Origin of the sequence: Pseudomonas sp. Sample_24, from assembly GCF_004307605.1 — a bacterium.
Classification (GTDB): Bacteria; Pseudomonadota; Gammaproteobacteria; order Pseudomonadales; family Pseudomonadaceae; genus Aquipseudomonas.
The window spans coordinates 57672-110142 of record NZ_RCNW01000344.1 but is presented as its reverse complement, the minus strand read 5'-3'; the positions used below and the strand labels follow the sequence as shown (position 1 = coordinate 110142).

At 57.1% G+C, this 52471-nt stretch carries 74 protein-coding genes (1 of these 74 running past the window's edge); 51 read left to right on the top strand and 23 right to left on the bottom strand.

The annotated features are described in order from the left end of the window. Window positions 1–139, bottom strand: the beginning of a protein-coding gene (locus D8V06_RS19720; protein ID WP_130931637.1) for a hypothetical protein. It extends 287 nt beyond the left edge of the window; 139 of the gene's 426 nt are visible here — the first part of the coding sequence; its start codon is at window positions 137–139; its stop codon lies beyond the left edge, outside the window. Next, a complete protein-coding gene (locus tag D8V06_RS19715; protein ID WP_130931636.1) occupies window positions 136–636 on the bottom strand; it encodes a DUF4406 domain-containing protein in 501 nt (166 codons plus the stop codon). The genes D8V06_RS19720 and D8V06_RS19715 overlap by 4 nt, the downstream gene beginning before the upstream one ends. A gap of 106 nt (window positions 637–742) precedes the next feature. Here D8V06_RS19715 and D8V06_RS19710 point away from each other — a divergent pair, with 106 nt between their 5' ends. After that, entirely contained in the window at window positions 743–1405 is a 663-nt protein-coding gene (locus D8V06_RS19710; protein ID WP_130931635.1) for a DUF2971 domain-containing protein, read from the top strand. 13 nt (window positions 1406–1418) lie between these two features. Here D8V06_RS19710 and D8V06_RS19705 read toward each other — a convergent pair whose 3' ends face one another. Continuing rightward, window positions 1419–2342, bottom strand: a complete 924-nt coding sequence (locus D8V06_RS19705; protein ID WP_130931634.1) for a DNA cytosine methyltransferase — start codon at window positions 2340–2342, stop codon at window positions 1419–1421. A gap of 82 nt (window positions 2343–2424) precedes the next feature. Here D8V06_RS19705 and D8V06_RS19700 point away from each other — a divergent pair, with 82 nt between their 5' ends. Continuing rightward, on the top strand, window positions 2425–3123 hold the full coding sequence (locus tag D8V06_RS19700; RefSeq protein ID WP_177434457.1) for a hypothetical protein: 699 nt from the start codon (window positions 2425–2427) through the stop codon (window positions 3121–3123). Window position 3124: 1 nt separating this feature from the next. On the opposite strand, the gene D8V06_RS19695 is transcribed toward D8V06_RS19700, so the two are convergent. From D8V06_RS19695 to D8V06_RS19655, 9 genes are all read right to left on the bottom strand, one after another. Further along, window positions 3125–3436, bottom strand: coding sequence for a hypothetical protein (locus tag D8V06_RS19695; RefSeq protein WP_130931633.1), 312 nt, complete (start codon window positions 3434–3436; stop codon window positions 3125–3127). Between the two features lie 81 nt (window positions 3437–3517). Further along, window positions 3518–3982, bottom strand: coding sequence for a hypothetical protein (locus D8V06_RS19690; RefSeq protein WP_130931632.1), 465 nt, complete (start codon window positions 3980–3982; stop codon window positions 3518–3520). Then, window positions 3979–4221 (bottom strand): hypothetical protein, encoded by a 243-nt coding sequence (locus tag D8V06_RS19685; RefSeq protein WP_130931631.1) that lies wholly within the window; start codon window positions 4219–4221, stop codon window positions 3979–3981. The genes D8V06_RS19690 and D8V06_RS19685 overlap by 4 nt, the downstream gene beginning before the upstream one ends. After that, window positions 4218–5855, bottom strand: coding sequence for a YqaJ viral recombinase family protein (locus D8V06_RS19680; protein WP_130931630.1), 1638 nt, complete (start codon window positions 5853–5855; stop codon window positions 4218–4220). The genes D8V06_RS19685 and D8V06_RS19680 overlap by 4 nt, the downstream gene beginning before the upstream one ends. Then, window positions 5852–6655 (bottom strand): phage recombination protein Bet, encoded by an 804-nt coding sequence (bet, locus tag D8V06_RS19675; protein WP_130931645.1) that lies wholly within the window; start codon window positions 6653–6655, stop codon window positions 5852–5854. Before bet ends, D8V06_RS19680 begins: the two co-directional genes overlap by 4 nt. Window positions 6656–6945: 290 nt before the next feature. Further along, complete coding sequence (locus D8V06_RS19670; RefSeq protein WP_130931629.1) at window positions 6946–7140, bottom strand: hypothetical protein; 195 nt, start codon at window positions 7138–7140, stop codon at window positions 6946–6948. Beyond that, window positions 7137–7328, bottom strand: coding sequence for a hypothetical protein (locus D8V06_RS19665; protein WP_130931628.1), 192 nt, complete (start codon window positions 7326–7328; stop codon window positions 7137–7139). The genes D8V06_RS19670 and D8V06_RS19665 overlap by 4 nt, the downstream gene beginning before the upstream one ends. Then, the gene (locus D8V06_RS19660) at window positions 7325–7747 is read right to left on the bottom strand and encodes a hypothetical protein (RefSeq protein WP_130931627.1); all 423 of its coding nucleotides are present in this window, start codon (window positions 7745–7747) and stop codon (window positions 7325–7327) included. Before D8V06_RS19660 ends, D8V06_RS19665 begins: the two co-directional genes overlap by 4 nt. A 320-nt stretch (window positions 7748–8067) precedes the next feature. Further along, complete coding sequence (locus D8V06_RS19655; RefSeq protein WP_130931626.1) at window positions 8068–8505, bottom strand: hypothetical protein; 438 nt, start codon at window positions 8503–8505, stop codon at window positions 8068–8070. 345 nt (window positions 8506–8850) lie between these two features. On the opposite strand from D8V06_RS19655, the gene D8V06_RS19650 reads away from it, so the two are divergent. Further along, a complete protein-coding gene (locus tag D8V06_RS19650; RefSeq protein WP_130931625.1) occupies window positions 8851–9162 on the top strand; it encodes a DUF1654 domain-containing protein in 312 nt (103 codons plus the stop codon). A 49-nt stretch (window positions 9163–9211) separates the two neighbouring features. On the opposite strand, the gene D8V06_RS19645 is transcribed toward D8V06_RS19650, so the two are convergent. From D8V06_RS19645 to D8V06_RS19635, 3 genes are all read right to left on the bottom strand, one after another. Further along, window positions 9212–10042 carry a DUF3037 domain-containing protein gene (locus D8V06_RS19645; RefSeq protein ID WP_130931624.1) on the bottom strand — a complete coding sequence of 277 codons (831 nt, stop codon included), beginning with the start codon at window positions 10040–10042 and terminating at the stop codon, window positions 9212–9214. A 10-nt stretch (window positions 10043–10052) separates the two neighbouring features. Then, window positions 10053–10880: a HipA family kinase gene (locus D8V06_RS19640; protein ID WP_130931623.1), complete on the bottom strand. Its 828-nt coding sequence runs from the start codon at window positions 10878–10880 to the stop codon at window positions 10053–10055. A 117-nt stretch (window positions 10881–10997) separates the two neighbouring features. Further along, window positions 10998–11882: a S24 family peptidase gene (locus tag D8V06_RS19635; RefSeq protein ID WP_130931622.1), complete on the bottom strand. Its 885-nt coding sequence runs from the start codon at window positions 11880–11882 to the stop codon at window positions 10998–11000. Between the two features lie 95 nt (window positions 11883–11977). Between D8V06_RS19635 and D8V06_RS19630 the strand changes: the two genes are divergently transcribed. From D8V06_RS19630 to D8V06_RS19470, 34 genes are all read left to right on the top strand, one after another. Next, entirely contained in the window at window positions 11978–12226 is a 249-nt protein-coding gene (locus tag D8V06_RS19630; protein WP_130931621.1) for a Cro/CI family transcriptional regulator, read from the top strand. 295 nt (window positions 12227–12521) lie between these two features. Then, entirely contained in the window at window positions 12522–12944 is a 423-nt protein-coding gene (locus tag D8V06_RS19625) for a phage regulatory CII family protein (protein ID WP_130931620.1), read from the top strand. 149 nt (window positions 12945–13093) lie between these two features. After that, window positions 13094–13816 carry a Rha family transcriptional regulator gene (locus D8V06_RS19615; RefSeq protein WP_130931644.1) on the top strand — a complete coding sequence of 241 codons (723 nt, stop codon included), beginning with the start codon at window positions 13094–13096 and terminating at the stop codon, window positions 13814–13816. A gap of 1 nt (window position 13817) precedes the next feature. Further along, window positions 13818–14789 (top strand): phage replication protein, encoded by a 972-nt coding sequence (locus tag D8V06_RS19610; protein ID WP_130931619.1) that lies wholly within the window; start codon window positions 13818–13820, stop codon window positions 14787–14789. Continuing rightward, a complete protein-coding gene (locus D8V06_RS19605; protein ID WP_130931618.1) occupies window positions 14776–15573 on the top strand; it encodes a hypothetical protein in 798 nt (265 codons plus the stop codon). Before D8V06_RS19610 ends, D8V06_RS19605 begins: the two co-directional genes overlap by 14 nt. Beyond that, window positions 15570–15827: a hypothetical protein gene (locus D8V06_RS19600; RefSeq protein WP_130931617.1), complete on the top strand. Its 258-nt coding sequence runs from the start codon at window positions 15570–15572 to the stop codon at window positions 15825–15827. The genes D8V06_RS19605 and D8V06_RS19600 overlap by 4 nt, the downstream gene beginning before the upstream one ends. Beyond that, window positions 15824–16222, top strand: a complete 399-nt coding sequence (locus D8V06_RS19595) for a recombination protein NinB (RefSeq protein WP_130931616.1) — start codon at window positions 15824–15826, stop codon at window positions 16220–16222. Before D8V06_RS19600 ends, D8V06_RS19595 begins: the two co-directional genes overlap by 4 nt. Further along, a complete protein-coding gene (locus tag D8V06_RS19590) occupies window positions 16222–16815 on the top strand; it encodes a recombination protein NinG (RefSeq protein WP_130931615.1) in 594 nt (197 codons plus the stop codon). The genes D8V06_RS19595 and D8V06_RS19590 overlap by 1 nt, the downstream gene beginning before the upstream one ends. Then, window positions 16812–17489, top strand: a complete 678-nt coding sequence (locus D8V06_RS19585; protein ID WP_130931614.1) for a hypothetical protein — start codon at window positions 16812–16814, stop codon at window positions 17487–17489. Before D8V06_RS19590 ends, D8V06_RS19585 begins: the two co-directional genes overlap by 4 nt. A 134-nt stretch (window positions 17490–17623) precedes the next feature. Continuing rightward, entirely contained in the window at window positions 17624–17788 is a 165-nt protein-coding gene (locus D8V06_RS30435) for a hypothetical protein (RefSeq protein ID WP_177434456.1), read from the top strand. A 187-nt stretch (window positions 17789–17975) separates the two neighbouring features. Beyond that, window positions 17976–18185 (top strand): hypothetical protein, encoded by a 210-nt coding sequence (locus tag D8V06_RS19580; RefSeq protein WP_130931613.1) that lies wholly within the window; start codon window positions 17976–17978, stop codon window positions 18183–18185. Between the two features lie 165 nt (window positions 18186–18350). Next, a complete protein-coding gene (locus D8V06_RS19575) occupies window positions 18351–18689 on the top strand; it encodes an MFS transporter (protein WP_130931612.1) in 339 nt (112 codons plus the stop codon). Beyond that, on the top strand, window positions 18686–19030 hold the full coding sequence (locus D8V06_RS19570; RefSeq protein WP_130931611.1) for a hypothetical protein: 345 nt from the start codon (window positions 18686–18688) through the stop codon (window positions 19028–19030). The genes D8V06_RS19575 and D8V06_RS19570 overlap by 4 nt, the downstream gene beginning before the upstream one ends. 89 nt (window positions 19031–19119) lie before the next feature. Beyond that, entirely contained in the window at window positions 19120–19593 is a 474-nt protein-coding gene (locus D8V06_RS19565) for a phospholipase D-like domain-containing protein (protein WP_130931610.1), read from the top strand. Window positions 19594–19597: 4 nt separating this feature from the next. Next, a complete protein-coding gene (locus tag D8V06_RS19560) occupies window positions 19598–20197 on the top strand; it encodes a hypothetical protein (protein ID WP_130931609.1) in 600 nt (199 codons plus the stop codon). 1 nt (window position 20198) lies between these two features. Beyond that, complete coding sequence (locus tag D8V06_RS19555; protein WP_130931608.1) at window positions 20199–21686, top strand: terminase; 1488 nt, start codon at window positions 20199–20201, stop codon at window positions 21684–21686. Continuing rightward, window positions 21686–23146: a DUF4055 domain-containing protein gene (locus D8V06_RS19550; RefSeq protein ID WP_130931607.1), complete on the top strand. Its 1461-nt coding sequence runs from the start codon at window positions 21686–21688 to the stop codon at window positions 23144–23146. The genes D8V06_RS19555 and D8V06_RS19550 overlap by 1 nt, the downstream gene beginning before the upstream one ends. Then, the gene (locus D8V06_RS19545; protein ID WP_130931606.1) at window positions 23121–24209 is read left to right on the top strand and encodes a minor capsid protein; all 1089 of its coding nucleotides are present in this window, start codon (window positions 23121–23123) and stop codon (window positions 24207–24209) included. Before D8V06_RS19550 ends, D8V06_RS19545 begins: the two co-directional genes overlap by 26 nt. A gap of 107 nt (window positions 24210–24316) precedes the next feature. Then, window positions 24317–24904 carry a hypothetical protein gene (locus D8V06_RS19540; protein ID WP_130931605.1) on the top strand — a complete coding sequence of 196 codons (588 nt, stop codon included), beginning with the start codon at window positions 24317–24319 and terminating at the stop codon, window positions 24902–24904. 127 nt (window positions 24905–25031) lie between these two features. Further along, the gene (locus D8V06_RS19535) at window positions 25032–25742 is read left to right on the top strand and encodes a hypothetical protein (protein WP_130931604.1); all 711 of its coding nucleotides are present in this window, start codon (window positions 25032–25034) and stop codon (window positions 25740–25742) included. 10 nt (window positions 25743–25752) lie between these two features. After that, a complete protein-coding gene (locus tag D8V06_RS19530; RefSeq protein ID WP_130931603.1) occupies window positions 25753–26721 on the top strand; it encodes a major capsid protein in 969 nt (322 codons plus the stop codon). A gap of 49 nt (window positions 26722–26770) precedes the next feature. Continuing rightward, window positions 26771–27355 carry a hypothetical protein gene (locus D8V06_RS19525; RefSeq protein WP_130931602.1) on the top strand — a complete coding sequence of 195 codons (585 nt, stop codon included), beginning with the start codon at window positions 26771–26773 and terminating at the stop codon, window positions 27353–27355. A 57-nt stretch (window positions 27356–27412) separates the two neighbouring features. Continuing rightward, window positions 27413–27916 carry a DnaT-like ssDNA-binding protein gene (locus D8V06_RS19520; RefSeq protein WP_130931601.1) on the top strand — a complete coding sequence of 168 codons (504 nt, stop codon included), beginning with the start codon at window positions 27413–27415 and terminating at the stop codon, window positions 27914–27916. A 36-nt stretch (window positions 27917–27952) separates the two neighbouring features. Further along, on the top strand, window positions 27953–28129 hold the full coding sequence (locus D8V06_RS30430) for a hypothetical protein (RefSeq protein ID WP_177434455.1): 177 nt from the start codon (window positions 27953–27955) through the stop codon (window positions 28127–28129). Between the two features lie 28 nt (window positions 28130–28157). Further along, window positions 28158–28526: a hypothetical protein gene (locus D8V06_RS19515; protein WP_130931600.1), complete on the top strand. Its 369-nt coding sequence runs from the start codon at window positions 28158–28160 to the stop codon at window positions 28524–28526. Next, window positions 28523–29119, top strand: a complete 597-nt coding sequence (locus D8V06_RS19510) for a hypothetical protein (RefSeq protein WP_130931599.1) — start codon at window positions 28523–28525, stop codon at window positions 29117–29119. The genes D8V06_RS19515 and D8V06_RS19510 overlap by 4 nt, the downstream gene beginning before the upstream one ends. Continuing rightward, window positions 29116–29532, top strand: coding sequence for a phage tail terminator-like protein (locus D8V06_RS19505; RefSeq protein WP_130931598.1), 417 nt, complete (start codon window positions 29116–29118; stop codon window positions 29530–29532). The genes D8V06_RS19510 and D8V06_RS19505 overlap by 4 nt, the downstream gene beginning before the upstream one ends. Before the next feature lie 69 nt (window positions 29533–29601). Continuing rightward, window positions 29602–30249: a phage tail protein gene (locus D8V06_RS19500; RefSeq protein ID WP_130931597.1), complete on the top strand. Its 648-nt coding sequence runs from the start codon at window positions 29602–29604 to the stop codon at window positions 30247–30249. 9 nt (window positions 30250–30258) lie between these two features. After that, window positions 30259–30642: a phage tail assembly chaperone gene (locus D8V06_RS19495; protein ID WP_130931596.1), complete on the top strand. Its 384-nt coding sequence runs from the start codon at window positions 30259–30261 to the stop codon at window positions 30640–30642. 47 nt (window positions 30643–30689) lie between these two features. Next, window positions 30690–30962, top strand: a complete 273-nt coding sequence (locus D8V06_RS19490; RefSeq protein WP_130931595.1) for a DUF1799 domain-containing protein — start codon at window positions 30690–30692, stop codon at window positions 30960–30962. Window positions 30963–30989: 27 nt separating this feature from the next. Continuing rightward, window positions 30990–34031: a phage tail tape measure protein gene (locus D8V06_RS19485; protein ID WP_130931594.1), complete on the top strand. Its 3042-nt coding sequence runs from the start codon at window positions 30990–30992 to the stop codon at window positions 34029–34031. Continuing rightward, window positions 34031–34369, top strand: a complete 339-nt coding sequence (locus tag D8V06_RS19480; protein WP_130931593.1) for a phage tail protein — start codon at window positions 34031–34033, stop codon at window positions 34367–34369. The genes D8V06_RS19485 and D8V06_RS19480 overlap by 1 nt, the downstream gene beginning before the upstream one ends. A 9-nt stretch (window positions 34370–34378) precedes the next feature. Next, the gene (locus D8V06_RS19475) at window positions 34379–35128 is read left to right on the top strand and encodes a phage minor tail protein L (RefSeq protein ID WP_130931592.1); all 750 of its coding nucleotides are present in this window, start codon (window positions 34379–34381) and stop codon (window positions 35126–35128) included. Between the two features lies 1 nt (window position 35129). Then, window positions 35130–35894 carry a C40 family peptidase gene (locus D8V06_RS19470; RefSeq protein WP_130931591.1) on the top strand — a complete coding sequence of 255 codons (765 nt, stop codon included), beginning with the start codon at window positions 35130–35132 and terminating at the stop codon, window positions 35892–35894. 221 nt (window positions 35895–36115) lie between these two features. On the opposite strand, the gene D8V06_RS19465 is transcribed toward D8V06_RS19470, so the two are convergent. Both D8V06_RS19465 and D8V06_RS19460 read right to left on the bottom strand, forming a co-directional pair. Continuing rightward, window positions 36116–36370 carry a hypothetical protein gene (locus tag D8V06_RS19465; protein ID WP_130931590.1) on the bottom strand — a complete coding sequence of 85 codons (255 nt, stop codon included), beginning with the start codon at window positions 36368–36370 and terminating at the stop codon, window positions 36116–36118. A gap of 517 nt (window positions 36371–36887) precedes the next feature. Continuing rightward, entirely contained in the window at window positions 36888–37379 is a 492-nt protein-coding gene (locus tag D8V06_RS19460) for a hypothetical protein (RefSeq protein WP_130931589.1), read from the bottom strand. 103 nt (window positions 37380–37482) lie between these two features. Between D8V06_RS19460 and D8V06_RS19455 the strand changes: the two genes are divergently transcribed. From D8V06_RS19455 to D8V06_RS19410, 10 genes are all read left to right on the top strand, one after another. Then, window positions 37483–37905: a hypothetical protein gene (locus D8V06_RS19455; protein WP_130931588.1), complete on the top strand. Its 423-nt coding sequence runs from the start codon at window positions 37483–37485 to the stop codon at window positions 37903–37905. A 42-nt stretch (window positions 37906–37947) separates the two neighbouring features. Next, the gene (locus D8V06_RS19450; protein WP_130931587.1) at window positions 37948–38556 is read left to right on the top strand and encodes a tail assembly protein; all 609 of its coding nucleotides are present in this window, start codon (window positions 37948–37950) and stop codon (window positions 38554–38556) included. Between the two features lie 58 nt (window positions 38557–38614). Next, window positions 38615–42178: a phage tail protein gene (locus D8V06_RS19445; protein WP_130931586.1), complete on the top strand. Its 3564-nt coding sequence runs from the start codon at window positions 38615–38617 to the stop codon at window positions 42176–42178. Between the two features lie 3 nt (window positions 42179–42181). After that, window positions 42182–42538, top strand: a complete 357-nt coding sequence (locus D8V06_RS19440) for a hypothetical protein (RefSeq protein WP_130931585.1) — start codon at window positions 42182–42184, stop codon at window positions 42536–42538. Next, the gene (locus D8V06_RS19435; RefSeq protein ID WP_130931584.1) at window positions 42535–43194 is read left to right on the top strand and encodes a hypothetical protein; all 660 of its coding nucleotides are present in this window, start codon (window positions 42535–42537) and stop codon (window positions 43192–43194) included. The genes D8V06_RS19440 and D8V06_RS19435 overlap by 4 nt, the downstream gene beginning before the upstream one ends. Before the next feature lie 23 nt (window positions 43195–43217). Continuing rightward, window positions 43218–44438, top strand: a complete 1221-nt coding sequence (locus tag D8V06_RS30900) for a hypothetical protein (RefSeq protein WP_241667849.1) — start codon at window positions 43218–43220, stop codon at window positions 44436–44438. Next, a complete protein-coding gene (locus D8V06_RS19425; protein WP_130931583.1) occupies window positions 44438–44773 on the top strand; it encodes a hypothetical protein in 336 nt (111 codons plus the stop codon). Before D8V06_RS30900 ends, D8V06_RS19425 begins: the two co-directional genes overlap by 1 nt. Continuing rightward, window positions 44770–45138, top strand: a complete 369-nt coding sequence (locus tag D8V06_RS19420; RefSeq protein ID WP_130931582.1) for a phage tail protein — start codon at window positions 44770–44772, stop codon at window positions 45136–45138. The genes D8V06_RS19425 and D8V06_RS19420 overlap by 4 nt, the downstream gene beginning before the upstream one ends. Window positions 45139–45200: 62 nt before the next feature. Further along, window positions 45201–45626, top strand: a complete 426-nt coding sequence (locus tag D8V06_RS19415; protein WP_130931581.1) for a cell wall hydrolase — start codon at window positions 45201–45203, stop codon at window positions 45624–45626. Beyond that, a complete protein-coding gene (locus tag D8V06_RS19410; protein WP_130931580.1) occupies window positions 45623–46135 on the top strand; it encodes a lysis system i-spanin subunit Rz in 513 nt (170 codons plus the stop codon). Before D8V06_RS19415 ends, D8V06_RS19410 begins: the two co-directional genes overlap by 4 nt. A 33-nt stretch (window positions 46136–46168) precedes the next feature. Here the strand turns inward: D8V06_RS19410 and D8V06_RS19405 are convergent, their stop codons facing one another. After that, on the bottom strand, window positions 46169–46432 hold the full coding sequence (locus D8V06_RS19405; protein ID WP_130905280.1) for a hypothetical protein: 264 nt from the start codon (window positions 46430–46432) through the stop codon (window positions 46169–46171). A gap of 309 nt (window positions 46433–46741) precedes the next feature. Here D8V06_RS19405 and D8V06_RS19400 point away from each other — a divergent pair, with 309 nt between their 5' ends. Beyond that, window positions 46742–46972, top strand: a complete 231-nt coding sequence (locus tag D8V06_RS19400; protein WP_130905279.1) for a hypothetical protein — start codon at window positions 46742–46744, stop codon at window positions 46970–46972. Here D8V06_RS19400 and D8V06_RS19395 read toward each other — a convergent pair. Then, window positions 46969–47676 carry an SOS response-associated peptidase family protein gene (locus tag D8V06_RS19395; protein WP_130931579.1) on the bottom strand — a complete coding sequence of 236 codons (708 nt, stop codon included), beginning with the start codon at window positions 47674–47676 and terminating at the stop codon, window positions 46969–46971. The two genes, D8V06_RS19400 and D8V06_RS19395, sit on opposite strands and share 4 nt — an antisense overlap. Before the next feature lie 23 nt (window positions 47677–47699). Beyond that, the gene (locus D8V06_RS19390; protein ID WP_130931578.1) at window positions 47700–48068 is read right to left on the bottom strand and encodes a hypothetical protein; all 369 of its coding nucleotides are present in this window, start codon (window positions 48066–48068) and stop codon (window positions 47700–47702) included. Window positions 48069–48824: 756 nt separating this feature from the next. Here D8V06_RS19390 and D8V06_RS19385 point away from each other — a divergent pair. Next, window positions 48825–49271 (top strand): EF-hand domain-containing protein, encoded by a 447-nt coding sequence (locus tag D8V06_RS19385; protein WP_130908268.1) that lies wholly within the window; start codon window positions 48825–48827, stop codon window positions 49269–49271. Between the two features lie 134 nt (window positions 49272–49405). On the opposite strand, the gene D8V06_RS19380 is transcribed toward D8V06_RS19385, so the two are convergent. Then, window positions 49406–49615 carry a hypothetical protein gene (locus D8V06_RS19380; protein ID WP_130908267.1) on the bottom strand — a complete coding sequence of 70 codons (210 nt, stop codon included), beginning with the start codon at window positions 49613–49615 and terminating at the stop codon, window positions 49406–49408. Between the two features lie 622 nt (window positions 49616–50237). Here D8V06_RS19380 and D8V06_RS30425 point away from each other — a divergent pair. Then, complete coding sequence (locus D8V06_RS30425; RefSeq protein ID WP_177434454.1) at window positions 50238–50396, top strand: hypothetical protein; 159 nt, start codon at window positions 50238–50240, stop codon at window positions 50394–50396. Window positions 50397–50621: 225 nt separating this feature from the next. Here D8V06_RS30425 and D8V06_RS30420 read toward each other — a convergent pair whose 3' ends face one another. Then, the gene (locus D8V06_RS30420; protein ID WP_177434453.1) at window positions 50622–50900 is read right to left on the bottom strand and encodes a hypothetical protein; all 279 of its coding nucleotides are present in this window, start codon (window positions 50898–50900) and stop codon (window positions 50622–50624) included. An 84-nt stretch (window positions 50901–50984) separates the two neighbouring features. On the opposite strand from D8V06_RS30420, the gene D8V06_RS19370 reads away from it, so the two are divergent. Beyond that, window positions 50985–51293: a hypothetical protein gene (locus D8V06_RS19370; protein WP_130904945.1), complete on the top strand. Its 309-nt coding sequence runs from the start codon at window positions 50985–50987 to the stop codon at window positions 51291–51293. A gap of 68 nt (window positions 51294–51361) precedes the next feature. Here D8V06_RS19370 and D8V06_RS19365 read toward each other — a convergent pair whose 3' ends face one another. Beyond that, a complete protein-coding gene (locus tag D8V06_RS19365; RefSeq protein ID WP_130904944.1) occupies window positions 51362–52408 on the bottom strand; it encodes an acyltransferase in 1047 nt (348 codons plus the stop codon). Between the last annotated feature and the right edge of the window lie 63 nt (window positions 52409–52471).

Here is a 52471-nt window from a genome sequence, read left to right as displayed (position 1 = left end):
CGATTCGGTCAGTAGCCGCAGGGCTGGTCGCGAACACGGCCAATTGCACGCCATCGGTTGCCGCAACTTCCAGCTGTTCCGGCGTATCGCCATACCCCTCACCGACAACCGCAAACGCTTTCAACGTCTTGGTGTTCATCCTGCAATCTCCATAGATACCAGATCATGGGCATTCACAACCGTCATGCCGAGGCGGTGTGCAATTTGGACTTCGAGTTTCGCTCCCTCCGATCTTTCCCATCCCGGTAGCAGGGCGATCACACCGCACAGTCCAAGGCGTGTCAGGTCATAGGCCATGTAGTCGGCCCATTGCGCACCCTCGACGATGCCATGGTCCGCCGGGTTCTCTACTTGATAGCCCTGGGCGCGGAGCGCGTCGGCCGCGGCGTTGAAGGCCGGATAGTTGAAGTCCTTCAAGCCAGTCATGGGTTCGGCCAAGTACATGCGTTTGGCGCGGGCAACCTTCAAGGTGACGCCAGGCGCAACCACTGCGCTAATGCGGTCAACAGCTCGATCAATTGGGCCTTGAATGAAAGGCGGCATCGGCTCGTTCGCCGGCGGCGTCGTGGCTGTTATGGCTGCGATCATCCCGATCAGGGACTCGGTGACGACCGTGCGGATGTTTTCTGTGGGCATGGGGCGTCCTATGCCGGGTCATGCCCGGGCGGTGGGGGGTAGTTATGATGTGCCAGCGTAAGTGCTATCTTCCGAGGTGGAATTCCATTAGGCGTGGGGGGGTGGCATGACTGAATTAAATACGCGTCGCGTATATCACTTCATCGACAATGAATTTGGTTTGCTGAACTTACAAAATCGAAGATTGAAGATATCAACTCTTATTGGGCTGAATGATCCTTTCGAGCTTCTAAGTAATAACATCCAGAATAAAAAGGTCAGATCTTTGTTTAATATTGCTAAAAGCATTTTTGACAAACGATTTGGAATTCTTTGCTTCAGCAATTCAAGTCAGAGCCCTGTTCAATGGGCGCACTACGCCGACAGAAACAAAGGGATTTGCTTAGGGTTTGACGTACGATCTGATTTATTGATGGATATTCAATACATCGCAGAGAGAATTAGCGAAGCTAGCTTTCCTACACATCCAGACTTTGCAGAGGAGTGGATGCAAAAGGTTCTTTCTACCAAATACTCACATTGGGCATATGAGGATGAGGCGAGGGTGTTCGTAAGACTTGAGTCAAAGATCGGTGAATGCTACTTCAGGGAGTTTGATACCGATATGACCTTGGTAGAAGTTCAAGTCGGGTTTAATTCTAAAATAACTAGGGCTCAGCTCGCCGATGCGCTGGGCGATATATCTGAAGGCGTCACTTGCTTTAAAGTGCGTCCCGCTTTTGGATCATTTCGCATGGTCCGAAACGAAAATGAGTCTTTGTGGAAGTAGTCGAAACTCCAGATTAGGCTGCTGCCTTAAGCGCTTCGAGGATCCGTTGTCCAGCGAGAGGCGGCACCGCGTTGCCGGTCATGTGCATAGTCAGTCGGTGGTTGTCGGGTCTCAGAGTGTTTTTTGGAAAGGATTGGGCCGCCATGGCCTCATCAGCGGTGATCATCCGCATCTTGTCGCCATCCACCACGGCCCATCGGTCCAGGGTAGTGATGGTGCCAATCGGCCGATCAAGGCTACGCCCGGTGAGGCCTGAACCCGATCCGTAATAGGGCATCACGAATCGGTCGCCGAAGCGCTTGCGCCCATTCTCTACCCGGATCAGCGTCGAGGTCGCGCGGCCAGGCTTCTCGATGGGCGACCAGTTGCCGGCGTCGAAATCGATGATCTGTCTGGCGGACACGTGCTGATAGCGCGGAAGCTGCAAGTGCAATGGCGCCCTGCTGCGAGAGCAAACCATGAACAGGCGCACACGGTGCTGCGGCACGCCAAGGTCGGCGCAGTCGACGATGTGGGGTGCCAAGGCATATCCCAGGCGCTGCATTGCATCCGCCCAGGCTGGGTACAGAATCCAGTCCATGAACTCGGGTACGTTCTCGATAACGGCGAAATCAGGTCGATTGATTTCGGCGTTGCCAACCGGCGCCCAAGCTGTCGATCGAGAGTTGTCTCGCTTTGGGTCAGCCTGCGCCAAGCCGCGGGCTTTCGTGTGACCCTGGCAGCATGGGGACGCGAGCATCAAGTCATGCTTCGGCACTTCCGACCAGTCAGCCTGGTGCAGGTCCTGGCACGTGTGGATGGTGTCCGGATTGTTGCGGGTATGCCACTCGACGGCCTCAGGCCAATGGTTCGCAGCCCAGAGAACATTGAGGCCGGCATTGCGGCCGCCCTTTGTCCATCCGCCGAAGCCGGAGAACAAGTCGATTGCTGATTGCATAGGGGATCCTCGCCGACTGGCGTGATTCGTTGAAGTGGGGTATTTGTGTTCGGCCCGGCATGGGGCCGGATAGGGAGCAGCAATGAAGCAAGTCGATTTGGAAGGCCTTGATCCGGATCTTGAGCCTGACAGCGAAAAAGTAAACCGATTGGCACGCATCGGGATAAGTGCATTACCTGTCGTCGGGGGGCCTTTGGTGGAGATTTTTAATTCCGTTCTGGAGTCCCCGCTGAACAAGCGTCGAACCGAAACAATGATCCGGATCGGTGAGGTCATGAATGAGCTCATCGAAAAAGGAGTGGTCACTGAGGAGGGGTTACGGGAGAACGAAGCCTTCATCAGCACGGTAGCTGAAGTTTGCTCAATATCTCTTCGAAATCATGAGGCAGAAAAGCTTGAAGCTTTACGCAATGCTGTAAAAAACTCTGCACTACCGAGCTGTCCATCAGACGATTATCGCCAGTTGTTCCTGGGCTTCGTGGACGCTTGCACGGTGACTCACATCAAGTTGCTGCATTTGTTTCGTGATCCAAGGGCATGGATCGCCAAACAGGGGAGGGAAGTTCCAGCAAATTGGTATATGGGGGGACTTACCCAAGTCATTGAGTACTCGATTCCAGAGCTGATTAATCAGAGCTCGCTTTACACCCCAATATGGAAAGACCTCTATCAGCGCGGCCTGGTTACCACTGATAGCCTTGGAACAACGATGGGGGTTGATTCAATGCTGGCTGGAAGAGCAACACCATTGGGCACCAAATTGATTGAGTTTTTAAGCTGAGTCATTCCTCATTGCGAATGCGCAACTCCTCGCGTTTGTACGCGATAAGCAATCTTGCCGACACGTTTTCGGGTGTCACGTATTCGTGTCGCGGAGGAGTGAGCAGGGGGAGGGCGCCGCCCGGGCCGAGGCCGTGCAGATGATGAATCATCAGTGTAATGGCCTCGCCCTGTTCCTCGAGGCCGCTCCAGGCCATCAGCTCAGCGAGGGCTTGGCGCGTACCGGGCAGGCAGTGCAGCCTGATTTCCTCTTCGCCGCGGCTCTTCTTCTTCGCCGCGGCTTTCGCTGACCTTTCCGCGTTACTCTTGGCCATGGCCTGCCTCTTCAATTCCGTGGGCCGGTATATCCAGCCATGTCTGTCGTCGGCGCTGGCGCACCTGGTTATTGATTTTTCTCACGCTGCGACCTTCACTTGATGCCAGGCGCCTGCGGCATAGAACAGCTTCGCGGCCTGAGCCTCATCCATCGAAATCTCGTCCGGTATGGCGATCCAGCCTGACGCGATTATGTGGTTTGGGTTACAGCTGTTGCGCAGCTCCAAGTAGTAATGTTCGATGGCATCGGTCAGGCGCTCGACCTTGTAGATGCCCTCCGGTGAGATCTCCACCGACTTCACATACTCGGTGCCGCGTTCGTCGCGACACATGGCGCTGAGGTAAATTGTCCATCTGTAGGAGAAGTCGAAGAGGGCGTTGGCGATGGCCAGACTTCGGATCTGCCGGCAACTCTTCCAGTTCGCCATGATCTGCGCGCCGCTGGGATCGATATTCACCACGGCGACGTGATTGGTCCGTAGCAACGCCCGGCAGCTACGTTCTGCCCGGGCGAAGCTGTTGTTGGGTTTGCGTTTCGACTTCATAGCGAGTCCGCCATTTTGCGAAGTGCCTTGCGCTCAGCGGCCGATATCGGCTTCGGCCGTCGCTTGAGGACCGTTTCAGGGTCTATCCAGTCGCGTCGCGCAGGCTTAGGCTTCATCCGCGCGGTTGGTAGGTCCTGATAGTTGCCGCCGGGGCGAGTCAAGAAGTCCGCTACCGCAGCCTCGATTCGGTCTGACTCCGTTTGTTTTGCTCGAACTGCGTTGAGGTTGAGGCTGATCATGCGGCCGCCTTAACCAGCCTCACGCCGGCCATGCTGAGGTTTTGGCCCTGGTCAGCCACCATCGCATCAAGCGCTTCCCAATTGACGGTCAGCACGGAGATAGGCGCCTGCCCATAGGCCACAGCTTTGACCAGATCTAATAGGTCGAATACTTCGGCCTGAAGAGTCAGCGCCTGATGCGTTGATGCGGTTACCGACTGGGGTGTCGTTTGTGCTGCCGATGCGGATTTGATTGGAGCTGGAGTCACAACCGGGGCGGGCTCAGCGACAGACTCGATGACTTGCTTCGCCTTGGCCTCATCCTCGATTCGTTGCAGTTCTTCTTTCCGAATGCGCTCGCGCTGTGCTTCGGCTTTCGCTTCCTCGTCCTTCTTGTGCTCTGCGATTCGAACCTTGATCAGCGCGACCAGGTCGTCATTGGCTTTTATGACCAGTTGCTGAGCGTCTACGAAGAGGAACGCGTGATCAGCTGCCAGTGTGCGCAGGCTTTCGAGGTTCAGGCGGATGCCGTCGGCGGTTTGGCTGGCGTCGATTTTTGCCCGGGCCAGCTCGGTATCGACCGCATCCTGCAGGCTGGCAATGGTGCGCTTGTTCTTCATGGCGCCCGCGAAGTCTGCGGCCACCGTTGGCAGGGTAACGTTGCCCAGGGTCTTGTTAATCGCTGTGATGTGATCAGTCAGCGCCTGTTCGGCTTTCTGCTTGATATTGGTCTTTACCAGAAGCTCCTGAGCCTTCACCAACTTGTCGACCTTCAGGCGTGTTTCCCGGGCGTGCTTGCTGATGCGGTCCAGCGAGCAGAACAGCTCGTCGATGGTCTGGGTTTGCGAGAGCGCCTGTTTCTTTGCCGCCGTGACAGCATCCTCAACGTCTCCGCACCACTTCACGGCTTTTTTCGCGTCCGCGAAGTCTTGATCGGTTGTCAGCGTGGTTTTCACGGAGTCGATGACGGCCAGAGCCGACTGCTCGAACACTTTCAGGTTGCTGGCGGTGACCATGCCGGTCAGCTCGATGCGCAGCGCTGGCAACTCGTCCGGAGCCTTGCCGACAACGATTGAAGGGGCGTCCGCCACTTCGTGGCGGGAAAGATCGGCCTCGAACTGTTTCCAGCCTTCGACCAACTGACCAGCACGACCGGCGACCGGGCGATATTCCATGCTGACGAAGTTTTCGGCGGTGCCGTCAGAGCACACGAAGATCACGCGCTCGGCGCCGCTCACCAGCAGCTGCTGCTCAAGCTGCCAATAGTAGTGAGGGGACAAGTCTTCGGCGCGCACCTGGGCGACCAACGATTCGTTCCAGAGCTTATGCTCGAACAACGTCTCGCCGAGCATCGTCGCGCCGTCCATCGAGGCGAGCATGTTGCCCGATGTCCCAACGACCGGGTACAGCTCTTCGCCAATCATCGCCTCGACCAATGGCCGGGCCAGCGCTTCGGTTGCGTGGCCTTTGTCGAAGATGTGCTGCTGCGATGGAGTAACCTCCGGTGCAAGGCCGGTCTTCTTCAACGTCAGCAGATCGGTGCGGGTTTGATACTTCGAGGCGCCCATCATTGCTGGCGCTTCGGATGCGGTGAAGTGCTGGCTGCGCAGGGCATGCCACTCGGCGGAGCCTTGAGCTACGTTATGAATTTTCATGCTTGATCTCCGTCGAGGGCTTTCAGGTTGGCGATTTTTTCTTTTTGCGCGTCGCTCAGCGTGTACTTGCTGCTGATGGTCGCGATCAGGTGTTCGGGACTGGTACGGCCCGCATCAATCAACGGCTGCCATTTAATGAGGTTCTCGTCGAGCAGGTCGTCCTGGTAGGTGGGCAATGCTTCCGGCTCGGGCTGAGCTTGCTGCAGGGGGCTAATGTCGCGCGCCGCTTCCTCGAAGGACTTGCCTTCCATTTCGTCGGCGGTTGGGGCTGATCCGACTTCGGGGAATGCTTTGCGCAGAGCCTGAGCTTCGGCGCATTTGGCGAGCTGGGCAAAAGCCCGGCGCTTCCACATGGCATTCGGCGCGACGGTGTCTTTTCCGGCCGTTGCATAGTTCTCCATCCAGCGCTCGCTTGCGGTGAACTCGGCAACAAGCCCGTTCGACATCTGCCGCTTCACCGTGACCCGGCACCATTCCGGATACGTGACTTCGACACCTGCCAGCTTCGTGGTAACCGATGGCCCGAACTCAGGGTCGCTGATGCCGGCGTATTGCCCGGTTCTTGCTGCCTGAATGCGGTAAAGGCCGATCCCCGGCATTACCACGTCGACCATGCCGCGGCCCTTTTGGTAGACCGGAACGATGTGAACCGGCTTCAGCATCGGGTCCAAGTGCGCGGCCTGGCAGTAGGCCAAGACCATTACGACCGAGTTACGAGCAGCTCCCGGGTACAGGCTGCCACTCAAAACCTCGACAAGTGCTGACTCGGACATGGCCGGCTCTTGGTCGACCTGTTTCATTACTGCGGACATGGGGAATCCTTGCCGCGATGTACGCAGCGTTTGAAGGTGTGGGTTATTGAGTGACGCGATCAGCCAGAGCGCTGAGCAACATCAGAAAGGAGAGGGTGGTGATTGCCGAGAACGATCCGCGCCAGATCAAAACGCGGCGCGTCCATTGGCGGCTGGTCATCGAAACACCCGGTAGGTGGTCGAGTGCGGTACCTGGCACACGCCAGACGAATTACGCGCTTCGGTGTAAATGGCAATCGCGGAAACAAGCAGGGTTGCAAGAGCCCAGTAGGTAAGCTTCATGGTCGAACCCTCACGGCGATTCGTCCGCCTTTCATGGTCGGCGCCAAGCGTTGGGGTAGATTGGCGACCAGGTCTTCACGCTGACGCCCGATCACCTCGTTGAAGGGAAGACCGAAACCGAGCAGAGCGATTTTTCGCTCGATGTCGTCCAACTGCTCGTCGATGAGCGATTTCACGAGTGGTGTACTCATGCAGCCTCCATGCGCTTTCGACTGATCTTCAGCAGGCGAGCGCTGTAGTGGTGGAACTCTTCGGCGGTGATATCACCAGCAGTGAAGTGTCGGACGATCAGTCCCTCGGTGAGGCTGTCGTCGATTTCCCAGTTGCCATGATGCTCAAGGGTTTCCAGCGACTGATCTATGGCGATATGCGGGCTCATAGTTCAGCGTCCTCGGACTGGGCGATCAGCGCATCATCTGCGAGCGGCTCCAGAAGGGTTTCGGCGATCTCGCCAAGCTTGCCCAGCGGGTGGTCGCTGTTGCCGAGCAGTTCCGCTACAGCGGTCTTGTCCGAGCTCCCATTCGCTGCTGTGATCAGCAGCCAACCGAGCGCCGGTGTATGAACCTCACTGTCAGCAAGTCGGTTGTTCACGTATTCATCCACTGCCAAGGCGAACTCCTCAGCAGTCACGCCCTGTGGAGCATGCATTCGGCGCTGAAAGGACACATTGTTGCCGCGCAGCAACTCTTCAGCCGCGTTGTAAATCCACTCCGCCCGAGCGTCATCTTGCGGGCTTTCGCTCACTGGAGGCGGCAGGCGACGTTCAAGTCTCAATTGAGCAAGCTGTAATGGGTTCATGACCGCCTCCAGAGGGCGAGGTGGAGTAGGCGAGGGCCGCCCATCCGTTTTAAACATATGGACCGTGGGCCATTAGGCGCGCTCCACTTTTCAGATAAGCGATGCAGGGGGCCGCATTGCGCGGTGCAGAATCATCCGCATCGGGGTGCGATCTGGCAGGAGCCAATCCCTGCATCGATCCGAGTTCATTCCTCCGGATCTCGCTGGATGGAAGCTGTGCTGCTTGGCGGCAGGATTCAGATCACACTCCGATGCGGCCTGGTGCTGGGGAGTACCAGGGCTTCGGGCAGTTACAGTCAGACTGACGTGGCGCTGGTTGGTTATGCTGCTGATGCAGTCTCATCTGCCTTGCATTTCACGCCGCAGAAAGGGCAGAAAGTCGAGGCGATGTAGGTATCGATCTTTACCTTTCGGAATCCACCAGCCTTTTTCGGCGCTTGGTATTCACCCTTGATGTCAAAGACCGGCATGGTTACCAAGCCTTTGTCGGTGAGGCCCATACGGATAGACGGAAAATCGAAGTCCAAGCCGTGAGAGCCTTCAGGCATTTGCTCTCTAATCCGTGTCTCGATCAGCCCCTTCACGCGTCCGTAGCATTCACATTGCATGTCAGTGTCCTCGGTTGATTTCCCGTCTGGCCCTGTCGCCAAGGCCAGCCAGTGAAATCTGTTTTCCATTCCATGCGCGGCGCCGCGGTTTCCCCACCTAGCCGGCGTCACACATTTCGTGTTCGGTGTTCTTCGCCGGCTGGCTTGCATGGTTTAGCGTCCTCCCATATGGGGAATTCGGCAGGTTCCAGAGCCTGCATGGAGATCGAAATTTGTGTTTCGCGCTGTGCCCGTTGCCGGGGATCGATCCGCGAAGATTCCTGACTGTTAAAGAGCGGCGGGCCTGTTGAGGCCCTTCGCTGCCGGTCCCTGTAGAGTGCTCGGTGACGATGGAGTGAAGATAAGCCAATGCCTAATATCCTGTAAATAGGTAATGCCTAATTATTTTCAAGTTTTTTGCCCGTCAAGAAAGGTTCATTTCCAGATATGCAATTTGGCATCGCTGGGATAAGCTTTGCTAATGCTGTATGTATATCCAGTATTTAGGGGGCGAGAATGGCAAAAACGAATAAACAAGAAAAGCCGGCAGAGCGGCTGGAGGTGAGCGGGATTGAGCGGCTAGGGCTGCGCGTTTCGGAAATGATCAATCACCCCGTTGCGCAGATTCAGCGCTGGGTGACGATTCACCGCCTGGACACTGATGGCGATCGGGAATGGGAGGAGGTGATGGGCTTGCTGTCTGAAACAGACGGCATTGACATGACGTTCAACGACGATGAGTCGGTGACGCTGAGGTGGGAAGCGAGCGCGGTAGAAGATCGGCCTGTGGAGGTTGCGGAGGAAGTCGAAGAACCAGCGCCTTTCTGACAGGCAGTAAAAAGCCCGCTCAGTGGCGGGCTTTTATTTAGTAGATGAGTCAGTGTAGTTGGAGAGAGCCAGCGCCTACCAATTCAGACATTAAGGTAAAGTAACTGGTTTTCTCTTCTTTGGATTCGATATTAAAAAGCTTGTCGCTATATTCTTCCGCAAGGTTTAGGTGTGCAACTACTTCTTTTTCTTTGCTAGGGGAGGCGGAGTACACAAAATACCTTGCCGAATCTTCGCCTAAGGCTTTTCTACCTTCCATGAATGTCATTACTTTCATGGTTGTTTCTTTGAATTTTGAATTGGTATCGTTTACATTGAAGTCAATAGCTTCAGTAATGTGGAATCGGCCATTTTTCAAAAGAAAATCAGCTGAAAATCCTGTTTTATCACTTAGCTGATAATTGTGGATTATTTTATGCTTGCTCAAATCGTCAGAGTCTTTACCTAAAATTTCCATTCGTTCGAATGTGTTTTTAAGGTAAGTGCTAAGGCGTGAATTTCTGTGTACCCTTTCTTTAGATGAAAAAGGTTTAACTAATTCGTTAAAGAGGTTGGAAACTCTGCGCTCATACTGGTGTATGTCATCGATTATGAAAACATCTATGCTTGAAAGATATGTTCGGGACTGGCCAAATGCACTCAGGTATTGAGAAGCTTGCTCGGGTGATTTTGCCCAGCTAGCAATAGACTCCAACCCGGATCTTAGCGAATCAAGATCCGAGGGTTCAGAAGTACCATCCAGTATTCTCGCTTTTGCCGAGGCGCTTAACGTTCTAACGTCAACCTTTGAGTCAGTAAAAACTACCAGCCCTATATTGACTATCTCCCCGCGCTTCGGGTCAGGCATGTACTTTATTACGGCGTACTTAAAGGTAATCATTCTATTACCCTCACAAGAATTTCATTAGTGCGTCAATTCGATCATTTCGAGCGGTAGACTCCCACCACTCAATATACTTTTGCCTATCAGCTTTCGACATCCAGTGTGTTGGGAAGTTCGAAAGTATAGCAGAGATATCTTCTGCGGTAATTTTTCTTATTTGCTCAAGGCAATCTACGGCTTCGCTACGTATATAGTTTTTTGTAACATTGAGCATCGAAAATACTATTTGAGTGTTTGTTGTGGGCTCAGTCGCCTCAAACCCTTTGTGATCAATTTCGAAGCAGGCTCTACTGAAGTCGAATGCTAAAGCAATTATGGAGTCGCCAAAACTTGTTCTCCATAGGTAATTGCCCCAGTGTCTGTCAACATTATTTACGAATAAGTCGAATGCGTACAGTCGGCTAAAAAAACGTTTCAGATTTGCTACCGGAGTGGCTCCTACGAGTACGCTTTGAATAAACGTTTGGTAGTTTATGGCTTTGTTACCATTTACTACTCCACCTTCCCATACTGAGCCAAATGCCAGCTCACCTGATGGCATGGTTATGAATGAGTAGGGCGGAGTAGGGATGACTACTTTATATGCAAGCTCATAACAAAATAGCTCGGAGGCGGGAACCCGACCGTTTCCGTCTGCGACTGTCTTGACTGCATAGTGTTTGCCGTCGCGCCCTTCAACGATGATTTTGAGGTCTGCCGATCCCAAGTTGGAGGTGTGAGTAGTAATCACCTCAACCGGAAGCAGAGTTTTCTGAAAGGAAGCCTCAACGGGAAGTCGAGCTTCAGCAGGTACGCCTTCAGCAGTATCGTCGAAATTGGGAGCTGACTTATCCATGTGTCCTTCCGTCATGTTCGCAGATAAATCTGCGGTGCTTTGATATTGATAACAAAATTATTCAACGTCCGGATTGCGTGAGCCCAAACCACGAAGCTGCCTTCCGCATTAATGAAGCTACAAAAGATGAGCATTCCACACCAGCAGTACCCGTGCCTGAATGTAGGTGTCTTCCGCCCTAATGGTTTGCGGCGGATGCCGAGGGTTGTCCGAGAGCATGTTGATTTGCTCATCCCCCAGCCACTGAAGCCGCTTGATGTACAAATGCCCCTCCCAGGAGAACATGTAGATCCCGTCGCCTACGAATTCCCGGATGCTAACGTCGACCAGTAGCGGGTCGCGGTGCTTGATCGTGGGCGCCATCGACTGGCCCCAACCCGTCACCATCTTTAAGTGGAAGTGTTCTTTGAACTCAACGCCCATCTCGCGCAAATGCTGTGGACTGACACGCACGTCCTGGAACATCTCGGGGTAGTCGTGTGGGATCTGCCCGCCGCCCATTGCCGCGCGAACGTCGTAATGTGCGATCCACACCTCATCGCCCACGGCACCGGGGCGATAGTAGTCGAGCTCAAGCACGCCACCGCCATCCTCGGCTTCAGCCACTTCAAGCAATCGCCTGCGGGCGTCTTCAGAAAGCCTTTTTCCTTGCTTGGAGATCATGCTGCGCACGATCTCTGATGCTGACTTGATACGGGCAGGAGTCTTTTCGAACTCGCCACCATTGTCTTCAGCAGGAGTTGCGGTGGGCGTCGATTCGAGAGATGAGGCAGGCCTTCCGAAAGAGAAATGGTAATCCAAGCCCCAATGTTCAGGCCCAACAACGTCCTCAAAATAGGCGATAACGTCCATTAGTTTCGACTTGTCGATACGGCCATTTTTCACCCAGCCCTGTATCGACGGAGGCTTCACCTGGAAGTCGTCTGCAAGTTTCTTTTTCGATACGCCCTTGGCGATCCGCGCTGCCTCAATGGCTGCGCCTAGTTCTGGTCCGGTAAGCATTGCCTAATTAAGCCTATCGGCAGATTGGTTAGGCAATGGCTTGTCGAGGATAAGGTAATGCCTTATATTCACTTCCAGTCTCCAGGAGAAAAATCATGAAATCAGCAGAAGCAGCCAAAGAAGCGTCCCGTTTGCTGGGCAGCCAGGCGGAGTTGGCGCGCCTGCTGCGGGTAACAGCCCCCACTGTCAACCAATGGTGTTCCGGAGAACGCGCGGTACCAGCAAAGCGCGCTTTGCAAATCGAGGCACTGACCGGTGGCCAAATCAAAAGATCAGACCTGTGTCCCTCTTTTCCCTGGGCGCAGATCAGCCCTGTGATCTGCCAAACGCTTTCCGCCGCCTAACAGACCACTTTTCGCTTCGAGGCGAGCGAAACAGTTGCGCGCTCAAAACCCCGCAGCTCATCACCGTCAAGTCGATCACGCAAAGGGCCGGCAACCCTCTCAAACGTAGGCCAAAGCCGAAGTTGGGACGACAAGGGAAGGGTGGAAGCCAAGGCAACCACCAAGCAGCAGAGAGCGGCTATCTCGCCTTGTAATTCGGAATGAGTGGTCATGGATGCGTCCCTGATCAGTTGATAACCAGATCATCGCTTTGTCGGCGTAACGCCACCACGGAAACAAATTTGAGGTTTTACGAATGGAAGATTTTCTGCGGGCCTGTCAAAGCGCTGTTCTGGATAACGAGGCCAAAGCACTGGCGGCAAAAATGGGTGTTCCGCACGTTGGCCTGCTCCAGCGTGCCAACCCCGACAACGATGCTCACCACCTGACCGTGGAGCACTTGTTCGGGATCTTGCTGCACACCGGCGACATGCGACCTCTAGCGGCGCTCGCAAATGAATTCGGTTTCGACCTGGTCGCTAAGTCTGCTCCCCAGCCTCAGGCGCTCACCAAATCGCTGATCAATGTCGGCAAGGAAGTGGCTGATTTGACTATCGCCGTACACGAAGCGCTCGGCGACGACCATGTCAGCACCTTCGAAAAATCCTTGATTCGCCAAGAGATCAACCATGTCCGGCAAAGCCTGGACGTGATGGATGCGTCGGTGAAGGCGGCCTGAATCCCAGGCACAAAAAAGCCGAGATTGCGCCCCGGCTAATTCGATACCACTCAATGAGGCGGATTATGCAGAGCCAACCCAATTCAAGCAATACCCCGAACCATGTCGCGACACGTTTTATGAATTCTGAAAACGTGTCGCGTACCACGATGTCTTCCCGCGAGATCGCCAACGTCACCGGTAAGCGGCACGCCAACGTGAAGCGCGACATCACCGCGATGCTGAAAGAACTGAAATTAGATGTACTCAGTTTTGAGCACATCTATTTGGATGGCCAGAACCGCGAGCAGGTCGAATACATGCTCGATCGCGAGCACACCGACTGCCTGCTCACCGGCTACAGCGCGCCGATGCGCCTGAAGGTGATTCGCCGTTGGCGGGAACTGGAACAACAGCAGGGCGCACGCGAACAGGTGCTGCTCAACGGCACCAAGGTTGTCGGCGAGATCGCCATCATGGAGTGTTTCACTCGCCTGCTGAAGCCCGCGGCGTCTTGCCAGATGGCAATGCTCACGAAGATCGCCCAGAACAACGGCCTGGACCCGAAGTTTCTCCCGGGCTACGCCGTCGACGCCGCGCCAGATGCTGCCGGTGGCTCCTCGATACCCACCAAGTCGGCCACAGCCCTCTTGAAAGATCATGGGATTCGCTACGCGCCGGCGGCGTTCAATCGCGCCCTCGCAGCCAAGGGATTTCTCAAGCAGCTGCAGCGCAAAAACTCCAAGCAGGAGACAGTCGACTTCTGGTCGGTGACTGAGCAGGGCCTTCGTTTTGGCAAGAATTTGACCAATCCTCAATCCCCCCGCGAGACGCAGCCTCACTGGTACGTCGATCGCTTCCTCGAACTGGCCAAAATGGTCGGGAAGGCCTGATATGCAATTCACCGTCACGATCAACCAGGTTAAGGCGCTGGAGTGGGGGCTGAACTCCCAGCAGGCCCTGCTGTTCGCCTTCGTCTATGGCTGCCCGAGTTGGACCAAGCCAATCAAGACGGACGATGGGATCTTCTTCGCGCTGAGCAAGGCCAAGATCATCGAGGAGCTGCCGCTGCTCACCGATAAGCCGGACACCGCTTACCGCATGCTGAAGGCCCTGGAAGAGGCCGGTTTGATTGAGCTTTCCAGCACCTCGAACATTACGCTGTTCCGCCTGACCGAGAGGGCGATCGAGTGGAATCAGAAGCTTGATGGATCGGAAAAATATCCGACCCCTCCAGAGAACAAAGGTCGGAAAAAAATCCGATCTACCTCGGAAAAAAATCCGAGCAAGGTCGGAGAAAAATCCGAGCAAGGGTCGGAAAAATCTCCGACAAATCAGGATACCAATCATCAGGGTACCAATCAGGATACCAGTCAGGACTTGCAAGACGGCCCGGACAAGCCGGCCCGCAACCTGGTGCTGGTGGTTGATCGCACCGACGGTCCCCGCGTCGAGATTCCCGCCGACATGCCGGGCCCCAAAGACCAGTCCTGCAAAACCTTCAAGGCTTGGGCGAACTACGCCATGGCTTACCGCAAGCGCTACAGCACCTGGCCGGTGTGGAACGCCAAGGTCGGTGGTCAGCTCGGCCAACTCGTTGACCGCCTCGGCGCTGATGTCGCCCATCATGTCGCGGCCCACTTCCTGAAAACCAGCGATGCCGCCGTCCTTCGCAAGTGCCACAGCCTCAACGAGCTGCTGGCCAACGCCGAGAGCTATCACACCCAGTGGGTGACCGGTCAGCGCATCAACGGTGCCACCGCGCGGCAATTGGAGCGCACCGAGGCAAATGCATCGGCAGCCGAGCAGGCAGCTCAGATGGTTCTGGCCAAGCGCCAGGCGGGGGCACGCAATGAATACCTTTGAGATGAATGACCAGCAGGTGGCCGGCCTGGCGGCAGCGATCTGTGCCACCGCTGAGGCAATGGGCCAGGAGATGAACCCAGGTACTGCGGCGATGATGGCTGAAGACCTGTGCGCTTACTCCGTGCCTGTCGTGAAGGCTGCGCTGAAAGCCTGCCGCTTTGAGGTGAAAGGCAAGCTGGCCATGGCCGACATCCTGCAGCGCGTTCAGGCCGCCGACGGCCGCCCGGGCAAGGACGAAGCCTGGGCAATCGCCATGACTTCGAACGACGAATTCGAAACCGTGGTGCTGACCGATGAAATTCAACTGGCGCTGGCGGCCGCGAAACCTGTCCTCGATGCCGGCGATAAGGTCGGCGCGCGCATGGCTTTCAACAGCGCCTACGAGCGTCTGGTCGGCCAGGCCCGGGAGGACAACAAGCAGGTCAACTGGCACGTGTCTGTCGGCTTCGACGCCAATCGCCGTGTGCAGGCAATCAGCAAGGCCGCGCAGATGCAGCGGATCCCCCAGGAGCGCGCCCAGCAATATCTGGCAGACCTGAGTGTCGAGCCAGTCACCGAGGATGGCCGGGCGCTGGCGGGTTTGATCACCGGCACCGTAACCCGGCCGGCGCCGAAGCTGCGCGCCAAGCTTGCGGCCGTGAAGGATTCGATGCTCGCCATGCGGAGAGTGTCGGCCGAGAAAAAAACAGAACTACGCATCCTGGCAGCAAATGAGCTGGCTGATCGCCGTGCGCTGCTGGTTCAGCAGGCCGAACAATTGGAAGTAAGGAGGGCGGCGCAGTGACCATCGACAAACAGAAACTCCAGAAACTGCTGTGGAGTGAAGTCGCTTCCTGGAAGGCTGACTGTGGGAACTGGAAGCAGAACGCAGAGGCGCTAGGTGAATTTCTCGGTGAGAAGACCGTGGAGGAAGTGGCGTTGGAACTGTTGGCAGAGAACAAGCGGCTGCGCGACTTCCTTTCCGATATCAGCAAAACATCTGGCGACAAGGGTGCCGTCAGGGGCGCGCGCCAATTGTTCAAGGAGTTCGGGCAATGACCGAGTTCGCAATCCGCAGCCAGCGCGACATCAGCCGCCTCATGGGCGTCCTTCACGCCACCGACTTCACCAAGCCCAAGATCGTGGTCATCAAGGACGAGAAACGCCCGGACGTCTGCAATCGCAAGATGTGGGCAATGCTCAAGGACGTATCCGAGCAGGTGATCTGGCACGGCAAGAAGCTGAGCAGTGAAGACTGGAAGTGTCTTTTCAGTGCCTCGCTGGAGAAGCAGCGCGCGGAGCCTGGCCTCGACGGTGGTTTCGTCGTGATGGCGGTATCGACCCGCAAGCAATCTCAGAAGTGGTTCAGCGCCCTGTTCGAGCTGATGCATGCCTTCGGCGCCGAGCATGACGTGCGCTGGACTGAGCAGGACAAGTGGGGAGGGCGGTACTGATGCGCGTAGCCATCAAGGAATCGAAGGCGCCCAAGCCGAAGAAGTGCAAGAACCCAGCGTGCGGGGACTCATTCGTTCCGCAGCGACTCGGGCAGGCGGTATGTGGCTACAAGTGCGGTCTAGCGATAAAGGAGGTCAATCAGGCGAAGGCTGGCAAGGCGTTGGCCCAGGTTGGGCGCCGCGAGATCCAGGTGCGCAAGGAAAAGCTGAAGACCAGGGCTGACCACCTGCGCGAGGCTCAGCAAGCGTTCAACGAGTACATCCGCCTGCGTGATGCCCATCGCCCCTGCGTGAGCTGTGGTCGCCACCACGAAGGCCAATATCACGCAGGGCATTACCGATCCGTAGGAGCGAACCCTGAACTGCGGTTTGAGCCGCTCAATGTGTGGAAGCAGTGTGCGCCGTGCAATACGCACCTGTCGGGCAACTTGGTGAACTACAGAATCTCACTCCTACAGGAAATCGGCGCCGAAAAAGTTGAATGGCTTGAAGGCCCTCATGAGCCCCGCAAATACACCGTCGAAGAAATCAAAACCATCAAGGCCGAATACCGGGCCAAGACCCGGGAACTGAAAAAGGGGCAGGTAGCATGAAGTTGATCAACGCACGTCAAGCGTGGACAGACGCACAGCATGAGTCGAACGCCTCAATCAGTGCTGCAGCGGCTGACCGGGCAAAATCCGCAACCGTCGTCCGGAAGGAGAAGGCCGCGCTGCGCGAAATCATCTTCGCAGCCCAAGGTGAAGACAAAGAAGAGCGTATCAAGGCTGTGCGACAGAAGATCCACATTGCCGAAACGCGCCGCACGCCAATTGGACGGTCGACACATCGAGCCGCCCACCTGGTGACCATGGGGAAGGTTCAGAAGGCGATCGAGTCGTTGCCGTTTCAAGTGCAGCAGTTGGGGCACTACCTCTACCACCCCTGCATGACCGTCGTGCATATGCTCAACGCCGAAAAGCTGATCTGGGCGGATACTGACTTCGGCGCGCTCACCGATGCCAAGGCGGCGAAGGTGCACTGCTTGGTCACCGTTGCGCTCCAGTCCTACAAGTCTGAAGCAAACGGTGGCGATGCTTGGGGGCCGGCTCGAGTGTCTAACGCCATGATGAAGCTGTACGGAATCGCTATCCAGCCCAAGCACTGGGATCGCGACTGGCTCGACATCTGGAATTTCCTGCGAAATGCCATTGAGGAAGTGGATATTCAGGCACAGCAGCCAGTGTGGCAGGTTATTCACGCAGAAAATTCAGAAGATGCGGCATAAAGGTGTTGCTTTGGTGGGGAATTTGATGTACTTTTCCCACACTGCGCAACTTACCTCCAGCGCACGACAACTTCGAAACCCGGCCACCGCGCCGGGTTTTTTATTGCCTCGAATTCAACCTTCTGGAGCTGCGCATGAAGCTGAAAGCCAAAAGCAATTTGCTGGAGCGCGCTAGAAAGGCTTGGGAGGCGGTCGCACGCCAAGTTGGCGAGACTGACTTCTCGCGTCATCCGCGCACCGGAGAATATTTGCATCCCGGCGTCGCCATGGGTTGGCGCATCCACAAGAAGAATCTGTAGTTTCACCTGTAGCCAGGGCAGCCTTCGGGACGGCCTGCACGTCGATAGCCGGATAGTGCGACGTACGGAATCAACACCGGCAGCTCAACAAATCAGTTCCGTTCGTCTATTCGACAGCACTGAAATCTATGGCCAGTTTCCCATATATATGGCCCAGAATTGCTGGACCTCACTGATTGAGGTGCGTATGGCTAATGAAACTAAAAACGGGCAAGACAGCTCAGTGACTAAACCGATGCCTGATTCGAACGAGCCAATGGCAAAACCTAGCAGCCCAGCATCGACTGATCCGATTAAGAATCCCGCGGCCCAAGATCGTGATAGACCCGAAGATTGGAAAGACCCAAACGAAACTGAAGATTTTGATGAAGATGATTCGTTACGCTCAAATAATTAGATAACAGCTTCATAGGTCGATCGACGCGAGCCACAGACTCTCATCTCAACCAAGCCTCAGCATTTGCTGGGGCTTTTTCTTTTCGGCTCCACCACACCCATCGCGCTGAGCTGGGAGTGCTGCTGGGGCTGATTTAATTCAAGTCATGCCAACGGAGTCGAGCGCATGGAGTACTTGCAGCGCCTGCTCGACAATCTCGACAGGTTTGGATTGCTGATTGCTGGCTTCACTGGCGCCGTCATTGCCAGCTGGTGGCACAAGGACGACCTAACGGACTGGCGCGCCTGGGCGATCTTTCTGATTACCGGTGTCGCCTGCTCCTGGTACCTGACGAGCATGGTCAGCTCCTACCTGGGAGTGACCGAGCCGAGAATTGTCGCGGGCATCGGCTTCCTGCTGGGTACCTTCGGTGGTTCACTTCTCGCAGCCATCAACCGCGCCATCAAAGCCGCTGACCTGTGGGCGCTCATCCGCCAGCGGTTCGGGGGAGGCAACCCACCATGAATCTTGAACTGATCAACTCCATCGCCTGCGGCTTGATTGCCTTGTGGGCGACCTGGTGTGTGCTGAGTGGCCGAGTGCGAGACGGAATCCTCGGCAAGCTCATTTATTCGGCAATCGCTATCAGCGGTTTCGTTGTGATGACCCGCAACCAGAACATCTTCTTCGGACCGACGACCGCAGGGCTGACCCTGCACGTGTCCCTGGCCCTTGCCGGCCTGCGCCATATCTTTATGGTCATCTGGTGGCAGAGGGTGAAAGCCTGGCTGTGCCGAACGCTGAACTGTGAACGCTGCATGCGCTGTGACAAGACGCCGGGTGGAATTGATCGGCGTAAACACTAGGCCGCCCACATTTCGCGACTCACCGATTTATGCCGCAACGTATCTAACACGCGTAATATCGCCGGCCGAGTCAATGCGGAGCCTATCCTTTGCGCCTAATTTCCAATGTTGAAAAAAACACCCAGTCGCATCTGTACGAGTTGAAGCAATTAATCTCATGGTCTGAGCGGATCGTGATTTGTTCGGGGTGGATGAAAGCTACTGGCTTGTCTCTCCTACTGAGAGACATTCGTGCGGCGATCCGCCGGGGCGCCAAGATAACGGTGTACACCAATCAGGAGCATACCGAGCCAAGTTGCATCAAGAGCCTGGTAAAAGTTTCTGGGCTGAAGCACTTCAATGTGCCGAAACCGATCTATCTCCATTCGAAAATTTATTACGGGCAAAAAGGCAATTCATATTCCGCTATTGTTGGCTCCGCTAATGTCACGAGGGGAGGGTTATGTACCAACGAAGAGCTTTCATATCTGGTAAGCGGGAAAATCGGTGACGATGCTCACGTGCAACTTGAGTCATATCTCAAACGCCTCTTTGAGCTTGAGGCAACGAAATCACTAGGATGAGTACATGACAACCAAGCAGCCCGACTGGGAGGTGATCGAACGTGCCTACCGGGCCGGTGCGCTTTCCATCCGAACCATCGCTGAGCGTAATGGCGTCAGCGATACCGCCATTCGCAAAAAGGCTAAGGTCCTTGGATGGGCGAGAGATCTATCGGAGCAGGTACGCAAGGAGGTTCGCAACAAGCTGGTTCGCGGCGAGGTTCGCGATGATCAATGTGCGAACCCTGAGCGGGACGCCGAGATCATCGAAGAGGCAGCGGAAGAGGGCGCGACGGTTGTTCGCAGTCATCGCCGGGATATTCGCAAAGCCACGAACCTTGCGAACCTGCTGATGGATGATCTGCTCACTACGATCAAGCGGCGTGAGGAAATCGAAGACGCCATTGCTGACGAGACGGCCGACGATGAGAGCGGTTTCCGTCGTGGCTCGATGCTCGCAGCGGTTGCTCTGCCCAGCAACGCCAAAACCCTTTTCCAGTTGTCCTCGGCCATGAAGAACCTGCAGGTACTCGAACGCACTGCGTTCGGCCTTGATGACAAGGAACAATCGAAAGACTCCGACGAACTTTCGCAACTGATGGACGAACTATCGAAGGACGCCTGACATGAAACCCGAGCACATGAAGCTGCTCCGGGATCGATTCTGGCGACTGAACAACCTCTACTTCATCACCGACAAGCATGGGAAGAAGGTCCGCTTCCGCATGACGCAGGAGCAGATCGATTACTTCCAGGGGATGCACACCCGAAACATTATCCTCAAGGCACGGCAGCTGGGTTTTACCACGCTGGTCTGCATCGTCCAGCTTGACGCTGCGCTGTTCGAAGCTGCGAAGTGCGCACTGATCGCTCACACCCTGAACGACGCCAAGCGGCTGTTCCGGGAGAAGGTCAAATACGCCTATGACAATTTGCCCAAGGAGATCAGGGCAGCGAATCCGGCACGCAATGACGCTGCCGGAGAGTTGGTGTTCAGCAAAGGTGGGTCGCTCTACGTCTCGACCTCATTCCGGGGCGGTACGCTGCGTTATCTGCACGTTTCCGAGTTCGGGAAGATCTGTGCCAAATTCCCACACAAGGCGCGGGAGATCGTCACCGGCGCCTTCGAGGCAGTGGCCGCTGAATGCTTCGTCACCATTGAGTCGACAGCAGAAGGTCGGGCCGGATACTTCTTCGACTACAGCCAGTCTGCCGAGAAGCAACAAATGGCCGGCGTGCCCCTGGGCCTGCTGGACTGGAAGTTCTTTTTCTTCAGCTGGTGGCGCAACCCGCTGTACTGGCTGGATTCGACCGACGTCGTCATCCCTGACCGGCTGACCAAGTACTTCGACGACTTGGCCGCCAAGCACGGCATCGTCACAAACCCAGGCCAGCGCGCCTGGTACAGCGCCAAGGAAAAGACGCTCGGCGAAGACATGAAGCGCGAATACCCATCGATACCTGCCGAAGCATTCCAGCAGACGATCGAGGGTGCCTACTACGCCAAGCAGTTCACCAAGCTATATGCGACCCAGCGCATCGGCAAGCTGCCAGACAACAGCCACTTGCCGGTTCATACGTTCTGGGACATCGGTGTCGGCGACTCGACAGCAATCTGGTTTGTCCGGATCGTTGGCGACGAATACCACGTAATCGACTTCTACCAGAACAGCGGGGAAGGCCTGAGGCACTACATGAAGGTGCTCAAGAACCGAGGTTACACCTACGGCGAGCACTGGGGTCCGCACGACATCGACAACCGGGAGTTTGGCAGCGATGGCAAGACCCGCCGAGAACTCGCTCGAGAGGGCTACGAGATCGACGGTCAGCGCTACTCGATGACTTTCCAGGTGGTGCCGAAGCTCGGTATCGATGAAGGCATCGAGCAGGCCCGGGAGATCCTCCCCAAATGCGCTTTCGACGAAGCCAAGTGCGAGGAAGGCATCACCGCCTTGGAGAGTTATCGCAAGGAATGGGACGACAAGCGTGGGTGCTGGAAGGACAAACCCCTACACGATTGGTCGTCTCATCCAGCCGATGCATTCCGGTACTTCGCTGTCGCCCAGAGCGCAAGGAAGCCGGTCAAATCAATCAAAATGGGATTCGCACGCTAATGGCAGACGTCACCTACACCCGCCCGGAGTACGACGCGGCACAGACCCGTTGGCGGCTGGTGCGTGACGTGTGCAAGGGCTCCGAAACGGTCAAAGCTCGCGGCGATGTATATCTGCCGAAGCCGAATCCGCACGATGCCAGCCAGGAGAACGTCGAACGGTACAAGGGGTACAAGCAGCGCGCCGTGTTCTACAACGCCACCGGCCGGACGAAACACAGCCTGGTGGGCGCGGTGTTCCGCACCTGGCCAACGCTAACCGTCCCCGGGGCTCTCGACTACGTCTCGAAGGACATCGATGGGCAGGGCGTGAGCATCTACCAGCAGTCGCAATCGGTCATCGGGCATTTGCTCGAAGTCGGGCGTCACGGGCTGCTGGTGGACTACGCCGCCGTGAAGGCCGGCACCGTGAGCAAGGCCGACGAGCAGGCAGGCCGTGCTCGGGCAAGCGTTGCCAGCTACCCGGCCGAGTCCATCAGGAACTGGAAGACTCGCAAGATCGGTGGTCAGCACCTGCTGAGCCTCGTTGTGTTGCGCGAAGAGGTAGACATCGATACCGATGACGGCTTCGGCAGTGAGCGGGTTGTGCAGTATCGAGTGCTGCGCCTGGACGACGCCGGCGTTTACACGCAGGAGGTCTGGCAAGAGGGCAGCAGTGAGACGGCAATGATCATTCCCCCTTTCACGCCATTGAATGGCCTTGGGCAACCTTGGAAGTTGATCCCGTTCCAGTTCCTCGGCAGTGAGAACAACGACACCAGCATCGACGATTCGCCGCTGTACGACATGGCCGTGCTCAACATCGGCCACTACTGCAACAGTGCGGACTATGAGGATTCGGTGTGGTTCTCCGGACAGCCACAATTCTGGATTTCCGGTCTTGATGAAGCTTGGCGCGATCACTTGGAAGCGAACGGCATTTATGTCGGCTCTCGGGCGCCACTGACGCTCCCGGCCAACGGTTCGTGCGGTTTCGCTCAGCCTGAACCGAACACGCTCGTCAAGGAGGCCATGGACGCCAAGAAAGAGGACATGGTCTCGCTCGGCGCCCGACTGATCGAGCGGGGAAGCGCGGTCAAAACCGCGACCCAGGCTGACAACGACAGCGCCGCCGAACACAGCGTTCTCTCCCTGGTGGTCAGCAACGTCAGCGAGGCATACAGCCAGTGCCTGGTCTGGATGGCCGAGTTCGTGAACGCCACGGGCGAAACGCTCTACAAGCTCAATCAGGACTTCAGCCAGATCACCCTGGACGCGACGATTCTTGCTGCGCTGTTCAATGCGGTGCAGGGCGGCAAGCTGCCGGCCGGGGACTTCTGGCAGTATCTGCGCGATCGCGGTGTCATCGATCCCGAGAAGACCGACGACCAGATCCGAGATGAACTGGAAACCGAAAAACCCGGTCCTGACTTGGAAGACGATGAGGTAACCCCGAATGGCGGCAAACCAAGCGATCCTTGATGCCACGATTCGGCACGCCGTCTTCCTCGAGCAGCTGAAATCCGGGGAGGTTGCGAAGTTCGGGCCTTTCCTCAAGGAGATCGACCGCTCGATACGGGAGCGGCTGACCCGGGCAGACCTCACGGATTACACCGTCGCCCGCCTGGAGCGGTTGCTGAGCGAAGTCGACAGCCTGCTGCTGGGCATCTTCGACCGGTACAGCGAGAAGCTGAACCTCGACCTAATGGATATCGCCAACTACGAGGCCGAGTTTGAAGCGACTAGTTTGACCCGGGCGGCGCCGGTGGGTGTTTCGTTCGACGCCGCGGTGCCAGGTGCTGCTGCAATCCGTGCTGCCATCCTCACCAATCCGCTCAGTGTGCGAGGTGCGGATGGCGGGAAGTTGCTCGAATCATTCATTGAGGGATTCACCAGCACCGAGCGGCAACGTCTCACTGGCGCGATCCGGCAGGGCTTCTTTGAAGGCCAGACCAACTTCCAGATCATCAAGAACATGCGCGGCACCAAGGCGCTGAAGTATAACGACGGCATCCTGGCCACGACCAACCGGAACGCCGGTGCGATCGTCCGGACGGCGGTGCAGCACGTCGCCACCCAGGCGCGCATGGAGACACTGAAAGAGAACTCCGATGTCGTGCAATCGGTGGAGTGGGTCAGCACCCTGGACACGAAGACGACCAGCCAGTGCCGGACGCTCGACAAGCGCCGGTTCAAGCTGACGGAGGGGCCGCGGCCGCCGATCCACATCAACTGCCGCTCGACGGTGGTGGCGGTGACTCGCTTCAGCGCGCTGTTCGCCAAGGACGCCACCCGGGCATCCAACGGTGACAGCGGCGCGCAGCAGGTGAGGGCAGACCTCAGCTATTACGACTGGCTCAAGCAGCAACCTGCCTCCTTCCAGGACAAGGCTATCGGTCTGGTACGCGCCAAGCTGTTTCGCGAAGGAGGGCTGACTGTCGAGCGATTCTCTGAGCTCCAGCTCGATCGCAACTTTTCACCTCTGACACTCGAACAGATGAAGGGATTGGAGCCTTTGGCCTTCGAGCGGGCCGGCATTAAGTAGCGAGTGTAAGCTGGCGGGACCAAGGCGCTCCTTTGCGTCGGGTGCCTGCTTAATGGCGAAAGGGTCACGCTCGGGTAGAATCCGCAGCCTTCTGGAGGAGGGCTGCTATGAGATGGATGATCGCCGCGATTTTGATCGCGGTCCTTGGGTTACCAATTGCATTTACTGCAGGCGTTGTCATCAGCCTAGATGTAGCTGCCGAGAAAAATCCCGCTAAATCTTTGAAAGAGTTGATGGGGTCAGCAGGGGACTGGGTCTCTGGCTTGGGCGCTTTGGCAGCAGCGGCTATAGCGGTTTATTTAGCAGATAGGCAGCGGCGAGAAGACTTGCCGAATCTATCGGTCTCCGTCTCCGGGTCCTACCAATTCTCGATAGTAAATTACGGTCGTCTACCGATTGAGGTAAACGGTCAGTGGCTGTATCTGACGTCGAAGTACGGCACCTTCCTTCTTAGGCATGACCTGGACGAGGAAAGCGAGGAGCGAGCGGTATTAGGATTTGGCGAGATCGCCCATTTTCGCTACGGCGACCATCTGATGCTGAACATCGCGTCTTGGGCGCATGTTCACTGCAAACGAGACATAGGCGCGATTTCGCTTGTAGTGTCAACGCCACTAAAGGCATTCAGGTTTCCGTTGCCGGACTATATTGTGAGCCGTCTCAGCAATGAGCTGAGTCAAATCAAGACGAAATAGGCTCTATTGATTCAAGCCCGCCCAGCGCGGGCTTTTTTATGCGCGCGATTCACTCAGGCCTCGTCAATGACGGGGCTTTTTCATATCTGCGGGCAGGGCCTGCGAATCGTCTCTGGGAGACAAGCAAATGGGTTTGAAATATCAGCTGGACACTCTGGACGGTCTCGATGACTCCGTTAAATCGCTCTACACCGAGAAGGACGGAAAGTTTGTCCTCGGTATTGAAGGTCTGCCGCAACCAGAAGACGTATCCGGCCTGAAGTCGAAGGTTCAGGAACTGCTGGACGAGAAGAAGTCCGCGGACAAGGCGCGCAAGGACGCCGAGGAGCAGGCCCGCCTCGATCGTCAAGAAGCCGCTCGCAACTCCGGCAACGTCGAAGAGCTCGAAAAGTCCTGGTCCGAAAAATACAACCGCCGCGAAGCTGAGCTGAACGGCATGTTGGAGCAGGAGCGTGGAACGCTGAGCGGGCAGATCAGGGATCTGACTGTCGGCCGTACCGCTACTGACATCGCGTCTGCCTTGGCAATTCCAGGCAGCGCCAAAGCCCTGTTGCCGCACATCGAACGCCGCCTGGGCGTCGAGCAGCGCGACGGGAAGCCTGTGGTGGTCGTGCTCGACCCACAGGGCAAGCTCTCGGCGGCAACGCTGGACGAACTGAAAGCAGAATTCGCAAACGACACGGCGTTCGCGCCGTTGATCGCGGGTAGCAAGGCATCGGGCGGCGGGGCTGCTGGTGCTGGAGGTGGCGGCGGGGCCGCAAAAGGAAAAATCGGCGGCACCAAAGAGGAACGCACGGCCGCAATCGCGAGCCGGTTCCCGGATCTCCCTCAATCGTAAGGAATAACTCATGTCCCTGTCGCAAATGCAGGTTTTCAACGAATACATCATGCCGGCGACTCTCGAGACGCTGGATCAGTATCTCGCCGCTTTCAACGCCGCAAGCCGCGGTGCAATCGTGCTGTCGCCGGACGGCTTCACCGGCGACTTCCTCCAAGAGTCGTTCTTCCAGACTCTGGCGGCTGCCCAGCGCCGAGTGGATCGCTACAGCGCAAACGCCGCTGTTGCGGCCACCGACCTGACCGAGCTGAAGAACACTTCGGTGAAGGTCGCCGGCGGCTTCGGTCCGATCCGCTACGAGCCATCGCAGATGACCTGGCTGGAGCGCCCAACTGCGCAGGGTGTCGAAGTGGCGAGCCGCGCGTTCGCTGAGATCCTGCTCAAGGACCAGCTGAACACCGCAATCGCTGCACTGGTTGCAGCGATCACCGCCCAGGCCGCAGCTGTCAACGACGTGTCGGCTACCGCAGGCATCACCTACGCTGGCCTGAACAACGCCCATGCGAAGTTCGGCGACGCAAGCCAGAACCTGGTCACTCAGGTGATGCAGGGCACCAGCTACCACAAATTGGTTGGCCAGAACCTGGCAAACCAGCAGCAGCTGTTCCAGGCGGGCAACGTTCGCGTCGTGGACATCCTCGGCAAAATTTCCGTGGTGACGGACGCGCCGGCACTGATGCAGGCCGGCACCCCGAACAAGGAGATCATCCTGTCCCTGGTGCAGGGCGCTGCGCTGGTGCACGACGGTCGCGACATCATCAGCAACGTCCAGACCACCAACGGCAAGGAGCGTATCGAAACCACGCTCCAGACCGACTACACCTTCGGCTTGGGCTTGAAGGGTTACACCTGGGACACCACCACCGGCGGCAAGTCGCCAACCGACGCCGAACTGGCAACCGGTACCAACTGGGACAAGACCGCTACCAGCATCAAGCACACCGCCGGTGTGGCTCTGATCGGTGACGCTTCCAAGTAACACTTGATGGCTGAGCCGGGCGTCTCGCCCGGTTCGCTGAGGACTGATCATGAGCAACAAGAACGTTTGGTACCTTCGGGGGCCTTTCCATCAGTACGAGGAAGATGTGAAAGCCCTAGCGAAGAAGGCCGGCCTGCGCATTCTCGATGCGAACGTAACGGAAAGCCGCGAGGATGAAGCTGACGATGTGCCGGAGGTGACGCTGCGACAGGTTGATTTACAACCTGCGCTGCTGATCGACGGCCAGGGTGATGGCGATGGCGCTGCGCTGCTGGAGACGATCGGCAAGTTGAACGCAGAACGCGACGGTATCGTGCTGCTGATCGACGCTGCTGAAGGCCTTGCGCCGTTGGAACACCCGGGCGCCGGCGAGCTGCCGATCCGCCTGTTCGATGCGTTGAAAGCCATCCACGAGGGTGTTATCTCCCTCACCGACCAGCGCGACAACCTGACGGGCGAGACTGAATTACTCCGCGCCGAAGTCGCACGCCTCAAGGCGGCAGCGGAACAGGGCGACAACGCCGAGAAGATCGCTGCACTCAAAGCGCAACTCGACGCCGCCAATGTGCAATATCGAGCGAATGCTTCGTTAGAATCGCTGGAAAAGGCAGTAGCTGATCTGCCAAAGGCGTAATAATTCGGGTGCCAGGGTATTCGGCACCCGACTCCAACCCATACAGCGAGCTGATTCATGACTCTGATCATTGAGGACGGCACCGGAAAGCCAGACGCCGAAAGCTACGCGTCTGCCGATGACCTGGGTATGTATGCCGTGAAGTTCGGCCTGGCCATCCCCGCGGAGGTGCCTGCGCAAGAAGCGCTGCTGCGTCGGGCCGCCTTGGCTATGGATGGCAAGACTTGGAAGGGGCGCAAGACCAACAGCGAGCAGGCCCTGTCTTGGCCACGCCGCGGCGTCGAACTAGATTACGAGATCAAGCCCGACAACTACCTGCCCGCGCGAATCCAGTACGGTCAGATGGCAATGGCGGCTGAGATTCATGCTGACGATATCGATCCACCAGAGAAGCGCAAAGGCGCGGTGACGTTGGAGCGTGTCGAAGGCGCGGTAACCCGCGAGTACGCGACGATCCCCAACACCAGCGGTCGACTGCTGCCGGCGGCGCCGGATCGACCAAGTTCCACGCAGTTTGCGGACTACCTGCAAAGGCGCGGGTTGTTTGCCGTGCGCGTGTAGTGATAGCGTATTGCCTTCATAAATATGGAGGCTTGTATGATTGTTGATGGCAGAGAGAAACATGAGATTTGGAAAAGTGCTTACATTGCTGCACTGAGCGGTCTATCGGCAGTGCAGAACGCATACGCGAATGACATCGTCGATAAAGCTGCATCGATCGCGAACAAGGCGGTCGATGAATATGTAAAGCAAATGGCAGCAAAGTCTTACTAAGCAGCATCAACTGATTCGAGGAGTTGTCATGGCCTTTTACGACGAAATGGCCGTGATGGCTCTGGATATGATCACAGAGTTCGGCCAGTCCGTGACTATCCGCGCAACGACTGTCGGCGAGTACGACCCGGAAACTGGCACCGCACCGCCGGACACCATCACTGAGCAGACGGCCCAAGGCATCCTGCTCGACTTCACAGGCCAAGAATTCCAGAACAACAGTCTGATAAAGCAGGGCGACAAGAAGCTCAAGATCGCCGCGCAGGGGCTCGAGTGGGCGCCCGACCTGCTGAACAAAATCACCGTTCAAGGCCGCACCTGGTCAATCGTCCCGCCGCTGAAAGAGATCAACCCCGCCGGCACGCCAATTCTGTATGAGCTGCAGGTGCGTTCTTGAGCCGGGCCGGCGCCGGACAATCCGGCAGCTTCGCCCTGAGCCTTGCCGAGTTTGCAGCCCAGGCCACGGAGGCCATCGACGCCAGCCTGCGCGAAATCATCATCGAGGTCGGCAGTAGCGTCATCCGCATGTCGCCGGTGGGTAACCCGGAGATCTGGGCCCAGAACACCGTGGCCCGCCAGTACAACAAGGCCGTTGACGATCACAACAGCAGCCTGCGCAGCGATCCGGCCAACCTGACGAAAGCCGGCCGACTCAAGCCAGGCCGCAAACTGAACGACGGGATGGATATCGTTGCACCAGAAGGCTATGTCGGCGGGCGGTTCCGGGCCAATTGGCACCTTTCGATTGATGTCGTCGAGAACGTCACTTTTGACGAGGTTGACCCCGGTGGCCAGGCGACGATTGCCGCGCTGGTTTCGGCCGTCAGCGACTTCACAACCGGGCAGACTGCCTACCTCATCAACAACCTGCCGTACGCGATTCCGCTCGAGTTCGGGCATTCGACCCAGGCGCCCGGCGGCATGGTCCGCATCACCGTGGCCCGCTTCCAGCAGATCGTGTTGGAGGCCATCAGGAACAACCAGGTATGAGCCACAACATCATCGCCTCGATCTACGAGGCCAGGCTGATCAGCTGGGCGAAGGCTTTGACGGTGCCGCTCAAAGTGGTGGTCGAGAACGAGGCGTATACCCCACCAAACGAAGCGACTTACCTGAAGGCATTCACGCTACCAGCTGATACGGCGAGCAACACCCTCGGCGGCGACCACAAGCTGTTCACTGGAGTGTTTCAGGTCAGCATCGTGACACCATCGGGCAAGTTCCGCGGCGCGGCCGGCGCGATCGCCGACCAGATTGCCACGCTATTCCCTCTGTACGAGCGCATCACGAAGGGTGCGCTCATCGTGGTGACCATGAGCCCGGTAGACCCAGGCCCCGGTATCCCCGACGACACCACTTTCACTGTCCCCGTGTCGTTCCAGTACCGAGCCGACACCAACTAAACCCGCCCGTTGGGCAACCCGGAACCCGCCATTGAGCGGGTTTTGTCATTTCTGCAAAGAGGAAACCCCATGAGCGTCAAGATTCCTAACGGCACTACCTTCGAGATTGCGGCAACGTTGAGCCTTGCGAAACCGTTCACCGCCATCAGCAACGCCAAGCCGGCAGTGCTTACCGCAGCTGCGCACGGTCTGACCGATGGCGACGTGATCGTCATCGAATCGGCCTGGGCGAAGCTGAACGGCCGCCCGGCGCGTGTCATCGACTCCGACACCGGCGAGTTCGCGGCGGAAGGCATTGATACCACCAGCGTGAAAAATTACCCGGCTGGCTCCGGCGCCGGCAAGGTGCGCGAGGCTTCGGGCTGGACTCAAATCTCGCAAATCACCGAGCCAGCGGCGAACGGCGGCGAACAGCAGTTCCTTACCTACGGCTTCCTCGAAGACGACGATGACCGTCAGCTGCCGACCACGAAATCGGCCAGCAGCATGACCCTGCCGGTGGCGGATGATCCATCCCAGGCATACGTCGCACTCGTTGAAGCGGCCGACGAAGACAAAGAGCCGCGCCTGATCCGCGCAAATCTCCCGGGAGGCGCAACGATCTACTACTACGCCTATGTGTCGATCACCGCGACCCCGACGTTGAGCCGCAACAACATCATGACGCGGACCATCACGCTGTCCTTCGCCTCCCGTCCAACCCGCTACAACGCCTAAGGGGTTCCCATGCCGAAGTTTTCCATCGCGCCGAAGCCGACGTTCACCGTCGATGTGGCGATCCCCCAGGTCGGCGGCAAGCCGGCGATGGTGCCGTTCACGTTCAAATACCGTGACCGCACTGCTCTGGCTGAACTGTTCGACAACTGGAAGGAAAGGGCAGAGGCCATCGGCGAGCGCTTCAAGGGAACTGAGCCGACGCTCTCTGAGATCACTGCCGCAGAGGTCGAGCAGGGTGTCGACCAGATCAAGGACCTGGTTGTGTCCTGGGGCTTCACCGACAAGCTCAGCGATGAATCGATTACCGCGTTGGTGAAGAGCTGCATCGGCGTATCGGATGCAGTGGTGAAGGCCTACAGCGAAACTTTCGGCAAGGCCCGCCTGGGAAACTGACCGCCGCCGCCCGTGCGCTGTATGAGCCCGAAGGATCGGCGGAGCAGATGGCCTTGTTCGGCTTCTCGCCAGAGGACTATGACGAAACCGTTGAAGTCTGGCCGGACAACTGGGCGTCCTTCCTCGTCATGGACGCGATGGGGACCCAATGGCGCACTGGCGCATGCGGCGCAACCGGGCTCGATTACGGGGTTCTTCCCAATGTGATGAAGCTCGTCGGCATCCCGGCGAAGGATCGCTTGAGTGTGTTTAACGATATCCGCGTAATGGAGTCGGAAGCCATCGCGGTTATGGCGGAAGCCCGCGACAACAGCCCGTGAAAACGCGCACTTATTCAAGGTGAGTCGATGAACATTGCAGAACTCGGCATCAAGGTCGATTCGGCTGATGCCGCCAACGCTGCGACCGATCTCGACAAGCTGACCAAGGCTGGTGATCGCGCTGAGCAGTCCGCCGTCGGCCTGATGAACGAAATGCAAGCGCTGGAGAAGTCGCTGTCGAAAGGCGCGACCACCACGCAGGAACTGGCCAAGCAGCGCGAGAATCTGGCGAAGCTGACCAAAACCGGTGCGTACGGCGAGGCCGAGTTCACCAAAATCACCGCGCAACTGGACAAGCAGCAAGCGGCGCTGACCAAGTCGACGCTGGATGAACAGAAAGCGCTGAACAGCCTGCTGGGGGCAATCGATCCGGCGAAGGCGGCGCTGGCCAAGTTGGACAAACAGGTCGAGGACCTGGGCAAGCATCTGGATGCAGGTCGCATCAGTCAGGACGAATTCACTTCCGCACTGAGCAAGATCGACAAGGATTACGCGAAGTTAGAGAAAACGGCTACCGGTTTTGACAAACTCAAACTGGGCTCGCGCCAGGCACAGGAAAACGTTGTTCAGTTGGGTAACGCCCTGTCGTCCGGTGACTGGGGGAGTGGTGTTCGCGCCGTGGCTCAACTTGGCGCTGGGGCCGGTGCTGGTGCTGCAGGTCTACTTGCCATTCTTGCGCCGCTGGCGCTGGCCGCGGCGGCAGTGGGAGCACTGGCAGTAGCCTATTACAAGGGCAGCAAAGAGCAGGATAACTACAACAAATCATTGATTCTCACCGGCAATTACGCCGGAGTGAGCGCCGGGCAGCTGGGCGACATGGCGCGACAAGTGAGCGCGACCGTCGGCACCACTGGCCAAGCTGCTGAGGTTTTGGCCCTTCTGGCTGGTAATGGAAAAATCGCCGGCGAAAGTTTTGCCGGGATCACCCAAGCTGCCGTCTCTATGCAGGAAGCCACCGGCAAAGCAGTTAGTGAGACTGTTGCCGAGTTTTCCAAGCTGGCCGACGACCCAGTGAAGGCCTCGGCTGCGCTGAATGAGCAATACCACTACCTGACGGCCTCGGTTTACTCGCAGATCGCGGCCCTGGAAGAGCAGGGCGACCACGCGGGGGCAGTCAAGCTCGCGACGGAGCAGTACGCCGACGCGATCAACGAGCGCACGCCAAAGATCCTTGAAAATTTGAGTTTCTGGGAGAAAGGCTACAACGCTGTCGCCAGGGCAGCGGATAACCTGAAGAACATCGGACGGCCCGATATCGACGCTGATATCGAGCAGGCTCGGCGCAACTTAGCATCCGCTCAGGCTGGCGATATCGGCGCGTTTCAAAACCAGAAAGAAATGGTCGAGCTGTACAGCAACCAGCTCAACATGCTGGAGGATCAGAAGGCCGCGGCGGCTGATATTGCCAAGTGGGAAGGTGAGCAGGCGAAGGCGCAGCAAAGCGCAGTCGTAGCGATGTCCAAAGTGGACGCCATCACTAAGTCCTCGCTGACCAATGAACAAAAGCGTGCCGAGGCAATCAAGGATTACAAGAAAAGCCTGGACGATATCCGAAAGGTCGATCCGAACGACTCCCGGCTTGATCCAACTGCGGTTGCCAAGAACGTCGCGAACATCAACGATAAGTTCAAGGATCCGAAGGTCGCCGCGGGCAGTGTCGACACCACCGGTTTCAACAATGCGAAGAACGCACTGGCCGAAACCCTGGCCTACTACAAAAACGCCGACAAGGAGTTGGAAGCATCCCAGCGCGCCGGCGTGATCAGCCTGGCCAGTTACACCGAGCAGCGAATCAGCCTGTTGAAGCAGCAAGCCGAGGAAGTTGCCCGGGGCTACCAGACGGAGATCGATGCGCTCGAAGCTGCTAAGACCAAGAAGGGTACCACTGGTGCCCAGATCATCCAGCTTGATCTGAAGATCGCCGACGCCCGAACCGCTATGGTCAAGGCTCAGCAGGACAGCGACAGCGAACTGGCGGTCATTGCAACGAACGAAGAAGGGCGACTGCGCAAGCAGACCTTGGCCGTCAACACATACACCAGCGCCCTGCAGCAACAGGTCGACACGCTTCGGCAGCAGGGTCTGCGCGCGGCATCAAGCCTCGGCCAGGGTGACCGGCAGCGTGCGCTGACCGATCAGCAGAACGGGATCGATGACCGCTTCAACCAGCAGCGCCTGGAACTGGCCAACCAATACGGCGATGGCTCCCGCGGCATGAGCCTCGACGAGTACACCCAGAAACTGGCAGCGCTCAAGACTACCCAGCAGGATCTGCACGACACCGTGCGGACCAACTACGACGACATGACGGCTGCACAGGGCGACTGGAGCGTCGGTGCATCGTCGGCGTGGCAGAACTACTTGGACTCGGCGCGGGATGTCGCCGGGCAGACGAAGAGCCTGTTCACCAACGCCTTCAGTTCAATGGAGGATGCGATCGTCAACTTCGCCATGACCGGCAAGTTGTCTTTTGCTGATTTCACCAAGTCGATTCTGGCGGACATGGCGCGTATCGCTAGCCGGCAGGCCAGCTCGGCACTGCTGAGCAGCCTGGTCGGCGCGGGCGCGAGCTACTTCGGCAGCGGTGGCGCAGCAACTTCAGCAGGTTCCACTGCTGCGGGCTACAGCGGTGATCTATCTGGTTTCACACCGGGCAGCGTTCAAGCGAACGGTGGTGCGTGGGCTGGTGGCGTTCAGATGTTCGCCAAAGGCGCAGCGTTCACCAACTCCATCCTGAACCAGCCAACTGCGTTCGGAATGGCTGGCGGTGATATCGGAGTGGCGGGCGAGGCAGGGCCGGAGGCGATCATGCCTCTGACACGTACCGCCGGCGGTCAGCTGGGTGTGCGCGCAATCAGTGCCGGCGGGAGTGGCGGCGGCAGCGTTTACAACTTCCCCGTTGCGGTATCGGTGCAAACCCAAGGAAATGGCGGCACGGCCAGCACGGAAGACACGTCGCAGCTGGGCAAGGGCATTCAGCAGGCGGCGAAAGCCGAAGCCGAAACCGCAATTGCTCGAGCTCTGCAGCCTGGCGGCTCTATCTGGCGTCTTACGAATGGGAGGGGCTGATGGCCTTAGAGACATTCATCTGGCCGACTCAGCATGGCGACTCACCCGAGATTTCCTATCGGGTGCGCACCGCGCAGTTCGGCGACGGCTACAAACAGGAAGTTGGCGACGGGCCGAATAACAAGGAAGACGCGTACCCGATCACCTACAGCGGCTCCCAAGCCAGAGTGTTAGAGATCATGGCGTTCCTTGACCGGCACGCCGGCGCTAAAGCGTTCCTTTGGACAACCCCGCTGGGCCAGCTCGGCCTGTTCACTTGCAAGAATCCCGTGCCCACTCCGGTGGGCGGCGGCGTTTTCAAACTCACCGCCACGTTCGAGCGGGCATTCCATCCATAAGGGGCGACCATGCCGCTGATCAGTGACATCCAGGTGCTTGAACCTGGCAGTGAAGTGCTGCTCTTTGAGTTGGACGGCACGGACTACGGTGCGGACGTCCTGCGCTTCCATGGGCACGCGATACCGCACACGCCGGCCGAGTTGATTGCCGCCGGCGCCGATGCCGACCAGCTGCCGGCGAAGCCGATCTACTGGCAGGGCAACGAGTACAGCGCCTGGCCCATGCAAATCGACGGCATCGAGGCAAATGGCGACGGCACGGCAGTTCGGCCAACGCTGTCGGTTGGCAACGTCAACGGGCGCATCACTGCGCTTTGTCTGGCGTTCGAGGACCTGCTCGAGTTCAAACTGTCGATGCGCCATACGCTGGGTACGTACCTCGATGCGGAGAACTTCCCGGCCGGCAACCCGACCGCCGACCCAACTCAGGAGACGATCGAGGTCTGGTACATCGACCAGAAAACGAACGAGGACGGAGAGACGGTCAGTTGGGAGCTTGCCAGCCCGGGCGACGTCGGAAACGAGTCGATTGGGCGGCAGGCCACGACGCTTTGCCACTGGTGCCTCACCGGTGGTTATCGCGGGCCGAACTGTGGCTACACCGGGCCCTACGTCACTAAGGACGGCGTCATTACCGACAATCCTGAGCTGGACCAATGCGACGCCACGTTGGGCAAGGGCTGCATCCCGCGCTTCGGCGAGGGAAACCCGCTGCCGTTCGGCGGTTTCCCCGCTGTATCCCTGATCGCAAGGAGCTGACATGCGAAAGCACATCTTGAATGCGATCCAGGCGCAAGCGGCGGCCGAGTACCCGAAAGAGTGCTGCGGACTGCTGCTGGCGATCGGTCGCAAGCAACAATACTTCCCCTGCATCAATGTCTCGACCGAGCCGAGCGAAGAGTTCCGGATCAATCCCGAGGAATACGCGGCGGCCGAGGACATCGGTGAGGTGATCGGCGTGGTGCATTCGCATCCGGACGCAACCAGCCGACCTTCACCGCGCGACCTGGCCATGTGCGAAGCGACGGCGATGCCGTGGCACATCCTGAGCTGGCCGGAAGGGGACATGCGCACCATCGCCCCGACCGGAGACGTCCCGCTTCTGAAACGTCCGTTCGTGCATGGTGCTTGGGACTGCTGGCAGGTCTGCGCCGATTGGTATAAGCGCGAATGGGGACTGAAGTTCGAAGCCTTCAAGCGCGCCGATGATTGGTGGGAGAGCAAGGACAACATCAGCCTGTACGAAGCCAACTACGAGGCCGCCGGCTTCTACCGGGTTGATCGGCCGCAGCGCGGCGACATGATCGTGATGGAGGTGGGGCGGACGGTTTACCCAAACCATGCCGGGATATTCCTCGGAGCCGATCCGGCGCTGCCCGGCGAGGATGCCGCGACGTTTGGCACAGGCCCGTTCCTGCTGCACCACCTGTACGGCAGGCCGTCGGAGGTCATTGTCTTCGGCGGGCCGTGGCTGGAAAGGACACGCCTGATCCTCAGGCACAAAGATGCGCAACCTACCAAATAATGCGGCGGCGCCGCGGGAGATCAGAATGACTCAACCAGATCCGTTTGTACCGACTATTGTTTGGCGTCGCGGATACAGCCATCCGAGTCGAGAGCCCGTTGAGGTGGATGTGCATGACGGCCGCGCCGAGCATGTGCTCAGCGGGCCTTATCGAATGGCAGAGGGGGCCAAAATCGAGGTCATCGACGGAAAGGTCCTCTGGACTGGCGGGCGGTCAAATCCTACTTGATGTGCCCGAATACTCTCGCAAAACGACCATCACCTTTGAAATTTAGATCCTCGGCTTGAATCAGAGCGAAATCAGTACCGATTTTGCTTAGCGTGTCATAGATCGTCTGAAAGTCGCTCTCGGAGCGAAACGTACTGACTCCTACACCAATCTCGACACCGTTCACCGCGAGGTCGTGACAGCCGCCCGCAAGATCTGTGTTTTCAGAAATGAGGATGTATGGGAATTGTGTTTGGCCTGGGTGCATAGACTTCTCCTTGTATCAAATGCGCCGAAATTGGCGCAATCCCAGTCCTTGGGCTTGCAGGCAAAGGACTGGGTTATCCGTTGCGTGGAGGCAGGAGGCTACTACGGAGGCGGGCGGGACGTTACTGGGGATTCGTACAGTCGAAAGCCCAGATTGCTGAACTATGCTTGGGTGACTTCAGGCTGTTTATCGAAAAGTTTGAGAAGCATCTGGTCGTGTGACGCCCGTGTTGCCTTATAGAGCATGCACCGATCTAGCAGGATCCGTTTCATACTTCGGGCGGACGCAAGGTGTCTGGGCTCGACAGAGATCGTCGGCGTCTTGCCGTTGGTACTGTCAGTCACCTCCAAGTGGTATCGTCCAATCAAGCCGTCGTCTCGTTTGGTGTAACCTAAATTTTTGAATGTGAGGGTGGTTTCTGACACGCTAATCTCCAAGGGCGGCAGGCTGGATCCCGCATACACAAAGTCCCATTCTATACCTTATAGAATGGGACTTTGTGTATGCGGTGATCAGCTCAGTTCGGTTGCAGTAGCATCGCAATCCGTGCGCCGCTTTCAGTTTTGCTTTCGTAGCGCTGTCCAGCCTTGATTGTCGCGTTAATATGCTCAGATTTATTCACACCCCGGCTCGGATCTCGCATGTCGTACAGAATGTCGACCGTCGCTGTTCCATCAGCCTTAATGTCTCTGACAACGCATCCGATCATATAACCCGAAATAAGATTGCCGCCCGAATGCTGGCCTCGAGAGTCGAAGACGACATGTCCTTCGGTAGAATTGCAATCCCAAGCGAAGTCATCGATCTTGATTTTCAGGGCGACTTCTTTTGGGGAAGGATTTGCGATGTCCACATCGGCTTCATAAATTACCTTGCCGTTGCGAGTCATGGTTTCATGGCTCATTACAGGCATGTGGGGGAAAGAGTCCGCATTACTTGCCTGCCCCGCGAACGCTGTGCTGGAGAGAAAAAGCAAGGCGAAAAGTTTGTTTGCAACAAGAATACGCATTACCAAAATCCTTTTAGTGGAGTTTTTATATCGTCAAAGGCAACGCATTCTTTAGCTCGAGCATCAGTGCTAAATTGCCCGCCTTTCCACAGGAGTGACCTGCATGAAATTGATCGTAGGAGCGTTGGCGGTAGCGCTGTTGACGGGGTGTGCGACTTCGCCAACGCCTTCTAATGAGGCCAAGCAGGCGCCGGCGAGTCAGCTTTCGGCATACCAGGCCAAGCCAACAGGGGCATATGGGACACTACAAGTGATCCGTGACTCTGGGCAGACGGGGAGCCTTTGCGCGATGGCAGTTTTTATCGATGGCAAACAGGCCGCCAGGCTCGAGCCGGGCCAGAAGGCATCGTTTTATCTACCGCCTGATTCGGTTTCAGTCGGCGCGGCTTACACCGGCTCTGGCATCTGCTCCATGGGGGCGGCGCGAGTGGAGCGGGAAGCGATCGTGAAAGACGGCGCGATCAAGAAATATCGAGTTTTCACCGGGGGCGATGGGCAGATCGACATACTGCCCACAACCCTTTGAACAGACCGCCTCCGGGCGGTTTTTTATTGCCTGGAGAATGTCATGTGCTCAGCAATTACCTATACACCGATGACGAAAGTGATGCTGTCGGGTTCGCTCGCGAAGAAGTTTTTTCGAAGCAAACAATTCCTTCTCGACGGCGGATCGGCTGTGGAGGTTTTTCGCGCGCTCAATGCGACGATTGATGGTTTCGCCGAGGAAATTAAGCGGCTGGAGCGCCTTGGGCTGAAGTTTGCGATCTTCCGAAATCGCGCAAACATCGGGATGGATGGATTCGATCTAGGCGGTACGCGCGAAATTCGTATTGTTCCGGTGATTGCCGGGAGCAAGCGCGCCGGTGGACTGCAGACCATCATCGGCACGGTGATGATCGCAGCAGCCTACGTACTGTCATTTACTCCGTTTGCAGCCGCATCGCCGTTTTTGTATGCGGCCGGCGCGTCGATGGCGATCGGCGGCGTGATCCAAATGCTCAGCCCCCAGGCTTCAGGCCTGAAGCAAAGCGCATCACCAGAGAACGCCCCTTCCTATGCCTTCGGCAGCGCGAAGAACACCACAGCCAGCGGCAACCCGGTACCGATCTGCATCGGCGAACGTCGGTGGGGCGGGATGATTATCTCGGCCTCGATTCTGGCTGAAGACAAAGCGTAATTGGGACAGCAGCACGCAGGCCGCACCCGAGGCGGCTTTTTTATGCCTGGAGGAAAGCATGGGCGCAGCAGCACAGATCGATATCCACGGCGAGAAGGGCGGCAGCAGTAAGCCGAAGTCGCCGACCGAAGCCAGCGACAGCCTGCGCTCGACAAACTTGGCCAAGTTGCTGATCGCCGTGGGCGAGGGTGAGTTCGACAGCGTCCCGACCGATTACGACATCTACCTAGACAACACGCCGATCCGCGATGCCAGCGGCAACTACAACTTCCCGAACGTGAAGTGGGACTGGCGGCCGGGCTCGGTGGATCAGACCTATGTACCAGGCATCCCGTCGGTCGAGAACGAAACTTCGTTGAACATCGAGCTGCGTAGCGATGCGCCATGGGTGCGCTCGATCACCAACACCCAGCTCTCGGCAGCACGCATTCGTCTGGCATGGCCGGCGTTACAACGTTCAGATGACGAGGGCAATGTCGTCGGTTACCGCATTGAGTATGCAATCGACGTGGCCACCGATGGCGGCGCTTATCAGCAGGTGCTGGTCGACGCCGTCGACGGCAAGACGACCACACGTTACGAGCGCTCCCGCCGCATCGATCTGCCGGACGCCACCACGGGCTGGCAGATCCGCGTCCGCCGCCTGACGCCGAACCAGAACAGCAACAAGATCGCCGACACCATGCTGGTGGCCGGTTACACCGAAGTGATCGACGCTAAGCTGCGCTACCCGAACACTGCGTTGCTCTATATCGAATTCGATGCCGAGCAGTTCACCAACATTCCTGCCGTCACCGTGAAGTGCAGGGCGCGGCGCTGGATGGTGCCGAGCAACTACGACCCGATCCTGCGCACCTACACCGGGGCTTGGGATGGTTCGATGAAGTCGGCCTGGACCAATAACCCTGCGTGGATCACCTACGGGGTGTGCACCGAAGACCGGTTCGGCCTGGGCAAGCGCATCAAACCGTTCATGGTCGACAAGTGGGAGTTGTATCGAATCGCTCAGTACTGCGACCAGTTGGTGCCGAATGGGCTCGCCGGCGTTGAGCCGCGCTTTCTCTGTGACATGAACCTGCAGGGCAAGGCCGATGCCTGGTCCCTGCTGCGCGATATCTCGGCAATCTACCGGGGCATGACTTACTGGGCTCAGGGCCAACTGGTGATGCAGGCGGACATGCCACGCGCGCAGGACTTCGACTACGTATTCACCCGGTCCAACGTTATCGACGGCAAATTCTCCTACGGCAGTGCGTCGGCGAAGACCCGGTACACCCGGGCGCTGGTCAGTTATGACAATCCGGCGAACAACTACGACACGGATGTCATTCCGTTTGCCGACCTGGACCTGCAGCGCCGGTACGGCGACCGTCCCACTGAACTGAGCGCCATAGGCTGCACCCGTGCATCGGAGGCCCAGCGCCGCGGGAAGTGGGCGATTTTGAGCAACAACCAGGACCGCACTGTTTCATTCAAGACCGGAATGGAGGGAGTTATCCCTTTACCAGGGCATATCATCCCGGTGGCCGACTCACTGCTTGCCGGTCGTGAAGTCGGCGGCCGGATCTCGGCGGCGGTAGGGCGGGTGATTACGCTCGACCGCGACACGCAAGCCAAGGCTGGTGATCGCCTGATCATCAACCTGCCCGGCGGCCGCGCCGAAGGTCGGACCGTTCAGAGTGTGAATGGTCGGGCTGTCACCGTGACCGTGGCATACAGTGAGCCACCGGTTGCCCAATTGCAGTGGGCGCTGGACGCGGATGATCTGGCGATCCCACTGTATCGGGTGCTGCGAACCAAGCGCACGGTAGAGGGCGATTTCGAAATCAGCGCGCTGCAGTATGAGCCGAGCAAATTCGCTTTCATCGACACCGGTGCACGGTTGGAAGAGCGGCCAATCAGCGTAATTCCTATCACCGTGGTGCCGGCTCCTACCAGCGTGACCGTTGTTTCGACTTCGGCAGTGTCTCAAGGTCTGGCCGTGGCAACCATGACCATCAGCTGGTCCGTCGTTAATGGCGCGGTGGGTTATGACGTGGAGTGGCGCAAGGACAGCGGCAACTGGATCAAGCTGCAGCGCACCGGCATGACCAGCGTGGACGTTGTCGGCATTTACGCCGGCGCCTACGTGGCCCGCGTCCGCGCAGTGAGTGCGTTCGACATCACTTCGCCGTGGCGCAACTCGATCCTGACTCATCTCAGCGGTAAGCAGGGGCTGCCGCCGGCGGTGTCGTACCTCACAGCCTCGCCGCTGTTGTTCGGCATCTATCTGAAATGGGGCTTCCCGGCGGGCGCGGAGGATACCCAGCGCACGGAAATCTGGTATGGCCCGTCGATCAGCCTCGAGGCCGCGACCAAGTTAACGGACCTGTCATACCCGCAAAGCGATTTCTCGATGCTCGGCCTGGCTGCTGGCGTGACCTTTTACTTCTGGGCGCGCCTGGTCGACCGAATCGGCAACATCGGTCCGTGGTATCCGGTGGGGCTCGGCGTGCAGGGGCGGTCGAGTTCTGAGGCTGCGCCGATTCTGGAAATGATCGCCGGGCAGATTGGCCGCACCGAACTGGGCCAGGACATCCTCGACGAAATCGACAAGATCCCCGGCCTGCAGGAACAGATCGACGCCCTTGACGACATCCTGTTGTACGACCCGGAGAAGACCTATGTCGATGAAGACATTGTTCGCATGGGTCAGCGGCTATACCAAGCGACTGGGGCTGTGCCTATAAACACACCGCCGCCGAACCCGGCCTACTGGCTGGACATCGGCAAGTCGATCGAGACGGCAAACGGGCTGGCGCTGCAGGTCGCCTTCAACACGGCTGATATCAGTGAGCTCGATGGTGAACTCACAGCGCAGGCCACAGCCTTTCGGGCGCTGAGCGCTGCTTACCGTGATGACAACGGGGAGGGAGACCTGGCGGATGCGCTAAAGGGCTGGAGCAGCACCGCAGCGATCGCGAGCGAAGAGAAGGTCAGGGCGTCGGAAAATCTGGCGATTGCACAGAAGACGGAGACTCTGACTTCAATCGTGGGCGAGAACCAGGCAGCGGTCACCGACCTGCGGCAGACCGTGGCCACCGACAAAGAGGCCACGGCCACGGCGATTACCCAGGTGAACGTGAAGGTCGGCGAGAACAGCGCAGCCATTCAGGAGACGGCCACGGCCTATGCCGATACGGCGGGCAAGTTGTCGACGATGTGGTCGGTGAAGATGCAGCTCACCGCCGGCGGGCAGTACGTCGCTGCCGGGATCGGGCTCGGAATCGAGAACGTTGGCGGCACGCTACAGAGCCAGTTCCTGGTCAGCGCGGACCGGTTTGCCATCGTCAACACCATCGCCGGCGGCGCTATCTCAGTGCCGTTTGCAGTGCAGGGTGGCCAGGTCTTCATGAACTCAGCGTTCATCCAAGACGGCACCATCACCAATGCCAAGATCGGCAGCTACATCAGCTCCACCAACTACATTGCCGGCCAGCAAGGCTGGATTCTAAACAAAGACGGAACGTTAGAGATCAACGGCATCGTCCCAGGTCAGGGGCGGCTGGTGATCAACTCGCTGAACGTGTCTGTGTACGACGCCAACAACGTACTGCGTGTCCGTCTCGGCTATCTGGGGTAATACATGGCTCTATTTGGCCTGCGTGTCTTCAACGAGAGCGGTCAGCTCGCCATGGACACCAACAGCTTCACCTACCAGGTGCTATGGCAGGGCGTGATCGATTTCAGCGGAGCCGTGCCCAGCTACACGATCAGTATCCCGGGCTTCAACCCGGCCAACTGCGTATTCATGATCATTCCGACGAGAGCACAGGACGTGCAAACAGCGGAAAACGACAGCCTGGGCAATACCAAGTCATACCCCTATGTCACTACCGGTGCTGGGGTTGTGACAGTCCTGCCGAAAAACCCTTCAGCCGGCGCATCCGTTGGCCAGACACGGATCGTCGCCAAGGGCTACGCGATAAGGTTCGCCACATGAGCTATGGATTTCAGAGCATCAACGACAATGCCTTTGTTCAGATCGACTCGGAGTTGCCCCGGCTGTGCATGCTGACGAGAGGGAGTTACGCCGGCACTACGGACGCCTCCGGGGTTTTCGCCAGACCCATTACGAGCCTGGATCCGCCGATTGTGTTTATCCGGCCGGATGCCGGAGTGATGCAGGTTCCGATCTCCGTCTGGTTCACCGGTGGTCCTGGGAACTGGACCGGTTTCACGATGAAAGCCTCGAACGTTACCGCCACCCTCAGTGGACAGTATTTCGTCGCGGCCTGGGCGTCGATGGGCACCGCAGCATACGGCATGCGTTTGTGGGGGCCGACTGGAGCTCTGGTTTACGACAGCGGCGCGCCGGCTATTGTGGTGACCTACGCCGCAGGCAACTGGGTTTATATCGGTGACGAGGTGCTGACCGTAGGTCGGCGCTACATCTGGGCGATCAACAAACTGCTCGGTTCAGGGGAATACATCTCGCTGAACCCGTTTGCCATGAACTGCCATAACGCCTCATCCGGCGGTGGTTGCGCCTTGGGCGTGGATTACGCCAATGGCCAGATCAGGATGTACAGCCTCGCCACCAACGCCTGGACCGATCAAGGCCACCGGCCATTCCTCTGCGCCAAGTTACTGGCCTGATCACATTCTTCTGGAGATAACCAATGCCTTGGTACAAATCAGGAACGGTCTCTGTCACCTTGAATTCCAATGCCGTCATCGGCACGGGGACCGCTTTTCTGTCCAATGGTCGGGTGGGCGATGCGTTTCGCGGCCCGGACGGCGGTTGGTATGAAATCACCAACATCGCCAGTGATACGGCGATGGCGATCTCGCCGACCTATAAGGGGGCGACCGCCGCAGCTGGTTCGTACGCCATTGCGCCCATGCAGGGCTACGTCAAAGATTCGGCAGATGCACTTCGAACTCTGGTGAACACCTACGGCGCAAAGCTCGCGGCACTCGGAACCACTGGCAACTACGAAGTGTTGCCGGTTGAAAAGGGTGGTACGGGTGGCGCCAACCAGGTCGATGCGCGGACAGGGCTAGGTCTTGGCACCGCAGCGGTGGTGAATATCCAAACCAGCCTCACCGATTCAACTGCTGGCCGGGTAATGCTCAACGGCGCATGGGGCTGGGGCGCCTTGTCATCCGACAATCCTACCGACCTGAACGCAATCGCGGTCAGTCAGAAGTTCGGCATCAATACAGGCGCCTTGAACATTCCGTGGGCATTGGGCAGCACCACTGTGCCGTTCGCCGCAGGTTCGAGCGGTATTGCGATGACCTGGACCGCGAATCATCAAAGCCAAATCATCGTCAACCGAACGGCTTCGATGGTCGCACTTCGCCGGAAGAGCGCGGGAGTCTGGGCTCCTGACGATTACTTCTGCCTGTATCCAACTGGCCAGACATTTCTGAGCGTTGCCCAGGGCGGCACCGGTGTTACCTCGCTCACGGCGCTGTTGAGCGCGCTCGGACTTACCGATGCGTACAAGAAATCGAACATCGTCGGCACTGTTTCCGACTCTGCAGGTGTTCCGAATGGCGCGATTCTCGAAAGCGGCTACATCAACAGTTGCTATTACGAGAAGCGCGCCGATGGGTCCCTGCTGAATCGCAAACAAGTCACCATCGGTGGCGGTACTGCGGCGAACGGGAACGTGTTCAAAAGCGTGAACTTCGATATGGGGCCTTTTGCTGTGCCTTTTGTCGGTGATTACGAGATGTTTGGGTTCGGCATTTCCTCTGCGAGCGGCGGCGGTTGGGCAGGCCAACAATTGTTCGGCACGGCTTCGACCTGGGGCACATGGGCGGCGTATCACTCCGCGCTGGTTACGGGAAGCATCATCATTTCAGTTCTGGCTGTCGGGAGGTGGAAGTAATGGATATCACGGTATACGGCCAGCGCCTGGACAATGAACCATTCGATCTGGTGAAACGGGGCGTTAGCCTGTTCATCAATGGCGAGCAGTTCGATCTGTCGCCGTTGCAGGATGGGGACTCCTTACCCGGCACAGCAGTCCATTCGAAATGGTTTTCTCTGGGTCAGATCACCAAAGAAGAGGGGGTGATCAAGTTGTCACTTCTTTACCCTGTACCGGCCAACTACAGCCCGGAGCAAGCCACTCCGCAATTGCTGAGCAATGTTCCTGACGGTCCCGTAGCATTGCCACGACCGCTCCCTGATCCGGAACCGCAGCAGGAGGTTGCAGAATGATCAACATCGACTGGACGCAGCTGGTAACCCGTGAAATGAAAGAAGCCGCTGCCGATGCCGAGCACCTAGCGTTGATGAAGGCTGAACTTGCAGGGCGCAACACCCAGGCCGTTACACAGATTGCGCGCATCCAAGATCGAATCGAGACGATCGGGTACGGCATTGATGCCGGAGAGGCGACAGAAGAGGACGAAGCTGAACAGGCGGCGCTGATGGCCAGCCTGGCCGCTTGGAAGGCCTATAAATTCGCCTTGGGCAAAGTCACCAAGCAACCGGGCTGGCATGCATCACCGGCGTGGCCGACCATCCCAGCCATCCCTGTGATTGCCGCCGATCCTGAAGCGCTGCAAGCACCGGACGCTTAAACCGCACAAGCGTCACCGACCACCCGCCATCGAGCGGGTATTTTTTTGCCTGGAGAAAAGTGATGCCTGTAACTGAAAAGGACCGCAACATACTAGCCCGCACGCTGTGGGGTGAAGCTCGCGGGGAATCATTGGCGGGGCAGATCGCCGTGGCTTGGACTATTCGCAACCGTGTGGACGACAGCAAGACCAAGTCGTGGTGGGGGGAGGGTTATGCCGGTGTGTGCCAGAAGCCATACCAGTTCAGCTGCTGGAACAAGACTGACCCGAACTATCAATTTCTGATTGGCGTGAAGCAGATCCCTTTCCGCGAACTGGCACAAGCGCGGATTGCCGCTGACCGGGTGATTGATGGAAAGGTGCCAGATCCAACCGGCGGCTCCACGCACTATTACGCGATCGCCATGAAGACGCCGCCGGCATGGGCCGCGAAGGCAAAGCAGACGCTGAAGTTGGGCGGTCATGTGTTCTTCAAGGATGTGCCATGAGCCCGGTGGCGTTGAGGGTGGTCGGCGCGCCGGCGCTTGTTCTGCTGGGCGCCATCTGTGCTTGGCAGATTCAGTGCTGGCGGTACGGCGCGCAACTGGCCGAGCAATCGCGACTACACACCGACACCCTCAATCAACTGGCCATGGTCGGCGCTGCGGCACAGAAAACCGAGCAGGACAAACGCCTGGTGCTCGAGCAGCGCCTGGCGGCCAGCGCCCAATCCCACCACGAGACTTTAACCAATGCCCAAAAAGATCAGGCTCGCCTGCGCGATCGTCTTGCTACTTCTGATCTGCGGCTGTCAGTCGTCCTCGCCCATGGTTCAGCCGGTGGCTGTTCAGTGCCTGCCGCCGCCGGCGCCGTCGGCTTGGTTCATGGAGCCGTTCGAGCCGAACTTGACCCAGCGCATGCTCAACGAATTATCGCCATCACCGTTGAAGGCGACCGGGGACTGATCGCGCTGGCTGCGTGCCAGGCCTATGTGCGGGAGATCAGCACTCCCCGCTAAACTGGCATCCTGCTTTGAAGTTCCAGCAGAGGCTCAATGAACAGCCGAAGACCTAGGAACTGGCACGCGATCAAACTTAGAAATCTCTTTGATCCAAAAACGACGGTATTTTGTTTGGTCTGGCGACAACGGCTTGTGATTTGACCACGAGTGCTCGGCTTTCATGCTGGCGCGATACTCCTCCCACTCCTTTTCCTCGGCCACATCTTTTGCTGTCTTTTCGTTGTCGAACCATCCGAGGACGTACACTTCGCCTTGGTCCTGGCCATGCTCAATGAGAAGGTAAATGTTGTTCATCAGCTTTGCCTTTGTAGCTGTCAATCGGGATAAGCCTCGAATATGAGGCGTTTCCAGTGCTATCGGCCGTTGTCATTAGATGTTTAGCGTCGGCTCGGGATGAGCGTTAACAGCTTGCTCAGTGATGGCATGCCGCCATTCTTGTCACCGGTGTCAGGTTGCCCCATGATTCTTCGACAGGGGGATGAGGCATCGGCCATGGATAAGCAACTTGCCGGACTCTCGTTCCTGCTCACCTTGGGGTGGGTGGCAGTGGTCGTCCTGGTGATGTATTGGATGTCGTAGTGCAGATAAAGGGGGAGGCGGTGAGTGGAAGATGTCGTACTCGGCCCCAAGCCGCGGCGTGAAGCTGATCGCCTCCTTGCACAAATCAAACGAGCTGAGTCGATGATCGTTGCTGTTAAGGCCGGCGCCCGTGCCGAGGGTTTTGTCTTGGGCATGGAGACGGTGGGAGCCTTGCGTGCAGGTGATGCAGAGCGGCTTTACATCATATTTGAAACGGCGCTGGAAGATCGACTCAAGTCCCTGGCCTCTACCTAAAACAAAGTGTTCCCTTCTGATTCGCCTTCCACTGGTTGGATCAGGTCTCGACCTTGGTTCCGTACGTTGCCGATGGCCCGATCCACCTTGAACCACTCGAACGCCTCAGTGGGCTCACCCTGCAGCAATACCATTTGCTCGGCGCGTTCCTTGGGTGTGGAAGGATCCAACCATTCTCTGGCCAGTTCCGGCGATAACGTCACGGGACGACGGTCATGGATATCCACCATGCCACCAGCGCTGTCAGCGGTGATGATGACGAAGCCATCGTGTTCGCTCGGCTCATGCTCCGGATTTGGATATTGGCCGATTGCAGCACACAGGATCGGCGCTCGGTCCCGTCGGCGAATGAGGTAGGGCTGCTTTTTCGGTCCGCCTTCGTCCACCCACTCAAACCAGTTGTTGATCGCGATTATCGCCCGGTGTGGCCAGATCGCCCGGAAGAACGGACCGTGGGCGACCTTTTCGACCCTGGCATTAATCGGCGCGGCACGATCCTTGGCCCAATGCGGCCGCCATCCCCAGCGCACCATGTCGGCGTGCAAGTAGTCGCCTTCCTGGTGGAAGAGGGCGAGTTGCGTACTCGGCGCAGCGTTGTAGCGTTGAAACGGCAATTCGCCGGTGTTGTTCACCAATGGGTTGGGCATGCTCAACGCCGCGACGAAATCGTGGATGCCGCTGTATTGGGAGAGTCGTCCACACATAGGTCGGATCCTGGAATGGGCAATCAGCTTTTCTCAATTTGGGTGAACGGATCCACGCCGGTCAGCTCACGCAGCTTTGCGTGGAGCTCGCTGATTACCTTGGCGTTGGCCATCAGCTCCCAGTTGGTCTTCGTCTCGATATCCGTGACCCTTCTATTGGCATCTGACGCAGAGGTGAGCGCCCGGTTCAGTTCGCTCCGCAGTCGATCGCGCTCCTCGGATACCTCAGCGTGCATCTGCACCAGGTTAAAGATGTCCCTGCGCGACTTACGGAGCTGGAGGGTCAGTTCCTGGACTTCGTTTTCATACATGCGCAAAAAATGACGGCACGTCTCAAGCTCAGTTGGGCAGCCAAGCCAGTCGCTGGTGTCTTCGATTTCGTAGGGGTCCACAAAAAAAACCTTACCGATACTGTTTGTATATACAGTAATCGAGGGGCGATATTTCCGCGAGGGGTAGGCGACGAGACGACTAGGTTGGGGGGAGCCCCCCGGTTCTGGGTATTTTTTTCCTCGCGCCTTAGAAAGTTAGCGACCTGAAAAATGGCTATTCGTTGCGATGAAACAAGCCCCTAGAATTGGTTTATTTATGTGGCCTGAAAAATGCTCTGAACCACCTACGGAGTTTATTGATGATGACGGTGTTAGGAGATAGACCCCTTGTGGAAACATCCTCTGCTTCTTGGTATCACGATGATTGTTGGAGTTCTTGGCTTCGGGTGGGCATTGAGCGCTATTGGTTTGTATTTGGCGGTGCGGTGAACCGCTCGTTCGTTGATTACCTCTTCCACCATTGGAATTCGGCAGGGCACGATAGGACCTCGTGATGAGAAAGTCGGCCGCAGATGAGTTGCTTCCCCTACAGCGCATTTCAGCTCAACGGAACCAGTATTTGCCCCGCACGAGGTAAAGAAACCTCGATCATGTATGTCGTATGCGCTTTTATTGTGTTCGATTGTATCTAATGCGTCGATATCTACACGACCATACAAACATTGGCGTGTTTGACATATCGCAGACATAGATTGGGGTTGAGATACCGCTTCCAAAAAAACAATTTTGGAATGACCTGCTGTGCGATTAGCCGCACGTAGTTACTAAATAGCTGTATCACAGGGCAGCTGAACCGCGCTGCCGGGAGAAAATGCAATGACTGTAACAACGACTCGTAAAAAGAACATTTGCGTAGCGGGTGTCTCCCTGGCTGGAATCGTTCTGGCCGGAGCGGTGTTTGCCGCAGAACCCATGCCGCAGGGTTACACGCTTGCCGCGGCTCAGGTCAGTGCAGAGGGCAAGTGCGGGGAAGGAAAATGTGGAGAGTCCCAAGTCAAGAAACAAGCCAAGGCAAGTGAAGGTAAGTGCGGTGAAGGTCAATGCGGAGATGCAATCTTCAACTCTATTGACACTGACAAAGATGCACGAATTTCACTAGCTGAGTTCCTCGTTGCTGCGCCTGGGAAGCAAGCGGTGTTTGCAAAAAAGGACACGAATAAGGATGGCTATATTGATGAAATGGAGTCATACCTCAGTGTGAAGGCGGCCTACAACGAAAACGGCCGAGAATTGCCAACAGGCCTCTTTTCAGTAAAAGAGTAACAACTCTCGGACCATATGCCCTTGCCATCGCAGGGGCATTAATGAGCATTTCGGATTGATGTGCGCGATTGCTTTCCAGGTAAATCGTCAGCTTCGGCACTGCTTGGTGCAGACGCGGCATTGTCTGACCACGGTCACTCTGGTGCCATCATTACTGCGAGCGTCATCTTGATGAATTCCTCGTTGCGGTCTATGGCGACGAGTGCACCACGGATATTCTCAGCCACGTCAGCTGACCCGCGCAGCTCGACCCAGTTGGAAAGCTCCATGATGGCGGCTTCAAGGGCGAGTTGGTTTTCGTTGAGCTTGAACAGCAGTGAAGGGAGTAAGTCAGAATTTGGCATCGCGAATCCTCAATGGAGTCTTCAGCGTAGCAGCCTGGATCAAGAGCGGTGGAGGATAGAAAGTCGGCAGAACGCCGTGGATGGACCCAAAAAAGGGTGTGGGGACTTTTTCGGGGATTCGCTCTTTCCTGTTCATCTCTGTAAGGCACCGTTTGCAGCGAGCGCCAGAAGAAGAGCCAATAAATGCTGGGCCTCGTGCCCATTTTCAAGCATGGGGTGCTAGGGGTCGAGTGTTCGAATCACTCCGTCCCGACCATTATTCCTGAGTAAAATCAGACACCTAAGCCGATCTTCTAGATCGGCTTTTTTGTGTCTGCGCAAAACCCGCGCAAAACTACCCGTTGATTTCCCTGATATTCAATTTCTCGCCAGCCGTTCACCGGCAGGCTTGTGGTTTAATCATATGGGTTCCATGGAGATGTGGCGATGGAAAGGGCGTTGCGTAACCCGCTGTTTTTGGCAGGAATACCTTTGGCGGCTATTGGTGCCGCTATTGCGGCGCCTGGCTTGTGGATTCCAGGTCTGGTCTTAATGGTTTGTGGATGGGCAAAGGGGAATAAAAGTACCTGATGTTTTCACCGTAGGCCTTGTAGTAGTTCTTTCAATTTTTTTTCGGTAAGTCATGAGCGAAGAACGAGATATCCCAGAGCCCGAGCACGACCACCTGCTCGATCATGAATTCCATGATGACGAGTCATGGGGTGAAGAGGACGCTCAGGCAATTGTTGACGAAGAAGATGATGACGTTGATTTTCTTGATCAGATAGATCAGGACGACTGAGACGGATTCAATAGCCAGAAGGCCCGTCCATCCGCAAGGGCCTACATTGCATCGAATCAAACCCTGGCAGCCGCCGGGGTTTTTTATTGGCGGGAGTTTTCGCAACTTCGTGGTGACTGGAGCTGGATATAGATACTGACTACCGTTCGTCGGAGCCTACGCACGATCAACCGTTTCGCAAGTCATTGAAGTAGCCCAAAAAAAAGACAGGTTTCTATGCGACCACTAATCCTCGATTTGCCGAATGGGCGTGAGCTCGCTAATGAGCTTGATCTCGCGATTTCGCAGATGATGTCCATCCCGGTCGAGCACATCGGTGGCGCTTTGTGGCTGGAAGCTTCCAGCAGGCAGCAGCAAGCTTTCCAGAAGTGGCGTGAGTATCTGCAGCTCATGGCTGATGGGCGGGTGCGTGGCGAAGCGCTTAAAGTCGCTTGAGTCCAAATGCTGAATAGATGAGCCGAACCATGCAGGCGAGGGCGGGGTCGGGTGCTTCGTTTTTGCCATTCGTCCAATGCCGGGCACTCGTCCATGGTGTGACTTTCTTACGTTTAAGCGCGGATTTACCGAGCATGAGAGCGGAGAGTCACCATGGAAATCGACGAGAATGCACCCGGCAACAAATCGCAGCAGCGCGAAACACGCACAACGGATAACGAAGCGGGCCATGATCCGAGCTGGAACCAGTATGAAGTGCGGTTACCGCCGGACGATGAATCGCCTGTGGATGAAGATATGGCGGATGTGGATGCAACTAACTCGGTATCGAGTGAGCACCCGCAATCTGGCACCAACAGTCGCGCCGATGATCCTGATGCCGACCCACAGATGAACGAATTGGGCGAAGGCGAAAAAGAGCAGCGCGGCGTGCCGGCAAGTGATCCTGAATCGGGCGCCTGAACAAGTTTGAAGCATTCCGACTGCCCGCTAATCGCGGGCTTTTTTATGTCGCTACATTGGCCAGCCAATCATCCCCAGACACGTATGAAAGATAACGAAAGGAATTTTTTAATGGACCTGGCCATGGGGATTTCTATGAGTTTGTTGATGGCGTAAGACGCACCCAGCATCAAGACGATGGTGCCCCAAAGCAATATGTGTGAGTTCACAGCCGGATAGGCAATGTTGAAGATCATGAATCCGATCATTTGATGCAGCAGGTAAAGCGGGTAGGTCAGCGCGCCCAATGCGGTCCAGTTGTATGTCGCTATAGCTCCCGTTTTGTTGGTTGAGATCAAGATAAACGTGATGAAGAACAGACCGATGACGCTGCATACGATCAGCGGGTTGTATTCGGTTGCGTATTTTGATTCGAGCAATTCGGCCCAGACAATTGCCGTGTAGTTGGCTAATGCCAGCGCACCCGCCAGCAGGAAAACCCGTGTTTTCGTGATGCCCTTGGCCCATATGATGTAGAAGGTTGCGCCTGCTATGAAATAGGCAGCGTAATCAGTAATCAGTATCGAGCGCAGCTTTTCAAAAGCGAGAAGTTCGGCAGTGGCAGATATCAGCAGCCAGAACACGAGGTAGGTCTCTATTTTTTCTATTTTCTTGAAGGCCAACAGGATGGAAATCATTATATAGAATTGAATCTCTACAAATAGTGACCAGTACACGCCGTCGATTTGTGGAACTCCCATCAGCTCGCTCAGGAATGCCATGTTGATGATGTATTGATAAAAATCAGCGCTATATCTGGGCTGTCCAATGGCAAGGGTGATTGCAAAGGTGATCGTGCAGCACACCCAGAAAGCCGGGCAGAGGCGGACGACGCGGGAGATAAAAAACGCTCTCAGATTATTGCTCGAAGCGGTCATCAGAATGACAAACCCACTGATCATGAAAAACAGTTCAACGCCCAAATAACCGTATTTGGCGGGCTCAGCCAATAGCGGGTAGGGCATGGTAGACATGTCGCCTTTGGCATAGCCGCGAAACGCATAGTGAAAAAACACTACAGCGATGGCAGCAAGGAAACGCAGCAAATCCAGTTCGTTTAATCGTCGCTTGATCATGTATATGCGCTCCATACTTGTTAGCGCGAAATGAATACTGACCTCCCTGCCGATTGAAATTTT

Bases quoted from the DNA above. Each gene is read 5' to 3' on its own strand.
- D8V06_RS19480 (WP_130931593.1), top strand. From the start codon at position 34,031: ATGGCCTTAGAGACATTCATCTGGCCGACTCAGCATGGCGACTCACCC.
- D8V06_RS19535 (WP_130931604.1), top strand. From the start codon at position 25,032: ATGGGTTTGAAATATCAGCTGGACACTCTGGACGGTCTCGATGACTCC.
- D8V06_RS19515 (WP_130931600.1), top strand. From the start codon at position 28,158: ATGGCCTTTTACGACGAAATGGCCGTGATGGCTCTGGATATGATCACA.
- D8V06_RS19470 (WP_130931591.1), top strand. From the start codon at position 35,130: ATGCGAAAGCACATCTTGAATGCGATCCAGGCGCAAGCGGCGGCCGAG.
- D8V06_RS19695 (WP_130931633.1), bottom strand. From the start codon at position 3,436: ATGGCCAAGAGTAACGCGGAAAGGTCAGCGAAAGCCGCGGCGAAGAAG.
- D8V06_RS19705 (WP_130931634.1), bottom strand. From the start codon at position 2,342: ATGCAATCAGCAATCGACTTGTTCTCCGGCTTCGGCGGATGGACAAAG.
- D8V06_RS19465 (WP_130931590.1), bottom strand. From the start codon at position 36,370: ATGCACCCAGGCCAAACACAATTCCCATACATCCTCATTTCTGAAAAC.
- D8V06_RS19680 (WP_130931630.1), bottom strand. From the start codon at position 5,855: ATGAAAATTCATAACGTAGCTCAAGGCTCCGCCGAGTGGCATGCCCTG.
- D8V06_RS19655 (WP_130931626.1), bottom strand. From the start codon at position 8,505: ATGCAAGCCAGCCGGCGAAGAACACCGAACACGAAATGTGTGACGCCG.
- D8V06_RS19575 (WP_130931612.1), top strand. From the start codon at position 18,351: ATGGAGTACTTGCAGCGCCTGCTCGACAATCTCGACAGGTTTGGATTG.
- D8V06_RS19635 (WP_130931622.1), bottom strand. From the start codon at position 11,882: ATGCTTACCGGACCAGAACTAGGCGCAGCCATTGAGGCAGCGCGGATC.
- D8V06_RS19660 (WP_130931627.1), bottom strand. From the start codon at position 7,747: ATGAACCCATTACAGCTTGCTCAATTGAGACTTGAACGTCGCCTGCCG.
- D8V06_RS19550 (WP_130931607.1), top strand. From the start codon at position 21,686: ATGGCAGACGTCACCTACACCCGCCCGGAGTACGACGCGGCACAGACC.
- D8V06_RS19450 (WP_130931587.1), top strand. From the start codon at position 37,948: ATGTGCTCAGCAATTACCTATACACCGATGACGAAAGTGATGCTGTCG.
- D8V06_RS19710 (WP_130931635.1), top strand. From the start codon at position 743: ATGACTGAATTAAATACGCGTCGCGTATATCACTTCATCGACAATGAA.
- D8V06_RS19595 (WP_130931616.1), top strand. From the start codon at position 15,824: ATGACCGAGTTCGCAATCCGCAGCCAGCGCGACATCAGCCGCCTCATG.
- D8V06_RS19415 (WP_130931581.1), top strand. From the start codon at position 45,201: ATGCCTGTAACTGAAAAGGACCGCAACATACTAGCCCGCACGCTGTGG.
- D8V06_RS19640 (WP_130931623.1), bottom strand. From the start codon at position 10,880: ATGGATAAGTCAGCTCCCAATTTCGACGATACTGCTGAAGGCGTACCT.
- D8V06_RS19645 (WP_130931624.1), bottom strand. From the start codon at position 10,042: ATGATTACCTTTAAGTACGCCGTAATAAAGTACATGCCTGACCCGAAG.
- D8V06_RS19625 (WP_130931620.1), top strand. From the start codon at position 12,522: ATGGAAGATTTTCTGCGGGCCTGTCAAAGCGCTGTTCTGGATAACGAG.
- D8V06_RS19580 (WP_130931613.1), top strand. From the start codon at position 17,976: ATGGCTAATGAAACTAAAAACGGGCAAGACAGCTCAGTGACTAAACCG.
- D8V06_RS19530 (WP_130931603.1), top strand. From the start codon at position 25,753: ATGTCCCTGTCGCAAATGCAGGTTTTCAACGAATACATCATGCCGGCG.
- D8V06_RS19700 (WP_177434457.1), top strand. From the start codon at position 2,425: ATGAAGCAAGTCGATTTGGAAGGCCTTGATCCGGATCTTGAGCCTGAC.
- D8V06_RS19715 (WP_130931636.1), bottom strand. From the start codon at position 636: ATGCCCACAGAAAACATCCGCACGGTCGTCACCGAGTCCCTGATCGGG.
- D8V06_RS19425 (WP_130931583.1), top strand. From the start codon at position 44,438: ATGGATATCACGGTATACGGCCAGCGCCTGGACAATGAACCATTCGAT.
- D8V06_RS19585 (WP_130931614.1), top strand. From the start codon at position 16,812: ATGAAGTTGATCAACGCACGTCAAGCGTGGACAGACGCACAGCATGAG.
- D8V06_RS19650 (WP_130931625.1), top strand. From the start codon at position 8,851: ATGGCAAAAACGAATAAACAAGAAAAGCCGGCAGAGCGGCTGGAGGTG.
- D8V06_RS19615 (WP_130931644.1), top strand. From the start codon at position 13,094: ATGTCTTCCCGCGAGATCGCCAACGTCACCGGTAAGCGGCACGCCAAC.
- D8V06_RS19555 (WP_130931608.1), top strand. From the start codon at position 20,199: ATGAAACCCGAGCACATGAAGCTGCTCCGGGATCGATTCTGGCGACTG.
- D8V06_RS19410 (WP_130931580.1), top strand. From the start codon at position 45,623: ATGAGCCCGGTGGCGTTGAGGGTGGTCGGCGCGCCGGCGCTTGTTCTG.
- D8V06_RS19370 (WP_130904945.1), top strand. From the start codon at position 50,985: ATGGAAATCGACGAGAATGCACCCGGCAACAAATCGCAGCAGCGCGAA.
- D8V06_RS19525 (WP_130931602.1), top strand. From the start codon at position 26,771: ATGAGCAACAAGAACGTTTGGTACCTTCGGGGGCCTTTCCATCAGTAC.
- D8V06_RS30430 (WP_177434455.1), top strand. From the start codon at position 27,953: ATGATTGTTGATGGCAGAGAGAAACATGAGATTTGGAAAAGTGCTTAC.
- D8V06_RS19365 (WP_130904944.1), bottom strand. From the start codon at position 52,408: ATGATCAAGCGACGATTAAACGAACTGGATTTGCTGCGTTTCCTTGCT.
- D8V06_RS19475 (WP_130931592.1), top strand. From the start codon at position 34,379: ATGCCGCTGATCAGTGACATCCAGGTGCTTGAACCTGGCAGTGAAGTG.
- D8V06_RS19560 (WP_130931609.1), top strand. From the start codon at position 19,598: ATGACAACCAAGCAGCCCGACTGGGAGGTGATCGAACGTGCCTACCGG.
- D8V06_RS19610 (WP_130931619.1), top strand. From the start codon at position 13,818: ATGCAATTCACCGTCACGATCAACCAGGTTAAGGCGCTGGAGTGGGGG.
- D8V06_RS19545 (WP_130931606.1), top strand. From the start codon at position 23,121: ATGGCGGCAAACCAAGCGATCCTTGATGCCACGATTCGGCACGCCGTC.
- D8V06_RS30900 (WP_241667849.1), top strand. From the start codon at position 43,218: ATGCCTTGGTACAAATCAGGAACGGTCTCTGTCACCTTGAATTCCAAT.
- D8V06_RS19505 (WP_130931598.1), top strand. From the start codon at position 29,116: ATGAGCCACAACATCATCGCCTCGATCTACGAGGCCAGGCTGATCAGC.
- D8V06_RS19490 (WP_130931595.1), top strand. From the start codon at position 30,690: ATGGCCTTGTTCGGCTTCTCGCCAGAGGACTATGACGAAACCGTTGAA.
- D8V06_RS19665 (WP_130931628.1), bottom strand. From the start codon at position 7,328: ATGAGCCCGCATATCGCCATAGATCAGTCGCTGGAAACCCTTGAGCAT.
- D8V06_RS19570 (WP_130931611.1), top strand. From the start codon at position 18,686: ATGAATCTTGAACTGATCAACTCCATCGCCTGCGGCTTGATTGCCTTG.
- D8V06_RS19455 (WP_130931588.1), top strand. From the start codon at position 37,483: ATGAAATTGATCGTAGGAGCGTTGGCGGTAGCGCTGTTGACGGGGTGT.
- D8V06_RS19630 (WP_130931621.1), top strand. From the start codon at position 11,978: ATGAAATCAGCAGAAGCAGCCAAAGAAGCGTCCCGTTTGCTGGGCAGC.
- D8V06_RS19435 (WP_130931584.1), top strand. From the start codon at position 42,535: ATGAGCTATGGATTTCAGAGCATCAACGACAATGCCTTTGTTCAGATC.
- D8V06_RS19605 (WP_130931618.1), top strand. From the start codon at position 14,776: ATGAATACCTTTGAGATGAATGACCAGCAGGTGGCCGGCCTGGCGGCA.
- D8V06_RS30425 (WP_177434454.1), top strand. From the start codon at position 50,238: ATGAGCGAAGAACGAGATATCCCAGAGCCCGAGCACGACCACCTGCTC.
- D8V06_RS19500 (WP_130931597.1), top strand. From the start codon at position 29,602: ATGAGCGTCAAGATTCCTAACGGCACTACCTTCGAGATTGCGGCAACG.
- D8V06_RS19520 (WP_130931601.1), top strand. From the start codon at position 27,413: ATGACTCTGATCATTGAGGACGGCACCGGAAAGCCAGACGCCGAAAGC.
- D8V06_RS30420 (WP_177434453.1), bottom strand. From the start codon at position 50,900: ATGGCAAAAACGAAGCACCCGACCCCGCCCTCGCCTGCATGGTTCGGC.
- bet (WP_130931645.1), bottom strand. From the start codon at position 6,655: ATGAAACAGGTCGACCAAGAGCCGGCCATGTCCGAGTCAGCACTTGTC.
- D8V06_RS19440 (WP_130931585.1), top strand. From the start codon at position 42,182: ATGGCTCTATTTGGCCTGCGTGTCTTCAACGAGAGCGGTCAGCTCGCC.
- D8V06_RS19460 (WP_130931589.1), bottom strand. From the start codon at position 37,379: ATGCGTATTCTTGTTGCAAACAAACTTTTCGCCTTGCTTTTTCTCTCC.
- D8V06_RS19405 (WP_130905280.1), bottom strand. From the start codon at position 46,432: ATGAACAACATTTACCTTCTCATTGAGCATGGCCAGGACCAAGGCGAA.
- D8V06_RS19690 (WP_130931632.1), bottom strand. From the start codon at position 3,982: ATGAAGTCGAAACGCAAACCCAACAACAGCTTCGCCCGGGCAGAACGT.
- D8V06_RS19420 (WP_130931582.1), top strand. From the start codon at position 44,770: ATGATCAACATCGACTGGACGCAGCTGGTAACCCGTGAAATGAAAGAA.
- D8V06_RS19685 (WP_130931631.1), bottom strand. From the start codon at position 4,221: ATGATCAGCCTCAACCTCAACGCAGTTCGAGCAAAACAAACGGAGTCA.
- D8V06_RS19385 (WP_130908268.1), top strand. From the start codon at position 48,825: ATGACTGTAACAACGACTCGTAAAAAGAACATTTGCGTAGCGGGTGTC.
- D8V06_RS30435 (WP_177434456.1), top strand. From the start codon at position 17,624: ATGAAGCTGAAAGCCAAAAGCAATTTGCTGGAGCGCGCTAGAAAGGCT.
- D8V06_RS19540 (WP_130931605.1), top strand. From the start codon at position 24,317: ATGAGATGGATGATCGCCGCGATTTTGATCGCGGTCCTTGGGTTACCA.
- D8V06_RS19445 (WP_130931586.1), top strand. From the start codon at position 38,615: ATGGGCGCAGCAGCACAGATCGATATCCACGGCGAGAAGGGCGGCAGC.
- D8V06_RS19485 (WP_130931594.1), top strand. From the start codon at position 30,990: ATGAACATTGCAGAACTCGGCATCAAGGTCGATTCGGCTGATGCCGCC.
- D8V06_RS19380 (WP_130908267.1), bottom strand. From the start codon at position 49,615: ATGCCAAATTCTGACTTACTCCCTTCACTGCTGTTCAAGCTCAACGAA.
- D8V06_RS19495 (WP_130931596.1), top strand. From the start codon at position 30,259: ATGCCGAAGTTTTCCATCGCGCCGAAGCCGACGTTCACCGTCGATGTG.
- D8V06_RS19590 (WP_130931615.1), top strand. From the start codon at position 16,222: ATGCGCGTAGCCATCAAGGAATCGAAGGCGCCCAAGCCGAAGAAGTGC.
- D8V06_RS19670 (WP_130931629.1), bottom strand. From the start codon at position 7,140: ATGAGTACACCACTCGTGAAATCGCTCATCGACGAGCAGTTGGACGAC.
- D8V06_RS19395 (WP_130931579.1), bottom strand. From the start codon at position 47,676: ATGTGTGGACGACTCTCCCAATACAGCGGCATCCACGATTTCGTCGCG.